We start from the raw sequence: 57,671 nt of genomic DNA, 5'->3' as shown, positions 1-57,671 counted from the left end.
ATCTCCCAGTCGGGGTAGAACTGCGCGGCGGCCGGATCCAGGAACAGGGAGCGGGCCTGATTGCGCTCCGCCTCGGGCAGCGCGGAGAAGCCGGAGATGGTATCCGCCAAGGCATTCCAGGCGAGCACATCCATGCGGCGACCCAGTACGAAGGCCGGCGCCGCGATGGCATCCAGCAGCAGCCGCACGCCCGCGCGCAGCGAATCCCGGTACACGCCCGGCGTACTGGGGAGATGGCCACCGGTGGGCCGGGCCAGCGCGTAGAGGTGCACCCGTTCGGAATCGGTCAGGCGCAGCGCCCGCGCGACGGCATCGAGCACCGCATCCGAGGCATTGCGGCCGCGCCCCTGTTCCAGCCGGATGTAGTAATCCACGCTGACCCCCGCGAGCTGCGCCACCTCCTCGCGCCGCAGACCCGGGACCCGGCGCCGACCGTATTCGCGCAACCCGGCATCGGACGGCTGGATGCGGGCGCGCCGCGATTGCAGGAATTCGCCGAGATCGGTGTGCATACCCCTCAGCCTAAAGTTCGATCCTGGTACTGCCGGACCCAGGAAAACCGGACCCCTCGCTGACCCCTTCGCCGCTGTCCAGGATGAGTACAGACCACAGCGAAGGAGATTCGAAATGAGCTACGAGAACCTGGCCGGCCGCACCGCCGTCATCACCGGAGCTGCCAGCGGTATGGGCGAGGCCACCGCACTGCTGCTGGCCCGCAGCGGCGCCCGGGTCGCCCTGCTGGCCCGCCGCGCGGACCGGCTGCAGACCCTGGCCGCCAAGATCGAGGCGGACGGCGGCGCCGCCTTGGCCGTCGCGGTGGATATCACCGATCCGGCGAGCGTGAGCGCCGCCGCGGCCCGGGTGCACGAGGTGTTCGGCCCGGTCGACCTGGTCGTGAACGCGGCCGGCGTCATGCTGCCCAATCCGATCGCGGCGGGCCGCGAGGACGAGTGGGTCCGGATGATCGACACCAATATCACCGGTGCGCTGCGCATTATTCGCGCCTTCGTACCGGACCTGCTGGCGGCGGCCGATGCCGGGCGCACCGCCGATCTGGTGGATATCTCCTCCATCGGCGCACACGTGACCTTCCCCGATTACGCGGTGTACGGCGCGACCAAGGCGGCGCTCACCCACCTGTCGAGCAGTCTGCGGACCGAGCTCGGGCCGCGGCGGGTGCGCGTCACCAATATCGAGCCGGGCCTGACCGATACCGAATTGGGCACGCACATCGACAATCCGGAGCTGAGCGGACAGCTCGACGGCATGTTCACCGCGCTGGAGGCGTTGAGCGCAGACGATATCGCCGACCTCATCGCGTACACCACCAGCCGGCCCGCACGCGTGAATCTGCGTCAGGTGATCGTGCTGCCGACCCAGCAGGCCTGATTCGACGCGGCGGGCCGAGTCGGACCCAACGCCCTCTTTCTTGCCTACTATCGGATCCATGCGGGTGGGACGAGGGCTTTCCGGGTTTCTGGCATTCGCAGTACTGCTGGCGGTGGTGGTGGCCACCGCCTGGCAGCAGCAGCCGCACGGATATCGGACGGACTCCGCGCCGAACGAGGTGTTCAGCGCCGGGCGCGCCTTCCGGACCGTGCAGGAGATCGCGCATACGACCCATCCGGTCGGCAGCGCCGAACACGACCGCGTCCGTGACTATCTCGCCGGGGAACTCCGAAAGCTCGGTCTGCAGACCGATATTCGGGAGGGTGTCGGGCGCTGGCCGGGAGCATTCCAGCACGGCGAGGCAGGTCTGGGCCGGGTCTCCAATATTGTGGCCCGGCTGCCCGGCACCAATTCGACCGGCACCGTATACCTTGTCGCACATTATGATTCGGTGCCCTCGGGCCCCGGCGCCAATGACGACGGCGTCGCGGTCGCCGCCATTCTCGAAACCGTCCGCGCACTGCGGGACAGCGAGACCGGGCTGCGCAATGATGTGGTCGCGCTGATCACCGATGGCGAGGAACCGGGGCTGCTGGGCGCGGAAGCCTTTGTGGCGGCCGGTGATTACGACAAGCACGGTGTGGTGATCAATCACGATGCGCGCGGTGCGGGCGGGCCGCCGCTGCTGTGGCGGATCACCCGGCCCGACGGCGGGCTCATGGGCGGGGCGCAGGCCGCGCCGCATCCGAATACCGATTCCCTGACCACCACCCTGGCCGGGGCGGGCGTGTCGAGCACCACCGATTTCGTCTCGTTCAAGCCGGGCGGCCTGCGGGTGCTGGACTGGGCCTATGCCGGGCGTAATGCGTACTACCACAACCCCAAGGACGATCCGGAGCACGTGAATCTGGCGACCGTGCAGCAGGTGGGCGACAATGCGCTCGCGCTGGCACGGGATTTCGGTGCGCGAGATCTCGCCGACACCTCCAACCAGTCGAATCCGGCATATTTCACACTGCCTTTCGGCGTGCTGATCGTGTCGCCGCCGTGGCTGATCATCGCGTTCGCGGTGCTGGCACTGCTGGCGGTGGGCTGGGTGATCCGGCAGGTGCGGCACAGCGGAGAGGCCTCGATCAAGGGCGTGATCGGCGCCACCGCACTGGCATTGGCCACCGTTCCGCTCGCGGTGGGCGTGACGTACGGGCTGTGGTGGGTGGTGCAGGCCGTCCGGCCCGCCTATCGGGGATTTCCGGTCGATCCCTATCGGCCGGAGTTCTTCCAGGGCTCGATGATCGTGCTGTGCGTGTGCGCACTGGCCGCCTCCTATACCGTGGCGCACCGCCTGTTCGGGGCCACGGCCCCGCCGATCGGACTGCTGACCGCCACGGTCGTGGTCGGCGCGGCGACCACCGTCTACTCTCCGGCGGCCGCCGAGATGTTCGTACTGCCCGGTTGCGCGGCGGCATTCGGGGTGGCTGTCACCTTCCTGCTGCCCGACCGCTGGCGGCTGCTGGCGCTCACCGTATTTCTGCTGCCCGCGGCGGTATTCCTCGGCGGCACCGCCTGGTCCGGGATGCAGGCCGGGCTGCTCACCGCACCGTTCCTGGCCACACCGCTCATCATGCTGCTCGGCGGGCTGCTGACGCTGACGCTCAGCCGGTCCTGGCCGACCCGGCGCGGCTGGACGATTCCGGCCACCGCGCTGGCGGTCACCGTCGCGCTGGCCGGCGCCGGGCTGGCGGTGGATCACTATGACGATCAGCATCCGCGCATTACCGAGCTGGGGTACGCACTCGATGCCGATCGGCACGAGGCGCGCTGGCTGTCGAGCCTGGCGCCCGACGACTGGACGCGAAACTTCGTGGGCGACAGCGCACCTGACGCGCCCTTCTCCAGTCTGTGGTCGAGTGCCACATCCAGCGGACCCGCACCGGCACAGGCTCTGTCGCCACCGGTGGCCGAGATTGTCTCCGACACCACCGATTCCGGGCAGCGCACCCTTCGCCTGCGACTGCGGTCCACGCGCGGGGCCACCCGGATCGAGCTGCGCTGGGAAACCGCCGTGACGTCGCTGCGCGTCGCCGGGCGCGAGGTGACGCCGGTGCCGGACAAGGGTTTTCGCTTCGAGGCCCCTACCGCCGACGGCATCGAGGTGGAGCTGACCGCACCGGCCGGACCACTCCCCCTGCGGCTGGTCGATTACACCTGGTTGCCCGACTCGCACGTGGATTCGTACCGGCCCCCGCCGGGCGACGTCTTCTTCCGGCAGGACAGCGCCTGCGCCGTTTTCGTCACCGTCCCGGTGAGGTAGTCCTCCCGGCTCCGGGCTCGTCCAGCGAGGCGAACGGCGGGACTCCCCCGGCCACACCGGGATCCCGGATGCCGTAGCGCGAGATCTCCGGGTCCAGGTGTGCGAGCAGACCTGCGAAGGACCAGGCCGAGCCGGTACCGGGGTGAATGCAGAACGGTGTCGCGGTGCCCGTGCGGCGCGGCCGCTCGGCGGCGCACACGGTGCAGCCGGAGGCGGCGAGCTCGGCACGCGGTGCCGGATCGTCCAGCAGCAGCCAACCGGGGCGTGTAGCGATCTCCCCGGTGGTAATACCCAGCGCCGCACCGGAATCGGTCAGCCTGCGCACGATCCGGGCGGGATCGGCGGCCACCCGGGCGAGCAGCAGATCGAAGCGATGCAGCATGGCTTCGGCGGTGTCACGATCGAAAAGCGCGGTGTCGTAGCGCAGTTCGAGGGCGAGGTGGGAATCGACCTCGGCAATGCCGAATTCCAGATCGAAGCGCACGGTGCGCGGCGGCGGCGCTATCGGCTCGACACGGACGCCGGGCAGGCGCAGCTGCGCCGCGCCTAAGTCCCGGAAGGCCAGCACCACCTGGAACAGCGGATGCCGTGCGGCCGAACGGGTCAGGCCGAGCGCTTCCACAATGCATTCGAAGGGTGTGCCGGCGTGTGCGAAGGCCTCCACATCGGTATCGCGCACCCGGTCGAGCAACTGGGCGAACGATTCGTCGGCATCGATGGCAGTGCGCAGGGCAACGGGATTGACGAACAGGCCCACGAGTTCGTCCAGACCGGAGGCGTCACGACCGGCCGTCGGCGTGCCGATGACAATGTCGCCGGACCCGGAGAGTTTCGCCAGCAGTACCGCCAGGGCGGCATGGACGACCATGAACAGGGAGGCCCGGTGCTCTCGCGCGATATCCCGCAGAGCGGAGGTAATCTCCTGCGGCACCGCCCATTCGATGCAATCACCGCGGTATCCGGCGGACTCGGGGCGTGGGCGATCGAGGGGCAGCGGGATTTCGACGGGGGCGTCGGCGAGCACCCGAACCCAATGCGCCAGCTGCCGATTCAGCTCCGAATCGGGATCAGCGGTGGTACCCAGTGCGGCATTCCGGCGCAGCGAGTAGTCCGCGTACTGCATGGGGAGGGCGCGCCATCGGGGCTCCCCGCCGGTGGCCCTGGCGAGATAGGCCGCCGCGAGATCGCGCGTGAACGGGCCCAGTGAGTAACCATCCGCATTGACATGATGGACGGCTACGGCCAGGACCCACTCGGACTGCCCGCGGGTACCGGCGAACGCCGCGGGCTGGATGGAGGAATCGACCGCGTACAGCCGCACCCGGATCGGCGGCGCCACCGCGAGATCGAAAGGTGCGGCTTCGAACTGGGCCAGCGCGCGCTGCAACCTGATCGGGGGCATCCGGCGCATTTCCAGTGCGCCGACGTCCTCATGCGACACCACCTGATGTGGCACCCCGTCATGCTCGGGGTAGTAGGTGCGCAGCGCCTCGTGCCGCTGCACCACATCGGAGACGGCGGCGGCCAGGGCCACCACATCGAGCGCACCGGTCAGGCGTACGGCCAGCAGCATGTGACAGGCCGCGCCCGCGCCACGGCCGTCGAGCAGCCAAATGCCCTGCTGCGCATACGACAGCGGGACGTGTTCGGATCGCTCCTGCGGGCCGGTGAGCAGCGGGCCCGTCGACGCGGTGTGCCCGCGTGTGCGCAGCAGCGCGGTCAGGCCCGCCACGGTGGGCTCGTCGAACAGGCCGCGCAGATCGAGCGACCACCCCGCCGCACGCAGCAGCGCGACAGCACGGGCGGCGCTGAGCGAATTGCCGCCGAGCGCGAAGAAGTCGTCGAGTATGCCCACCCGGTCGAGTCCGAGTACCTGCGTGAACACCTGCGCCACCGACTCTTCGAGCGCCGAACGCGGTGCCCGGATATCCCCATCTGATCGGGTCGCCTCGACCTGGAAGTCATTGCGGCCGTGGTAATCCAGCTCGCCATCGGTGCGCCAGGAACCGAGATCACCGGTGCGGTACATGCGTTCGCCCGGTGCGCCGAAGCCGTTCGCCACGAATCGGCCGCCGGTCGGTCCCGGCCGGCGGTGGTAGCCGCGCGCCAGACCTGTTCCGGCTACGTACACTTCGCCGATCACGCCCGGCGGAACCGGCCGCAGGCGGTTGTCCAGCACGTAGCAGCGGGCGCCGACGACGGGACCGCCGACGGATACGGCGGGTTCGGCGCGCAGCGGGCGGCTGACGGTGGCCCAGATGGTGGCCTCGGCCGGCCCGTAGGCACTGATGAAACAGCGCCCGGCAGACCAGATTCCGGTCAGCTCCGGTGGGCAGGCCGCACCGGCGGTGGCCAGCAGGCGCAGGTGCGGCAATCGCTCCGGTGCATCGAGGGTGGCCAGCACGTGCGGGGTGAGCATGGCGTGCGTGATGCGCTCGCGGTCCATGAGGTCGAGCAGGCCGTCACTGGCGTAGGCCCACGGCGGTGCGACCACCAGGGTGGAGCCGGAACCCAAGGCCAGCAGCAGTTCCCACACCGAGGCGTCGAAGCTCGGGGACGCGACGGCGAGCACCCGGGTGCCGGGATCGGAGTCGCAGCGCTGCGCCTGGGTCACCACCACATTCGCCAGTCCGGCGTGGGTGAGGATGGCGGCCTTCGGAATTCCGGTCGAGTCCGAGGTGTAGACGACATACGCCGGATGCTGCAGGTGCAGCGGACGCACCCGGTCGGCATCGGTGATCGGCTGCGCCGACGGTTCTACCGGCTCCGCCCGGTCGATGATCAGCCACTCGCCGCGCGGGAGGGCGGGCAGGTCCGCCAGCCTGCGGGCCGCGGTAATACCCACGGCCGCAGTGGAATCGGAAAGCATGAGTGCTGTGCGCTCGGCGGGTGCATTCGGATCGACGGGAAGATACGCCGCACCCGCGTGCGCCACCGCACAGACCGCCACCACCCATTCGAGCGATCGGGGCAGCGCCACCGCGACCATGTCCTCGGGGCCGATGCCCAGGCCGATCAGCCTGCGGGCCAGGTGATTCGAGCGGTCGCCGAGCTCGCGATAGGTCAGCGCGCCGTCCTCGCACGTCACCGCCGTGGCGTCCGGATCGTAAGCCGCCGCGCGGATGAGCAGCTGCGGCCAGGTGACCGCGATGGCCTCACTGGTGTCGTTCCAGTCCCGCAGGGCACGCCGTTCGTCCGGCGCCAGCAGGTCTATGTCACCGATGGTCACGGCCGAATCTCGGGCGATCTGGTCGAGGACCCGGACCAGTCGCTGGGTCAGCGCCGCCACTGCGGGCCGATCGAAAAGATCCGTGGCGTACTGCGCGGTCACCGACAGCCCGGCCGGGGATTCCACCACCGTGAACTCGAGGTCGAATTTGGCCAGGGGCAAAGGCATTTCGATGGATTCCACCCGCAGGCCGGGCAGTTCGAATTCGGTGCGGCCACCGGCGCGGAACGACAGCATGACCTGGAAAAGCGGATGCCGGAACCGGGAACGCGGCAGCTGCACGGCTTCCACCAGGCGTTCGAACGGGACCTCGTCGTGCGCGAAAGCGCTCAGATCGATATCCCGGACCCGGGACAGCAGCGCGTCGAACGACTCCGCCGCATCGACGGGCACCCGCAGTACCAGCGTATTGACGAACATGCCGATCAGGTCGTCCAGGCGGGCATCACCCCGTCCGGCCACCGGCGTGCCGACCGCGATATCGCTTCCGCCCGATATCGCGGCCAGCACGGCCGACAGCCCGGCATGGACCACCATGAACAAGGTCGCGCCATGCCGTTGCGCTACCTCTTGCAACCCCCGGACAGTATCGCCCGGAAGATCTGTGCACACCCGCTCGGCACGCCCCGACGGGTGCGCCGGACGCGGATGATGCGGCGGCAGGGCCGATTCCACCGGCAGCCCCGACAACACCTCCGACCAGTAGCCGAGCTGTCGGGACAACTCCGACTCCGGATCGGAATCGGAACCCAGCACGGCATGTTGCCACAGGGTGTAGTCCGCGTACTGCAGCGGCAGGGGTGACCACTCCGGTGAAGTGCTGCGCACCCGCGCCGTGTACGCGGTTGCCAGATCACGCGCGAACGGGCCGAGCGAGAGTCCGTCGGCGATCACATGATGCACCAGCACCGCGAGCACGTGATGATCGGGGCGGTCACCGTCCTCCTGGACCCGCAGCAGGCGCACCCGAATCGGCGGTGCGGCAGCGAGATCGAAGCCGGTGCCGCCGAACTCGGCCATGGTGCGCTCGAAGTCCGTCGCCTCGACCGGTTCCGGCGCCAGTCCGGCGATCACGGCGTCCACCGGCGAGATCTGCTGGCACACCTGGCCATCGAGCTCGAGGAAGGATGTGCGCAGTGCCTCGTGGCGTCCGACCACATCGGTCAGTGCGGCCGTCAGCGCGCTGACATCGACAGCGCCGGTCAGCCGCAGGCCCAGCAGCATGTTGTACGCCGCCGAATCCGGATCCTGCCGGTTGAGCAGCCAAAGCCGTTGCTGCGCATACGAGATCGGCACCCGGTCCGGCCGCATCCGAGGCGCGGGGCGCATCCGATCGACCAGCAGATCCCGCGCTCCCACCCGCTCCGCGAAACTCGCGACCGTGCTCGCCTCGAACAGCTCCCGTACTTCGGCCGCCACCCCGAGCGCGGCGCCGACCCGAGCCGCCACCAGCGTCGCGGTCAGCGAATCACCGCCCAGCACAAAGAAATCGTCCTCGAGGCCCGGGCTGTCCACTCCCAGCACCTGCGCAAATGCTTCGGCCACCACCTTTTCCGCGCGCGTGACAGGCGACCGATACCGAGTCGCCACCGACATCGGCGCAGGCAACGCCTGCCGATCCACCTTCCCGTTCGCCGTAATCGGCAACCGATCCAGCAGCACGATCGTCGGGACCATATAGCTCGGCAACCGATGCGCCGCACTGACTTCCAGCTCACGATTGGTCAGCAGGACGCCCGGGTGCGGCACGGCATATGCCACGATTCGGGGCGCAATCGGCCGGCCGCCGGGCACGGACGGAACACCGCCGGCCGATATCTCCCGACCTGTCAGGAAGGCGGCCGCCGCGAGATATTCGACGCCGGCACCCGCTGTGCTTTCGGGTTCGGAATCGCGAGTGTCGGCGTGCACGACGACAACAGCCTGCGCGACGCCGGGACAGTCGGCGAGGACCGCTTCGATCTCGCCGAGTTCGATGCGGAGTCCGCGCAGCTTGACCTGAGAATCGACGCGGCCGCGGAATTCGAGTTCGCCGCGTTCGTCCCAGGTGACGAGATCGCCGGTGCGATAGAGCCTTTCGCCGGGTGCACCGAAGGGATCGGCGATGAAGCTGGTGCCGGTGGCAGCGGGGCGGGCGAGGTAGCCGCGCGCCAGGCCAGGGCCGCCCAGATAGAGTTCGCCGACGACGCCGGGAGGCACGGGGCGCAGCCAGGCGTCGAGAACGTAGCAGCGCATACCGGAGACGGGGGTGCCCAGCGTGATCGGGCGATCGGGCTCGAGGCCGCCGAGCGTGGTGACAATGCTGGTCTCGGTGGGACCGTACACATTCACGAGCTTCCGGCCCGGAGCCCAGGACGCGACCACCGTCTGCGGGCAGGCTTCACCTCCGGTCGAAAGATATTGCAGGCGTTCCAGTCCCGACGGATCGGTGTTCGCCAGCACCGCAGGCGTCACGAACGCATGGGTTACCCGTTCCCGGCGCATGAGGTCCGCCAGCCGCGGTCCCGCATAAGCGTCGCCCGCGGCCACCACCAGCGTCGCCCCGGTGGTGGCGGCAAGCAGTAACTCCCAGAGCGAGGCATCGAACGTCGGAGCGGTCACGCACAGCACACGATCTCCGACCTTCGCCGGCAACTGCTCCGCCTGCGCCGCAACAAGACCGGCCCACCCACCATGGGTGACAACCACGCCTTTGGACCCGCCGGTCGATCCCGACGTATAGATCACATAGGCCGGATGCCCGGCATGCAGCGGCCGAGTCCGATCGGAGTCGGTGAAAGCATCGGCCTCATCGGCCGGGTAATCGAGGACCTGCACGAGGTCGGCTTGGGTCAGCCAGTCTCGGTCGGCGCTGATGGCATCGGGCAATACTGTTGTGGTGGTGTCGATTCCGAGGCACACCTCGGCTTCATCGAGGATCACGGTGGTGCGGTGAGCGGGGTGATGCGGGTCGATAGGGAGGTAGGCGGCGCCGGACTTCATGACGCCCCAGATGGCCGCCACCCATTCGAGGGAGCGCTGGGCGCGAATGGCGACGACGTCCCCGGGACCGATGCCGCGGCGACTCAGATTGTGCGCCAGGCGATTCGAGGCGGCATCGAGCTGGGCGTAGGTGAGGACCGCCGGTTCACCGGCCACTGCCCGCTCGGCTGGAGCACCGGCTACGGCCGACTCCGCTGGGTCACCGGCCACGGCCTGCTCCGCCGACGCACCGGCCAGCGCTTGCGCGGCCGCGTCGCAGACGACTGCCTGCGCCGTCGGGTTTCGGCGGGCGGTGGCGGTCAGGAGATCCGGGAGGAGCAGGGCGTCGGGTTCGTCTATGCGGTTCGGGGCGTGCAGGATTCGGTCGCGCTCGGGGTCGGTGAGGAGACAGATGCGGCCGACTGGTTGGTCCGGGTCGGCGGCAATGAAATTGCCGAGGAATAGCAGGAAGCGGTTGAGATGGTCGTCGAGCTGCCGCTGGTCGTACTTTTCCGGGTTGGCGAGAATATCGACCGACAGGCCCTCCTCGGACCCGGCGCGGTACAGATTGAAATGCAGATCCGTCACGGCACCCGAGGAGAGAATGCTGTATTCGCCTACCGCACGGCCGAATCGGCTGGCGCGATCGAAGAACATGATATTCACGCTGGGGCCCAGCGCCTGATCCGCGCCGACGCCGAGTTCGCGGCGCAGTTCCTCGAAACGGTAGCGCTGATGTCGCAGCCCGCCGATGGTCTCCCGCGCGGCGGCCTCGATGAGCTCACGCAGCGTGACCGCACCCGCGCAGTGCAATCGAATCGGCAGCACATTGGCGAGCAGGCCGCCGGACCGCTTGAGCGCGGCAGTGGTCCGCGCCGAGGCCGCCAGCTGCACCAGGGGTTCCGTGGTTCCCGCCGTTCCCGCCTGGAATGCGCAGATTGCCGCAACCAGCACCTGCGCCGGACTGACCGCGCAATCGGCGGCCAACTGGTCCAGCGCCACCCATTCGAATGCCGACAGCGCACCCGCGGCGCGCAGCGCGACAGGCGCGGCGGTACGGCGACGCGGCCGGATCGCCGCGGTCGCCGGCGGCGGAGCTGTCCAGTCCGAGAAGCGTTCTCGCCAATAGTCCCGGTCCGCGGCATAGCGCGACGAGGCCCGATAGTCGGTATCGCAGGCGTGGATCTCCGCTGGTGAAAGACCTTTGAAGGGTTCCGGTTCGGCATTGCGCAGCAGCGCCGTGTACCACTGCCCGATGCGTGCGATCAGGCTCAGTCCGCCGTAGCCGTCGATGGCGACGTGATGCATCTGCGCGTACCAGATGTGCCGCTCGGGTCCGAGCGTCAGCAGCGCCGCCGCCCACAGCGGAGCGTCGAGCAGTTCGATCGGAATCCGGTGCCGCCGGTTCATCCATTCCAGTGCGGCCCGATGCGGTTCGGGCTCGGCTGTGAAATCGACATGTTCCAGTGCGCCACCGATATCCGGGGCGATCCACTGGTACGGCCGCCCGCCGGTCCGGCCGATGCGCAGTCGTCCCACGCCGAACTCCCCGAAGGCGCGACGCGACGCGGCATCGAAGAGTTCCGCATCGAGTTCCCCGTGCAATTCCAGGTAATGCGCCTGGCCGGGGAGCGCGCGCGGATCGGCGCCGTTCCCGGCCTCGATATCATCGGCGAGCCACAATTCCATTTGGGCGCGGGACAATTCGAACGGTACGGCGTCGCAAACATCCGGAGACTGGGCTGGCACTGTCCCTCCCGAAGTCGAGAGCGGCGGAATGAGCCGGGGCGCAAATGGATACCGATTCGCGCGCCCCGACTGCGGACAGTACCGCACAGTTGCTGGAAGTCTGCTGCCATTTTCGTCGTGCCGTAAGTGGACGAACGATCAGGCCGCAACCGCCGCTGCGCTACTGGTCGAGCGATTGCTTGTTCCGGCATGGCGCACCGGGATGAACGCGGCGATCGCCGCGGCCGCCAGCGCCACGCCGCAGCCGATGAAAAGACCTACGCGGAAACCGTTTTCGGTCGGAATCGGATGCCCGCCCAGACTGGTGCTCAGCTGTGCCAGCACCACACCGATGACCGCCGCCGAGAACGACGCGCCGATGGAGCGCATCAGCGTATTGAAGCTGTTCGCCGCGGCAGTCTCCGAGAGCGGCACCGCACTCATGATGAGCGCGGGCATGGCGCCGTACGCCAGCGCCACACCGGAGTTGCAGATGCAGACCGCCACCAGCAGCCCCCATGTGGAACTCATGAGCACGGTCGAGGTCGCGTATCCCGCGGCCAGCACCAATGCGCCGGCGACAAGGGTTACCTTCGGCCCGCGCGCGGCGGAGAGCTTGGCGCCCAGCGGCGACACCGCCATCATGATGATTCCGCCCGGCGCCATCCACAGACCCATGGCCAGCATCGACTGTCCCAGGCCATATCCGGTGATCTTCGGCAGCACCAGCAGCTGCGGCACGATCAGCGAGGCCGAGTACATGCCGAAGCCGAGCACGGCGGAGGAGGCATTGGTCAGCAGCACCCGCGGCCGCCGGGCCACCCGCAGATCGACCATCGGGTCGTCGGTCCGCAGCTCCCACCACGCCCACAGCACCAGCACCGCGACCGCCGCGACGAGCAGGCCCACAATGCTGCCGCTGTCCCAGCCCCAGGTCGCGCCCTTCGAAATCCCGAGCAGCAGGCAGACCAGTCCGACGCCGAGTCCGATCGCGCCGACGCCATCGAATCGGCCCGTGGCGACCACCGGTACGTCCGGCACCACCACATAGATGAGAATCGCGATGAGCAGGCTCAGGGCGCCGGCTCCCCAGAACAGGATGTGCCAATTCGCGTGCTGCGCAACAACGGCCGCGACGGGCAGCCCCAGCGCGCTGCCGATCCCCAGCGAGGCGCTCACCATGGCGATGGACGGGCCCAGCCGCTCGGCGGGCAGGAGATCGCGCAGCGCCGAAATGCCCAGCGGCAGAATGCCCATGCCCATGCCCTGCAGCCCGCGCCCGATGATCATGGGCACCACCGAATCCGCCACCGCGCACAGCACCGAGCCCGCGATCAGCGGCACGGTCGAGATGAGCAGCATGCGGCGCTTGCCGTAGAGATCGCCGAGCCGCCCGGCGACCGGCGTGGCGACGGCGCCGGCCAGCAGGGTCGCGGTCACCACCCAGGAGGCATTGGAGGCGCTGGTGTGCAACAGCACCGGCAGCTGGCCGAGCAGCGGCACCACCAGTGTCTGCATGATGGCGGCGATAATTCCGGCCAGGGCCAGCACGCCCACGATGCCCTTGGAACCGGCGCCCGGCAGCTCGCCGGTACCCGGCGGCGCCTTGATCACTGACTCGCCCACGCGCTTCTCCTCATCGATCGAGTTCAACGCATGTGTACGATACACATTGCATGCATGATGCACAGACTGATTGTGACGTGGGTCACCTGTGGTAGACAGACTGCAGCGAGGTCGTGACGGAAGGACTGCATGGAAAAGCCCACGGACCGGGTCGAATTCGAAATCATGCTGCTCAGCCGCTACACCGTGAACGCGCGCTATCGCCGCGACGGCACCCGGCTCGACCGCAGCGCCTACGTCCTCCTGAACCGGCTCAGCGCGGAGGGCCCGATGTCCATCGGCCAGCTCACCGAAGCCTTCGGCCTGGACGCCTCCACCCTCAACCGCCAAACCGCGGCCCTCCTGCGCACCGGGTTGGTCGACCGCATCCCCGACCCCGCCGGCGGCATAGCCCGCAAATTCCGCATCACCGCCGACGGCGAACACAATCTCGAAACCGAGCGAACCGCCAATACCCAAGGCCTGGAACAGGTCATGGCCAACTGGTCCCCCACCGACGTAGCAGCCTTCGCCGGCTACCTCGCACGACTCAATACCGATATAGAACACGTCGACGGCCGCCCCTGGCCCCGCCCCTCCCGAAGTACCGAAGCGGAATAGCCCCAACCCTTTTCCGCAGCACCAAGCCGATGCCGCGAACGCACCGCGCCGCCCGCGGATTCTCGGCGCCCAATTGTTCGGGTCAGATGTCGCCGGCGATGAGTTTCCCGAGAACTGCGGGAAGTCTCTCGAGTGCCGCCCGGGCCCTCGTCATACTCCGAGGTCACCCGCCGCCCGGCGCCGGTACCCATCGCCTATTCGTCTGCGCGACAGCCCTTTCGGTGGATCATTTGGAAATACCGAACCCCGCCAGCCTCGCGATGCTCCACACCGCGATGATTCCCCACACGATCGGGCGGGCGGTGATCATCGGAACAAGCGACGCTCCCGCCTGGCCACCCCGGCGGTTCGAGATTCGGAGCTCAGGTGGTTTGGACTATAACTCGGCCCAGGTTGCGGCGGGATTCTATGAGGTCGACGGCCTCGCTGATGTTTTCCAGGGGCAGGACGGTGTGATGGGGGCGTAAAAGGCCTGATGCCAACAACTTCCAGAGGTCGGCGCGGTAGGAATCGATCAGATCCTGTCGGGTGCGGCTCAGTAGGCCTACCGAGAAGCCGGTGACGGTTTTGAGGTCGGCCAGCAGGGTGTTCGCGTCGACCGATCCGCCGCCTGCGCTGTAGGCCACCAGGCGGCCTTGGGGTACAAGGGTTTCCACGCTGCGCTGGAGTAGGTCTCCGCCTACGCCGTCCAGGACGATGTTCACGGATTCGGTCCAGGGCTCGGAGTAAGTGAGCACGGCGTCGGCTCCGCAGTCGTGCAGGAACTGTGCCTTGTCTGCGGAGCCGACTGCTGCGACCACTCTGGACGCGCCCAGCGCCTTTGCCAATTGCACTGCGAGATGGCCGCTTCCGCTGGCGGCGGCGGTGATCAGGACCGACTCGCCCGCTGTGAATCGGCTGGCGCGTAGGGCGCCCAGGGCGACCAGGCCGCCGCGCACTATTGCGAGAGCGTCGGCGGACGGTACTCCGGCTGGGATTTCGGTCATCAATGCCGGTGCGGCCAGGACGTATTCGGCATAGGCGCCGGCGAACACCACGCCTCCGACCCGCTTGCCGATCCAGTCTGCGGAGACCTCGGGACCTACTGCGACGACGGTGCCGAGTACCTCCGCGCCCGGGTCGGAGCCGGTGTCCGCCTTGATCATTCGGAGCATGCCGAGGTGGACACCGGCCAGTTCGGTCCGGATCAGCAGCTGACCCGGACCGGCCACCGGCTCCGGCACGGTGAGCTGTGCCGGTCGGCCGGTGAAATGAATCTTGTGCACTTCGGCATCCCTTCGCCCTTAACTTGTAACGGACACAAGATTAGGACGAGGGTAATTCGTATGTCAAACCTAAATATTTGTCAGCTGGAGATCTTCGCTTCCTCGGCCACATTGTGGGACCTGGAACCCCAGCCGACATGGGCCTCGGCGCGCATGCGCTCGACCATGTGCGGGTAGTGCAGCTCGAATGCCGGACGCTCGGAGCGGATACGCGGCAGCTCGTAGAAGTTGTGCCGCGGCGGCGGGCAGGAGGTCGCCCACTCCAGGGAGTTGCCGTAGCCCCACGGATCGTCGACCGTGACCACTTCGCCGTAGCGGTAGCTCTTGAAGACGTTCCACACGAACGGCAGCATCGACGCGCCCAGGATGAACGAGCCGATGGTGGAAATGGTGTTCAGCGTGGTGAATCCGTCGCTCGGCAGGTAATCCGCATAGCGGCGCGGCATGCCCTCGTTGCCCAGCCAGTGCTGCACCAGGAAGGTGGTGTGGAAGCCGACGAAGGTCGCCCAGAAGTGCCACTTGCCCAGGCGCTCGTCCAACAGGCGGCCAGACATCTTCGGGAACCAGAAGTAGATGCCCGCGAAGGTGGCGAACACGATGGTGCCGAAGAGCACGTAGTGGAAGTGCGCCACGACGAAATAGCTGTCGGAGACATGGAAGTCGAGCGGCGGGCTGGCCAGGATGACGCCCGACAGGCCACCGAACAGGAAGGTGACGAGGAAGCCGAGCGACCACAGCATCGGTGTTTCGAAGGTCAGCTGCCCGCGCCACATGGTGCCGATCCAGTTGAAGAACTTCACACCGGTCGGCACAGCGATCAGGAACGTCATGAACGAGAAGTACGGCAGCAGAACCGATCCCGTCGCATACATGTGGTGCGCCCACACGGCGATGGACAGCGCCGCGATACCCAGCGTCGCGTACACCAGCGTGGTGTAACCGAAGATCGGCTTACGCGAGAACACCGGATAGATCTCCGAGACGATGCCGAAGAACGGCAGCGCGATGATGTACACCTCGGGATGCCCGAAGTACCAGAACAAATGCTGGTACAGGATGGCCCCGCCATTGGCCGGATCGTAGATGTGCCCGCCCAGGTGCCGGTCGTAGGCGAGCCCGAACAGCGCCGCGGTCAGCAGCGGGAAGGCCAGCAGGATAAGCACACTGGTGACGGCGATATTCCAGGTGAAGATGGGCATGCGGAACATGGTCATACCGGGGCAGCGCAGGCAGACCACCGTGGTCAGCATGTTCACGCCACCCAGGATGGTGCCCAGACCGGACACCGCCAGACCCAGAATCCACAGATCGCCACCTACACCCGGCGAGTGCACGATGTCCGAGAGCGGCGTGTACGCGGTCCAGCCGAAGTCGGCCGCGCCGCCGGGAGTCACGAATCCGGCGGTGGCCATCGACGCACCGAACAGGTACAGCCAGTAGCTGAAGGCGTTCAGTCGCGGGAAGGCCACATCGGGCGCGCCGATCTGCAGCGGCAGGATCAGGTTCGCGAAGCCGAAGACGATGGCCGTCGCATAGAACAGCAGCATGATCGTGCCGTGCATGGTGAACAGCTGATTGAACTGCTCCGTCGACAGGAACTGCATGCCCGGCCGGGCCAGCTCCGCGCGCATGAGCAGCGCCAATAGACCGCCGATGAGGAAGAACGAAATCGCGGTGGTGATGTACATGACGCCCAGTACCTTGGGGTCGGTCGTCGTCACCGCCTTGTAGATGAACGAACCCTTGGGGCCCAGCCGTGCCGGGTAAGGCCGAGCGGCCTCCAGTCCCGGGTCCGGCTTGGGAGCTACGGCAGTCACCACATCCTCCTCGAGGTCGGTCCGCAGCTGGGTCTTCTCGGCTCCGGAACCCACGATGAACGGGGTCAGCGTACTCACAGCTATTCGATTCTGGCAGAGAACACTCCGACCGGGCGGTCACTCCGCCGGATTCGGCTCCGGCGGATTTGGAATCATCTCGAGCCGGTGCCGATGGCAAGCGGATCGATGTTCGATAATGTCGGCGTGGTGGAAGTCCCGCAGACAGCCCGGTCACTGCTTCGCCTGAACAGGTCTTGGCGCGAAGTTCATCGCCAATTCACCCCCCGACCTCACGAGAATCTCATATGAAGCGCTTCACTATCGGAACCATGAGTCGATCGCTCCGCACCCGCATCACCACCGCCGTCGTGATCGGGACACTCGGCACCCTGCTCGCCGCCGGCGCGGCCACCGCCAACAGTGAGCCCAAGGCCGTCATCCAGGGCCGCAGCACCGTCACCGCACACGTCACCGGCGAGAAGGCCGGCGCCCGCTGTCAGATCGCGGGCAAGGACATCGCCGGACCCTGGGGATCTGTAGACACCGCGGGCGCGGTGGACCTGACGCTCGGCTCGATTCGTACCGATACCAAGCGGATTCGCGTCATCTGCGAGGACCCGCTGCGCGGCGACAGCTCGCTGCACACCGTGCGTTCCGATCGGGTCAGCTACGACGGTGCGCTGTCACCGCTGCGGCAGATCATCAACAGCACGTTCTTCGAACTGCGCTGACGGGCGGAACGCTGCTCAGGCGACACGCGCCGCGGCCACCGCGGCACGGACCGCCGGGGCCGTTTCGACAGCGAACTGCATTGTCGCCCTTTCGCCGTCCGGGTCGACCGGCAGCAGGAATTCGCTGATGCCGTGCACCAGCGCCACCTCCGTGAGCTGTGCGACCGGCATGGAAGCGTCGATGATGTAGGCGCGGCGGATGAGCGCGGGCACGCGGCCCGCCTCCCGGGCGCCGGTATCGATGGCGGACATCAGCCCGGCGAGCAGATCCGGTGGGGCATAAGAGAATCCGCCCAGCCAGCCGTCGGCCAGTTCGCCGGTCATGCGCAGCGCGCGGGGACCGTAGACGCCCAGCCAGATGCCTATCCGATGCGCGGGGGCCGGTCCGGCCTTGGCGCCGCGCAGTGCGTAGTACTCGCCTTCGAGGTTCGGGCGTCCCTCACCCCACAGCGCACGCATGACGCCCATCGCCTCACGCAGTGCCGCCAGCGCCTGCCCCGGTGTGCGCCGCTGCCCGCCCATGGCTTCGATGGCGTCCCAGAACGCGCCCGCGCCCACTCCCAGCTCAACCCGGCCGCCGCTGAGCAGATCCAGGCTGGCCGCGCTGCGCGCCAGCACCGCGGGCGGGCGCAGCGGCAGATTGGCCACCGCGGGCATGAGGGTGAGGGTGCGGGTCATGGCGGCGACGTAGGACAGCAGCGTCCAGGTGTCCAGGAAGGCGGGCTGATACGGATGATCTTGAACCGCCAGCACTTCCAGCCCGGCCGTGGCATCGGCGCGCTGAATGAGCCGCAGCAGCGACCGCCCCCGCGCCGCCTCGGGCGGAACGAAGATCCCGAACCTCAGCTCATGCCCGTAGTCAGCCATAGCAAATTCCAAGCTACGCCGAACCGGCCTGCGGCTCCGGCACACCCCCGTCCTTCGGGCGAGTCGGTGCCCGCCGCCCGAGGCGCGCTCGCCACCCGATCGTGATCAATCGGGAACCTGATTCCATATTCGTTGGCAGGCAACGGATTACAATCGACCAGGTGCAGCCCCACAGTTCCGTGGACGCCGCCCGCAAACATCTGACGGCGGTGGATCCCGCAGCCCTGCGTCATGCGCGAGACCGATTGGCCGAGACCGGAATCGCGCGCCTGGGTTTCCTGCTGCCCTACCGGGTCAAGCGGGCGCTGGCTGCCGAGGCGCTGACCATGCTCGATCACCATCAGTCCTGGATCGCGCCCGGCGCCGAGGCGCCCGAGCGGCATGCGATCGACCTCGGCACGCGGGAGGTCGACGCACGCGGCCAATGCATTCCGCAGCTGTACGACTGTGAACTGTTGCGGCACAGTCTGACTACCGTGGCGACGGAGCCGGTGCTGCGCCGCCCAGGCCCGGAGCGGTATGCGGTGCGGCGACGGCAGCACGATGATGCGGACAGCCAATGGCATTGGGATGAGCATGCTTTCGCACTGATCCTGGTGGTGGAGTGCCCGCCGCTGGAGGAGGGCGGTTTCGTGCAGACGGTGGCGCACACCCGGCGGGACTGGGACCACTCCGACGTGTACCGGACGCTCACCCGCAATCCCATTCAGTCCTGGGAACTGCAGCCCCTCGACCTCTATCTGATGCGGTCCGACACGACGCTGCACAGGGTCCATCCGTTCGCGCACGGCCGTCGTACCATTGTCGGCATGTCCTTCGCGTCGATCGACGATCTGGGTCGCGAGCAAACTCATGGCACCGTCGCCGGAGGTTTGCATTCCGAAGTTCCGGTTATAACGAAACAAGCACAGTGATAATCTGATTCACCGTCAACGCAGCGGGGGGCAGCGTCGCTCGACCGTATCTCCCTGGGCAGTTGTGCGTGCCGAATGTCGAACAGCGCTGCCCCACCGGTTAGGCGAACCGATGGACCTTCTGAACCCTCTCGACGCTATTTTCCTCGCGATCGAATCCCGCGAACATCCGATGCACGTGGGTGGTCTGCAACTGTTCGAACCGCCCGCCGACGCGGGACCCGAGTTCGTGCACGACCTCTACGCGGCCATGTCCGCCTCCACCGAGGTGCGCACCCGCTTCCGCAGACATCCCAGCCGCACCTTCGGCGGCTTCTCCAGCGTGTCCTGGTCCCATGCCGAACATGTCGATCTGGGCTACCACCTGCGGCGCAGTGCGCTGCCGGGGCCCGGCGGCATGGAGGATCTGCTGGATCTCACCGAACGACTACACGGCATCCTGCTCGACCGGCACCGGCCGCTGTGGGAGGCCCGGCTCATCGAGGGCCTCGACGACGGGCGCTTCGCGCTCTATATGAAAATGCATCACGCGCTCATCGACGGCGTCTCCGCCATGCGATTGCTGCAGCGCACGCTCACCGACGATCCGCTGGATTCGCAGGTGCGGGTGCCGTGGGGCACCGCGCCGATTCGCGAAAGCGTCGAGCTCGCGGCTGTCGAACCCACCAGCTCATGGCAGCAGTTGCGAAAAGCCTTGCCGCGCATGGTCCGTAGCACCGCATCGATTGCCGCGCCGTTGCGCGGGGCCATCGACGGCCGGCTCACCATGCCGATGACCGCACCGCGCACCATGTTCAATGTGTCGATCGGCGGGGCGCGGCGCATTGCCGTGCGCTCCTGGCCGCTCGAGCGCATCAACCGGGTCCGCCAGGCCACCGGCGCGACCGTCAACGATGTGGTGCTGGCCATGAGCGCCGCCGGGCTGCGCTCCTACCTCATCGAGCACGACGGACTGCCGGCCGAGCCGCTCATCGCCATGGTGCCGGTGAATATTCGCACCGCCGCCGAGGCCGATGCCTCCGAGGGCAATATGGTCGCGGCCTGCCTGGCGAATCTGGCCACCCATCTGGATGATCCGATGGCGCGGCTGACGGCGATCAGCACCTCCATGCGCGAGGCCAAGCAGGTCTTCACCCAGCTGCCGAAGCTGGAGGCCATGGCGCTCTCGGCGCTGCTCATGTCGCCGCTGGGCGTTTCGCTGCTGCCGGGGTTCGAGGCGCTGCCGCGCATGCCGTTCAATCTCGTCATCTCGAATGTGCCGGGGCCGCGTAAACCGGTCTACATGCAGGGCGCGCGACTGGACAGCAACTATCCGCTGTCGATTCCGTTCGAATCGCAGGCCATGAACATCACGCTCACCACCAATGGCGAGAACCTCGATTTCGGGTTTGTCGGCTGCCGCCGCACCGTGCCGGATCTGGATCGGCTGCCCGGGCATATGGAGGACGGGCTGGCCGAACTGGAGCGGGCCATCGCCTGATCGCGGGCCCTCTCTAGGGTGTGCACTGTGGATACGCGTTGGCCCGAACTGCGGAAACAGTGCCTGATCAGTGAGGACGACAATGTCCTCGCGCTCAATAAACCGGCCGGGATCTCGGTCACCGGCGAGCGCCACGACACCGACATCGTGGAGCTCGCCGCCGCGCACGGGGAAACGCTGTACCCGGTGCATCGCATCGACAAGGTGACCTCCGGACTGGTGCTGCTCGCCAAAGAACTGCCGGCACACGGGCAATTGACCCGGCAGTTCAACAAGCGCACGGCGCAGAAGGCGTATCTGGCGGTCACCACCGGTCCGGCGGATCTGCCGGACCGCGGGGTCATCGACCTGCCGCTGAGTGTCGGGCGCAAGAACCGGGTGCGCATTGCCGCGCCGCGCGAGAGCATTCAGCGCGAGGGCGATCGCTGGCAGGTGGATGAGCGGGATGTGCTGGCGGGCAAGAACTATCCGTCGGTCACCGAATTCGCGACCGTCGCCCGCACCGAGACGCAGACCGTGCTGGCGCTGCGGCCGATCACGGGGCGTCGGCATCAGATTCGGGTGCACCTGGCCTGGATCGGGCATCCCATCGTCGGCGATCCGCTCTTCGACAGATCCGGTGCGCACGCCCGCACGTATCTGCATTCGTGGCGCCTGCTGCTGGACGCGGATTGGCGCACTCCCCCGGTACTGGACCTGGAAGCCGAGCCGGGCCCGGAATTCTGGGCTGCCGGTGCGGAATCCGCGGATCCCGTGCAACTGTTGAGTATCGCGCGCGAGCTGATGACCCCGGTCACTCCGGGCGACCGTTAATGTGGCATCGCTATATTCGGTGGCGAGTCTCACTGAGATCCATACCGGCAGGGCATCTAGCCTGGTGACGTGACGCGCTGGCGCGGCACGATCGGGCGCAATGATGCGGCCCTTCACAGAAAGCGAATGCCGATGGTTCTGCTGGCACAGCTCAGTGACACCCACTTCAATATGGGCGCCAGGAACAATGAACGCGCCGAGCGGGTGATGGCCTATCTGGCCGAGCTGCCGCAGCGCCCCGACGTCATCATCGTGACCGGGGATATCGCCGATGAGGGCGATATCGAGGAGTACCAGCAGGCCCGCAATGCCCTGGTCGCCGATGTGCCGGTGGTGATCATGCCCGGCAATCACGATGATCGCGGCAATATGCGCAAGGTGCTGCTGGACGGCACCGCGGGTTACGCGCCGATCAATCAGGCGCACAGCGTCGACGGTGTCACGCTGGCACTGCTCGACTCCAGCATTCCGGGCAAGCCCGAGGGGCTGCTCGAGGACGAGACCTATTCCTGGCTCATCGATCTGCTGTCCGCCGCGCCGCCGGACGAGCTGGTGCTGATCGCCATGCACCATCCGCCGGTTCCGGTGCTCAGCACGGTGGTCGACCCCATTCGGCTGACGAATCCGGAGCGGCTGGAGAACATCGTGTCCGGCGACGATCGCATTCTCGGCGTGCTCACCGGGCATGTGCATTCGGGCCTGGTCACGTCGTTCGCGGGTAAGCCGCTCATCGTCGCGCCGAGCGTCTCCTCCACCATCGGCGGCGAATGGGAGACGGCTCGATCGGGACATGTGCCGATCGATTTCGCACCGGATCCCGCGCTGGTCATGCACTCCATTCAGGACGGCCGGCTGCTGTCCATGTTCCGGCCGGTCGCCATGGGCGGCTGGCTCAGCGAACCACAGGACTGACGGCGCCGCGCCGATAGGCCGAAGGCGTTGTCCCCGTCCATCTTTTGAAGGCGTGGATGAAGGTCGAGGCCTCCGCATAACCGAGCCGGATCGCCACATCACTCACCGAAAGCGGAGTGGCGGTGAGCATTTCCTCCGCCAGCGCCCGGCGCACCTCGTCCAGTAGCTGCCGATAGCTGGTGCCCGCGGTATCCAGATGGCGGCGCAGGGTGCGGGTGCTCATATTGAGATCCCTTGCCACCGCGTCGATTCCGGGCGGTGCGGCGAAACCGTCGGCGCCGCCGCGCGGGACCAGCAGCTCGCGCACATCCGCCGCGATGCCGGTGCGCGCCCGGCGGCGCGAGACCAGCTCCCGGCACTGCGCCAGGCACATGGCGAGGGTGTGCTCATTGGCCTGCGGCAGCGGCTGCTCCAGGATCGCCGGATCCAGCGAGAAGAGATTGTGCGGCTGCTCGAACCGCGGTAGCACTCCGAAGATCTCGTGGTACAGGTCGATATTCGCCGGTGTCGGGAAATCGAATTCGGCCCGCAGCAGATCCACCCGATCGCCCAGCAGATCGCAGAGCATCTGGAACATGGCGGTCACGTCCCGCTCCACCAGGAACCGCCGGACATCGGCGGGGATGCGCTCATCATGGATCCGGGCCACGAACTCCCCCGGCTGCCACCGCGCGACCGGAATGCAGAACGTGAAGCTCAACTCCAGATACCGCAGCGCGAAGGCGATCGCCTCCCCCAGCGTCGGACTGCTCACACACGCGAATCCGAAGATCCCGAACGTGGTGATCCGATACCGCCGCCCCACCTCCAGCCCGAGGTTCGGCCGCGCCCCCAGCTCGCGCACCAGATTCCGGATCACCGCGAGCTCGGTATGCGCATCGATCTGCGCATCCGGATCCCCCAGCGCCTTCTCCCCGAGCCCACTCCCCTGCAATATCCGCCCCGCCGCCACCCCCTGCTCCCGCGCGAACCCCACCATCAGGGCAACACTCGCCACCCCGCGCGGAAAGTCCCAATCCCGAATCCCCGCCTCCTGCACCTGACTCATAGCCAGATTATGGCCGAAATTCTCGATTAGGCGGAAAGGCGGATGACCCGCCCGATCATGGGGCACGACCGCCGAGCAGCGGTAGGCTCGAACCCGCTGGTGACACCTCCAGGAGGAGCTCTGCGATGACTGCGACGCATACCGGAGGCGAGGGGCGGTTGACTGCCGAGGAGTTTCTCGGTGCCGAACCTGATGCGTTCGGGGATATCGAGGTTGAGAACGGCCTCGTGGTTCGGATGATGGCGCAGAGTGCGGCGCACAGCAGGGTGCTTCGACGGTTGGCGGCGGCGATGGAAAGTGCCCGGGATCCTGCTGGGCCGTGTCTGCGGGTGGACTCGGATGTAGCCGTGCGGTTTCCGGACGCCGAGGACAGAACTGCGGATCGGCGGCTCAATGTTCGGTACCCCGATGTCTTCGTGCGCGACTGCGAGCCGTACGACGTCAACACGGTCCGCGATCACATCTTGCTGGTTGCCGAAGTGGTGTCGGACGCGACCGCAGACGCCGACACCGGGATCAAGCATCGGCTGTACGCGCGGGCCGGCATCCCGGTGTATCTGATCGTGCATTTCGACAAGAGCTGGGAAGCGATCGATCGGATCGAGGAGTACCGGCTCGACTGGTCCGGGGTGCGGTACATGCCGCACAAGGTGCATCGGGTCGGTCTGGTCCTCGACACCCCGGTGACGCTGGCCATCACCTTCGAATCCTTGCACCAGCCCTGAATATTGGCCGAAATCCTCGATTAGGTGCCCACGAAGCACGGACTCCGCTCTTACAGTTGAGGGGTCTTCGATGTGAGGTGGGCCATATGCCTTCGGTCATTGTCATCGGTGCGGGGTTCGGTGGGCTCGGGATGGCTATCGAGCTGCAACGGAATGGGTTTCGGGAGGTGACCATTCTGGAGCGGGCGGCTGATCTGGGCGGGGTGTGGCGGGAGAATACGTATCCGGGGGCGGCGTGTGATGTGCCTTCACCGCTGTACTCGTTCTCGTATGAGCCGAAACCCAAATGGCGGCAGCGGTATTCGGGGCGGGAGGACATTGTCGCGTATATCCGCGGGGTGGCCGGGCGGCACGGGCTGTTCGAACAGATCGTGTTCGGGGCGGAGGTGACCGAGGCGGAATTCGATGAGGTCAGCGGGCAGTGGACGGTGCAGACCGCCGATGGCAATGCGCGGACCGCCGATGTGCTGATCTCGGCGGTCGGGCAATTGTCGCGGCCCGCGCTGCCTGCGATCACCGGGGTCGAGAGCTTCGCCGGGGAGTCGTTTCATTCGGCGCGGTGGGATCACGGTGTGCAACTGACGGGGAAGCGGGTGGCGTGCATCGGGACCGGCGCCAGTGCCATTCAGTTCATTCCCGAGATCCAGCCGCAGGTCGCGCAGCTGACGCTGTTCCAGCGGACGGCGGCCTGGGTGCTGCCCAAGTTCGATACCGATTACCAGCCGATTCATCAGCGGGTGCTGTTGCATGTGCCGGGATTGCCGGCGGCGGAACGCTTCTCGTGGTGGGCGATCGCCGAGTTCGTGGCGTTGGGGCTGGTGGAGTATCCGGGGATCACGCGGGCCGTGGCGCGGATGGCCGGGAAACATCTCGCGGAGCAGGTCACCGATCCGGAACTGCTGGCCAAGTTGACGCCGGACTATCCGATCGGGTGTAAGCGGGCGCTGTTCTCCAATGATTACTACCCGGCCTTGGCGCAGCCGAATGTCACGGTGGAGACGACGGCGATCAGCGAGATCGCGCCGGAGGGGGTGCGGACGGCCGACGGCGTGCTGCACGCGGCCGATGTGATCATCTACGGCACCGGGTTCAAGGGGACGGAGTTCCTGTGGCCCATGAAGATTCGCGGGCGCGGTGGCCGCAATCTGGCGGATGTGTGGGAGGGCGGTGCGCACGCCTATCTCGGCATCACGGTGCCGGACTTCCCGAATATGTTCCTGGTCTACGGCCCGAATACGAATCTCGGTGTGGGATCGATCATTTACATGATCGAGTCGCAGGCTCGATATATCCGGCATGCCGTGCAGTTGCTGGCCGAACAGCCCGGACACTGTCTGGAAGTGCTGCCGGAGACCGAGCGCGAGTACAACACCGCGCTGCAGCAGCGGCTGGCTCGCACTCCGTGGAACTTCTGTACCAGCTGGTATCGCACGAAATCCGGTCGCATCACCAACAATTGGCCTGGGACCACCCGCAGTTACCGCCGCCGCACCCGCAAGGTCCGACGCGCTGACTACCGACTCACCCCGGCATGAGCACGACCCACAGCAAACCTGTGGCATATTCACGCCATGCGCACTCGCCTCCCGCTCTCAGCGCTGCTCGCACTACTGGCAGTCCTACCCCTCACCGCCTGCGGCTCCGATAATCCCGACCGGCCCGCGGCCACCTCCGCCGCGACCACCACGGACCCCGGCACCGAACAATTCGACCTCTACGTCGCCGACCGGCCCGTCCCCTGCAACGGCGTCGCCCCCCAAACCTGCCTCCAGGTCAGCCGCACCGCCAACGGCCCCTGGGAACTGCACTACACCGGCATAGCCGGCTTCGACTACCAGCCCGGCTTCCACTACCAACTGCGCATCGAACAGCGTCCCTGGCACAACCCGCCCGCCGACGCCCCCTCTTTCACCTGGCACCTCGTCAAGGTCATCGCGAAGGATCCGGCGCAGTAGGACCGGCCGCACAGGTTGCGGCACACCGCCGCAATCCAATACATGCATAGTTGCGCATGTATGTAGAAGCTGTCGAACTTGTGTGAATGTAGTGAGGTCTACCTGGGGACACGCTGGGACACGGCAGACTGGTTAGCGTGACCGATTCGTCCCAGACTCGTAATGCCATGCCGGAACGGCGGGGTGGGTCCGTTCTTGCGCACGGGCCGCTTCGGCCGATCGAACTCGCTACCGGGGCGGTGCTCGGCGGGGCGACCGTCGGGCTGGTGACCGTGGGGTCGCTGGTGCCGTTCGCGGCGGCGCTGCAACTGGTGGCGGCGGTGCCCATCGGGCTGCTCGCGCACCGGCATCGGCTGCGGGCGGTGTTCACGGCCACGGTCGCCGGGACGCTGGTGACGTTTGTGGCGGCGGGGCTGGCGCCTGCGATCAATCTGGTCGGGGTGGCGGTGATCGGCGGGATCATCGGGATCGTCAAGCGGCGGCGCGGCGGGCTGCTCGCGGTGCTCGGACTGTCCTCGCTGGCCGGGCTGGTGTTCGCGATGTTCTCGGTCGGAATGCTGCTGGTGCTCTCCGGGACTCGGCATCTGCTGTTCGACAATATCCGCAACAGCGCCAAGGGATTGCAGAATCTCGCGGCGCGGCAGGCCCTGCTCGAACCGCTCGGGCGGCACATCGCCGGGTACACCGAAGCGGTCCTGCACTGGTGGTGGGCGTGGATCGGGGGCGGCATCATCGCGGGCATGCTCGTCAGCGGCATCGTGTCCTGGTTCGTGCTCGGATCGGTGCTCGATCGGCTGGCCTGGCTGCCGGGTCGCGATGATCTGCTCGATGCGCCCGCCGACGATCGGCCCGTCGCGCCATTGCCGATCACCTTGCGGCAGGTCGCTTTTCGCTATCCTGAAGCGCACACCGACGCGCTGTCCGGCATCGACCTGACCGTGCAGGTGGGCGAATTCGTGGCGATCGTCGGGCACAACGGGTCCGGAAAGTCCACGCTCACCAGGATTCTCGCGGGGCGGCCACCGACCGGCGGTACCGTCACCCGGCCCGGATCGGCGGGGCTCGGAGTCACCGGCGGCACCGCAATGGTGTTGCAGCGCCCGGAAAGTCAGACGCTCGGTGTACTCGTCGAGGATGACGTGGTGTGGGGGCTGCCCACCGAACTGGCCGCGCAGGTCGATATCGACGGACTGCTGGGCGAAGTCGGACTGACGGGTATGGGCAGGCGCGAAACCGCCACCCTCTCCGGCGGACAGCAGCAGCGGCTCGCCGTCGCCGCCGCGCTCGCCCGCAAACCCACCCTGCTGCTGGCCGACGAGGCCACCTCCATGATCGATCCGGAGGGACGGCGCGATCTGGTCGCACTGCTCGCCGAACTGCCGCGCCGGCATTCCATGGCGGTCGTGCTGGTCACCCATCACGAGGCCGATGCGGCGGCCGCGGATCGGGTGGTGCATCTGGAACGCGGGCGCTCGGTCGACCATCTGCCCGCGTGGCCCCGGCCGGTGCGGGATCGCCGGCAGCGGCCCATGGGCGATACCGTCCTCGAGCTGCGCGATGTGCGGCACACCTACAACCACGGCACGCCCTGGGAGGCGCCCGCTCTGCACGGCATCGACCTTTCGGTGCGGCGCGGTGAGGCGCTGCTGATCGTGGGCGGCAACGGGTCCGGCAAATCCACGCTCGCGTGGATCATGGCGGGGCTGACCGTCCCCAGCGGCGGCAGTTGCGAGCTGCGCGAATTCACCGGCGCCCGACCCTCGCACAAGCGAATCGGGGCCGTGCAGTTGGCATTTCAGCATTCCCGGCTGCAATTGCAGCGCCAGACCGTCGGCGGCGAAATCGAGGACTGGGGTGGTCGCGGCACGGCCGCCGTGGCCCGCGCCCTCGATGCGGTGGGCCTGGATCGGGCGCTGGCCTCGCGTTCCATCGAATCGCTCAGCGGCGGACAGGCCAAGCGCGTGGTGCTGGCCGCCATTGTCGCGAGCCGCCCGGCGGTGGTGGTGCTCGACGAACCACTGGCCGGACTCGATCCGGAAGGCCGCGCGGGGGTCGTGGAACTGCTTGCGCGACTGCGGGATTCCGGGCTGACGCTGATCGTCATCTCGCACGATGTCGCCGATATGGCGGTCGTCTGCGACCGCATCGTGCACCTGCGCGACGGACATCTGATCGACAACGATGCCGCCGCACCCCATTCCGCCGCCGCCGCGGCGCACGATTTCACCGGAGGCCTCCGATGAGCGTCATTCTCCGCGAGGTTCCCGTCGACAGTCCGGTGCACCGGCTCTGGGCCGGCACCAAGATCGTCGGTGTCTTCGTCTTCAGCGTGCTGCTCATGTTCACGCCGTCCTGGGGGCTGCTGGCGGTCAGCGCGGTCTTTCTGATCGCGGTGTGGTTCCTGGCCCGGTTACCGCTCGGCACACTGCCGCGGTTCCCGTGGTGGATCTGGTTCGGCATTCTGATCGGGGCGGGCATCAACGCACCGGTCGGCCTGGACGCGGTGCTGCGCTACGCACAGATCATTCTCTTCGGATTCCTGCTGCTGGGCGCCTCGTTCCTGGTCGCCTGGACCACGCCCATGGGCGAGATCGCGCCCGCGCTGGCCAAGCTCGGCGCACCGCTGCGCCGGCTCGGCTGGACCCGCCGGGGTGTCACCCACCGCCTGCCCGTGGACGAGTGGGCCGTGGTGGTCGCGCTGACCCTGCGCGGGCTGCCGCTGCTGCTCGAGGAGCTGCGGATTCTGCGCGCGGCGCGCAAGCTGCGGCCCAAGGATTCGCTGGTGCACCGGGCGTCGGAGAACCCGTTCGTGGACATTCTGACCGCGAGCATGGCCGTCTCCAGCCGGCGTGCGGGTGAGCTCGGCGAGGCCATCACCACCCGCGGCGGCACCGGTGAGCTGACCGCCCGGCCCAGCTCGCCGGGTCGATCGGATGCGGTGGCCCTGGTGTTGCTGGTGCTGCTCTGCGCGGCCGGAATTCTGGTCGAAGTACTGCTCTGATCTGACACAGGTGGCAAAAATGGTTCGACCTGTCGGCGGGGCGCGCTAACGTAATCCCTAGCAAAGGGGTAGTTGCAAACGCGTGGGGGCTCAACACATTTCCGGATGGAAGGGAATTGATCGTGTTGAGCACGGGTTTGCCCCGTAGGACCTGATGAAAGTTGGAAAGCCAAATGATGCTGCGCAAGATCACCGCAGTTGCCGCACCTATCGCAGTTGCGGTCGCCATCGCGGGAGCCGGTGTCGCACATGCCGATTCCGCTGTTCCCGATATCGGATACCAGGCGAACCTGGTCGGCAACACCGTGGTGACCACTCTAACGAATGGTCGGTTCGAACTGACCGGCTCCGCGGTGAACATCAAGGACACCGCGGGTAACACTTTGGTGAGCCTGCCGCTGTCCTTCGAGGACAACGGCACCGCGTATCCGCTGACGAGTTCGCTCGCCGACGATTCCCACACGCTGTCGCTGACGGCGGTCAAGAATGTCGCCGCGGCGTACCCGGTGGCGGTCAAGCCGGTGGCGTCTCCTTCCGAAAACCTGCTGGCCATGCAGACTTTCAGTAGCCAGTTCGGCATTGCCACCGCCATCGGCGGCCTCATCGGCACCGCGCTCGGCGCACTGGTCGGCCTGTCCGGAATTGTCGCCGGGCCCACCGTCATCGCCAGCGTTATCGCCGGCGCCGCGGTCGGCGGCATTATCGGCACCCTGGTGGTCGGCGGCCCCGCGCTGCTCATCGCCGGAATCGACCTCGTCAACACGCTCGTGGCAGCTCCCGGCACCACCAAGTACAACGACAGCACCGTCAACTAGTCGTCGGTACCGAATTCTGTTGGGGCGCGCACCTTTCGGTGTGCGCCCCGACCGGTTCAGCGCACCGTGCAGCCCGGGGCCACCGGTTGCCCGGCGAAGCGGTCGGCGAGGAAGTTCATCGCGCCGAGGGACTCCACCGCGGCGGCGGGATTGTGGCCCGGAATGGCGGAGTGCACGGCCGTAATGTCCGCTCCCAGTGCGCAATAGCGATCCACCAGGGCGGAGAAGCCCGCGACGGGAATCACGTCGTCAGCGGTGCTGTGATACATGTACAGCGGGACATCGGGCGCGCTCGCGCCCAGCTCCTGGCGCTGCGTGGCGGCCACGAACTGCGGATGCCACAGCAGATTCGGTGTATCGGAGTATTCATCCAGCTGCTGATTCACGTGCCGCAGCACCAGATCCGCACCACAGGCCGTGGACTCCTGCGCGACGAGATCGCGGCCGCGATCATTCAGATCCGATAGCAATCCCGAGCCGATATCGTTGCGCGCGAACGCAACCAGCATGAGGACCGCCAGACCGGCCTGCGTCTGACCATCGACCCGGCGGGCGATATCCGCGATACCGGCGGGCACACCACCGGAAGCCACGCCCGCGAACGACAGCTCCGGAGCATAGGCCGCCCGCTGCTGCATGGCCCACAGCGTGGCGAAGGCCCCGCCCGAGTATCCCCAGGCGCCGATCGGACTGCTATCGGTAATGCCTGCCGGTGCAAACGATTTGGCGGCGCGCACACCGTCCAGCACCCCTCGGCCCGAATTCACCCCGTCGAAGAACCGCGACTGCGGCCCCTCGTAATCGGTGACCACAACGGCCCAGCCCCGCAGCAGCATCGCGGTGAGGAACGGAATGTCCAGCGCCGTATTGATGATCGACTGATCCCGCCCGCCACCGAGCGCGAACGACGGCGCGCACCGAGTCCCGAGGCTGTCCTCCGCCACCTGATACGACAGCAGCGGCCGCCCACCCGGCCCGAGCCACGGCACCATCGGCGTGAGCACCGTGGCCACGTCCGCAATCGCCGCCCCCGCCGAATCCGTACTCCGGAACTGCAATTGCCACCCCGCAACAGGCAGCGGCAACCCCCACGCCGAGATCGGCCGCGAATTCAGCACCGCCCCATCGGGGAAGGACCCCACCGCCGCCGGCGCCACATAAAACGAATCATCCTCAGGAAACGGCACATCCGCCGAGGCCACCGGCGCGACCACCACCCCCGCCAGAATCACGACAATCCCCACCACGCCAATCCGCCGGCGCACCGCACCCCGCCGCACGAATCGCACGAACCCTGTCACCGCCGACCGGCCCCACCCTGCGCCATCGCTCCCGCACGCGAATAGTCCGAACCCCAACCCATTCCCCCGCATATCGGCCTCCAGCGTCGAATGCCCCGACGCCCCGGTCCCGACGGACTCGCACCCGACCGACGGCTCCAGCGCCTCGGAGAACCACCATTACAGCGACCATACCCCCAGGTCAGCGCCTTCCCGCGCGCCCGAAAGAAGCCACGCCGCAACAACACCCCACCAGCAACATCTGTACCAGCACAACTTCAGCACTGAGCCGACGAATTCGTCGCGGCCTGTGGACCGAGAGGGCGGCACCATCTCCGGCTCGGTCTCGAGCAATCGCTCCACGGCGCGCCGATGAGACGGCAGCCGGGGCAGGCATTCGCTTCGCCTCCTTCCAGGGACTGCAAAGCTGGGCACGTGGAGCCGATTCAGATAGAGGCCAGTAACTTGGAAGTGGATCTGTTTTAGAAGGCCAGCTGTCGGGATGATTGGCGCATGTTGTTGCGTCGGCTGGTTGCCCTCTATGTCGGGTTGTGGTTGTACGGCTTGTCTATGGCGGTCATGCTGCGGGCGGCGCTCGGGCTGGATCCCTGGGATGTTTTTCATCAGGGGGTGGCCGACCATGTGCCACTGAGTTTCGGGACCATCGTTGCCATTACCGGAGCCGCGGTATTGCTGGCCTGGATACCTTTACGGCAGATGCCGGGGTTGGGGACCATCAGCAATGTCGTGGTGATCGGGGTGTCGGTGGATGTCGGGCTGCGGGTGCTGCCGCAGCTGGACGGGCTCTGGTTACGGGGCGGGGCCATGGGTGCGGCGGTGGTGCTCAATGCGATTGCCACCGTGCTCTATATCGGCGCGGGCATGGGTCCAGGTCCGCGTGATGGACTGATGACTGGACTGGTTCGCCGGACCGGGCGGCCGGTCTGGATTGTTCGGACCTCGCTGGAAGTCACCGTGCTGGCGATCGGCTGGATACTCGGCGGCAGCGTCGGCATCGGAACCCTGGTCTACGCCTTCGGGATCGGGCCCCTCATTCACCTGCTCATCCCCTTCGCCGACCGCTTCCTGCCCGGCTTCCGGGAAGTCCCCGCGCAGGCCGCCGACCACGGCCCGGCCGCCGCTCCGCTCCCGGTGACAACTCCCTAGTACTGTGGATTTTCGAAAGCTGTTGTGGGAGCTACCGATTACGGAGAGCGATGCGACACGGTAATGGAGTGCAGATTCCGGAGACGCTCGAGGATCTGTGTGCGCCGGATCGGCTGGCGGTGATCGTCTACGACATGCAGGTCGGGGTGGTCGGGCAGCTGCCGGACGGGCAGCAGGTGGTGGAGCGGGTGGTGCAGGTGGTCGAGGCCGCCCGGCGCGGCGGGTATCCGGTGATCTTCCTGCGGCACATGTTTCTGCCCAAGCGGCTCATGGGAGCGTTTGCGCTGCGCATGGCCATGAACTGGCAGGGCGTGGATTCGGTGGACGAGGTGAATCCGATTCTGCAGCCCGATTCGCCCGGTTTCCAGCTCGTGCCGGAATTGCGGCCGCAGCCGGACGAGGTCGTCTTCGACAAGACCACCATGTCGGCGTTCGAGGGCACGCCGGTGGCCTCGACGCTGCGCGATCTGGGCATCGGCGCGTATGCCATTACCGGCGTGGCGCTGGAGATCGGCATTGCGCCGACCGTCGCGCACTCGACCGATCTCGGATTCGTTCCGGTGGTGGTGCGCGATGCCGTCGGTGGCCGGGACGAGGCCGGATTGGCTCGTGCCTGGGACGAATTCGCCTTCCAGGGCAATGCCCTCGTCACCGATACCGGCACCCTCGCACCGCTGCTGGAGAAGAACTCCTGGCCGCCGGCGCGCTGAAAGCTCAGTCCGAGGCGGGAATCCAGGCCGGATGCCACAGGCGTCCGGCCTCGGTCCAATTCATGAAGCGGACCGTGCCGGTGAGTTTCGGGCTCACCCAGACGGCGTCCTTGCTCTCCTCGGCGGTGAGCTCATTGTCGAACGGGCCGGTCTTGCGCTCCAGGCGGCGGAGCCGGGCAGACAGGTCGGTCAACTCCCGATCGGTGAAGCCGGTGCCGACCCGGCCCAGGTAGTAGAGGCCGCCCGCATGCGGAATGCCCACCAGCAGCGAGGCGAATTGGCGGTTCTCCGAACTGCGATAGCCGCCGATCACCACCGGCAGCGTGCGCCAATTGCGGGTCTTGATCCAGGAACTACCGCGGCGACCGGGCAGATAAACGGAATCGCGGCGTTTGGCCACCACTCCTTCCAGGCCGTTGTCCTGGCTGTATCGGAGGGCGTCCGCCCCCGAACCCGAGAGGCGGGCCGGAACCACCAGGGACGGAGCCTGTTTCGCCAGGGTCTCCAGGACGAGGCGGCGATCCTCGTAGCGCTTGCGCAGCAGTGAGGTGCCGTCGAGGTGCAGGACGTCGAAGGCCGCGAAGACCGCGCGATGCGAATCGGCGCGCAGCAGGCCCTGGTTCGCGACGCCGTGATCGTCGAAGACCACCGCCTCACCGTCCAAAAGCACACGGTGACCGGATAATTCGCTGCCGAGTGCGGCCAGGCCGGGATAGCGGGCGGTGACCACATGCCCGGTCCGACTGCGCAGTGAAACCGTGCCGTCGTCGATTTCGGCGATCAGGCGGAAGCCGTCCCACTTGGTCTCGAACGCCCAGCGCTCGGCGTCGAGCGTGCTGACATCACCCGGCGTGGCGAGCATGGGCGTCAGGCCGTGCGGTAGCGGCACCGGCTCCTTGGGCTTTGAAACCTGTTGAGCACCATTTCCTTTCGTGGCGTCCCGCGCGGCCTGATCCTTCATGAGATGCATGAGCCACTGATTGCCGTTGGTCTGGATGAGCGCGTATCGGCCGTCCAGGCGCTGCCCGCGCAGCCGGACGATGACCTCGTCCGGGCGCCACTTCTCCGTCTCGTAGACGCCGGAATCCCAGATCTCCATTTCCCCGGCCCCGTACTGCCCCTGGGGAATAGCGCCGTGGAAGTCCAGATACTCGAGCGGATGATCCTCGGTGTGCACGGCGAGCCGGTTCTCGTGGGTGTCGATCGGCGGACCCTTGGGCACGGCCCAGGACACCAGCACGCCGTCGCGCTCGAGGCGCAGATCCCAGTGCAGCCGCCGCGCTCGATGCTGTTGGATCACATAGCGATTCCCGGCACTCGGCACCGGGGCGGTGGCAGGCACCGGCTCCGGCGTCTGCTGCGCATCGCGCATGGAGCGGTAGGTGTCGAGGCGATCGCCGGTGCGCTCGGGCAGCGGCTCGTCCAATCCCGCCAGCAGATCACCGTTCTCCTGCCATCGTCGCAGCACCTCATCGAAGTGCAAGTGCCGCAACCGTTTCGGCTTCTCGATCTCCTCCCAGGCGCGCGGTGCGGCCACCCAAGGCTCGGTGCGGCCGCGCAGTGAATACGGGGCGATGGTGGTCTTGGCCGTATTGTTCTGGCTCCAATCGAGCAGCACTTTGCCCTCGCGTGCCGATTTGGCCATATTCGCCGTCACCAATTGCGGGCGCAGCTGCTGCAGATTGGTGGCCACCTGCTTGGCGACGGTGGATGCGCCGTTCGGGCCCAGCTGCCGATCCAGCGGCACGTAGATATGAATTCCCTTGGAGCCGCTGGTCACCGGATAGGCGTCCAGGCCCACCTCACGCACCACATCCCGCAGAATGAGCGCGACCTCCGCGCACTGCGCCAGTCCGGCGCCCGGCCCGGGGTCCAGATCGAAGACCAGCCGGGTGATCGGACCACGCTCGGTGCCGTCGAAGATCCATTGCGGCACATGTAATTCCAGCGCCGCCTGCTGGCCCAGCCAGGCCATGGCGGCCACCGATTCGATGAGCGGATAGACCACCGGCCGGTCGGAATGCTCTACGGTGCGGCGCGGCAACCATTTCGGCGCATGCTCGGGCAGATTCTTCTCGAAGAAGGACGACTCGTCGACCCCGTTCGGCCAGCGTTTGCGGGTCACCGGCCGGCCCGCGATATGCGGCAGCAGGGCCGGGGCAATAGCGGCGAAATAGTCGATGACCTCACCCTTGGTGGTGCCGGTGGCCGGGTACAGCACCTTGTCGAGGTTGGTCAGACCAACCTCGATGCCCCCGAAATCCCGCCGGGACCCCATCCCTGCAGTCTAGAGCGCATGAAAAGCCAACGGGCCGTTCAGGACACCGGCGCGTTCTCAGCCGGAACCGAACGGCCCGCAACGACCTGGCTGGAACTACGCCGGAGGCTGCTCCCCCGGAGCGGGTTCCGGAGCCGGCTCGGCCACCGGCTCCGGGGCGGGCGCGGCCGCCGCCTCGGCCGGTGCGGGCTCGGCGGGAGCGGCCGGAGCCGCCTCTGCCGCGGCATCGGCCGGGATGGCGTTCTTGACCGCGTCGGCACCCTTGTCGATCTGCGACGAGTACTTCCCGCCGGTCTTCTCGTTGAGGACATCCTTGCCCTTGTCGACCGCTTGCTCGATCTTGTCGGCGTTCTGGGCCGCCACTTCCTTGCCCTTACCGACCAATCCCTTGAGCGTGTCTATCAGACTCACAGCCCCTGCTCCTTCACTCTCGGTCCTAGGTCATTCGCGGACATCCTCCCACCAGGTATCCCGTGGTGGGAGGCCAATCGGGTCGATCCGCTGTCCCGGCTTCGGCACGGCGACCGCGGTGCCCGCCTCCCGCGCCGCCGCGACCAACCGGCGTACCGGCTCCGACCAGCCGTGAAAGGCCAGATTGAAGGTTGCCCAGTGGATCGGCACCAGCAGGCCGTAGCCCGGGTCTCCGACACACAGATCGGCGTGTGCGCGCACCGCCTCTTCCGGATTCATGTGCACATCCGGCCAGTGCCGGTCGTACGCGCCGATGGGCAGCAGGGTCAGATCGAACGGGCCCAGCCGCGCACCCGCCTCGGCGAACGCCTTGGTGTAACCGGTATCGCCGCCGAAATACACCCGGCGGGTCGGACCGGCGATGGACCAGGACGCCCACAGCGTGGTGTTGCGCACCAGCCCGCGCCCGGAGAAATGCCTGGCCTCGGAGCAGGTGATGACCAGATCGGTGCCGTCATCGTGCTCGCGCTCCAGTTCGGAGAGGGAAACCGAAGAGCCCCAATCCAATTCGACAATGCGCTGCGGCGGCACCGACCACTGCCGCAGATGCGCGCCGATGCCGATCGGGACGATGAACACCGCCCGCTGGGTGCGCACCAGCGTATCGATGGTGTCGCGGTCCAGATGGTCGTAGTGATCGTGCGAGATGAGCACCGCGTCCAGCGGCGGCAGCGCCTCCAGCGGCGTCGGCACCGGATGCAGGCGGGCCGGGCCGACCAGCGGCGAGGGCGAGACGCGCTCACTCCACACCGGATCGGCCAGTACGCGATAGCCGTCGACCTCGACCAGGCAGGAGGCGTGGCCATACCAGGTGACCGCCAGATCAGCGGCCTGGTCGGGAACAACCGGGGTCTCCACCGGGATCTGCCCCGGCGGGCGGCCCGTATCCCGCTGTGTCACAAGCTGATACAGCAGATCCAATCCGGAGCCGGTGAGCTGTGAACTCGGCTCGGTGTTGTGGAACTGCCCCTTGCGATAGGTGGTGGCGCCGGTCGCCGTCGGCGCGATGGCCGACGTCGAGGCGCCGATGGCGGACGGGATGCCCCAGGCCGCCCGCACCAACCAGGAGATTCCGAACGCACCCGCAGCCATACCCACCAGTCTGCGCGCGTTTGCGGCCATGCGCTCTCCGTTCATCGGCCGGTGAACTTCGCCGGGCGCTTCTCCAGCCGGGCCGCGCGCGCCTCCTTGGCATCGTCGCTGGCCCAGGCTGCCGCCAGGGCCGCGCTCTGCTCGGCGGTGTCCGTGGTCCGGCTGCCGTCATCATTGAAAACCAGCTTCATATGCCGCAGCGACAGCGGCGCGAGCTCGGCGATCTGCTTGGCCCACTGCTGTGCGTCGGCCAGCGTGCCGAGCTTGTTGGCGAAGCCGAAGTTGTAGGCGTCCTGCGCCGTGATCCGATCCGCGCCCAGCAGAATGGTGCGCGCCGGGCCCGGGCCGATCAGCGCCGAGAGGCGCCGCACGGTCCAACGGTCCACGGAGATACCGAGTTTCGCCGCCGGCACGGCAATGAACGAATCCGGGCTCATCACTCGCAGGTCCGAGGCGATGGCCAGCTGTACCCCGGCGCCGAGCGCCCCGCCGTTGATGGCGGAGATCACCGGAACCGGCACCGTCTGGATGGTGGCCAACATACCTAGTAGGCCCTCCAGGAAGGTGTCGGAGTAGACCCCGTCCAGATCAGCGCCGGCGCTGAAGATCGGTCCCTGGCCGGTGAGCACGATGACGCGCGCCGATTCGGCGGCCTGCTCGATCGCGTCGCGCAACAGCCCGACCAGCTCTTCGTTGAGTGCGTTCCGTCGTTGCGGACGCTGCAGTTCGATGGTGACAACTTCGCCATCGCGGCTGACTCCGAGCATTTGTCCTTCCCCACTGTGCTGCGTACCCATGGTCATCTCAACTGTAAGCGGGCGTACCGTCTGGTTCGTGACCGCAACACCCGATGTCGAGATCCTGGTGATCGGTGCGGGCCAGGCCGGTCTGTCGGTGGGCTACCACCTGCGGCGACTCGGGCTGCGGCCCGAGGAGGATTTCCTGATTGTGGACCACTCCCCCGCGGCGGGCGGGGCGTGGCAGTTCCGGTGGCCGTCACTGACTTTGAGCACGGTGAATCGGGTGCACGATCTGCCCGGTATGTCGTTCGAGGAGACGCTGCCGGACGGCTCGGAGCATGCGCAGGCAGCCACGGCGGTGCCGCAGTACTTCGAGTTGTACGAGAAGCGCTTCGATCTGCGGGTGCACAGGCCGGTGTCGGTGCGGGTGGTGTGCGATCGGGCCAGTGCTGTGACCTGCCCGAATGAACAGGTCGACGGTCTGCTGCATGCGGAGACCCGGCCGGGCGGCAGCGGCGATGAAAACCGAACGGTCTCTACTCCTGTGGTGGACAGCAGCATTCGCACGCGCGGACTCATCAATGCCACGGGCACCTGGGACAAGCCGTTCATCCCCTACTACCGCGGCGCCGACCGCTTCCGGGGCAGGCAACTGCACGCCCACGACTACCGCACCGCGGCGGAATTCGCCGGCAAGCACGTACTCGTGGTCGGCGGCGGGATCACCGCCATCCAGCTGCTCGACGAAATCTCACAGGTGACGAAGACCACGTGGGTCACCCGGCGCGAACCGGTGTTCCGCGACAAGAGCTTCGGGCCCGAGGACGGTCGTGCGGCGGTCGCCATGGTCGAGGACCGGGTGCGGCGCGGACTGCCGCCCGGCTCGGTGGTATCGGTGACCGGACTACCCGAGGACGACCGCGTCCGCGCCGCCCGGGCGCGCGGCGTGCTCGACCGAAAACCCATGTTCGACCACCTCGAAACCGACGGAATCCGTTGGGCCGACGGAACTTTCCAGCATATCGACGTCATCCTCTGGGCCACCGGATTCCGCAGCTCACTCGATCACCTGGCCCCGCTGCGCCTGCGCGGGCCCGGCGGTGGCATCACCATGACCGGGCAGCTGGCCACCCAGGTGGCAGCAGACCCGCGCATCCATCTGATCGGATACGGACCGTCCGCCAGCACCATCGGCGCCAATCGAGCGGGGCGCGCGGCCGCGGTAGAACTCACCACTTATCTGGGCCTGCCGCACCGATGAACAAGGCCGGGCGAATAGCGGGATTCGCGGCCCGGCAGCCGATTCCGAAATTCCGGATCGTGCCGGGGCTCACGCCACGACAGCCCGGGATGCGGTGGACGCCTTCTTCCCGCCGGGTGCGCCCGGGTCGGCGACCAGGCCGAAGCGAATGAGGCCGGCGGCGGTGTCGAGGAGGGTTTGTTCGACCGGGCGCATCGTCCAGCCGAGTTCGGCGCGCGCCTTGGCCGCGCTGACTCGCTCCGTCTGACCGAGGTAGCGGGCGGCGGTGCGAGCTGCCGGATTGAAACGGGCGGTGAGACGGATCAGCCAATCGGGCAGGACACGGGTGGGGACGCGGTAGGTAGTCGCCAGGGTGCGAGCCATGGTGGGGAGTGAGACCTGTTCTCCTGCACAGATATAGCGGCTACCCGCCGCTCGAGGTGCGGTCATGGCGAGGCGGTGGGCGATGGCCAGATCGCGGACGTCCACGGTGGCGAAGCCGAAATTCGGGACGCCGGGCATTTCGCGGGACAGCAGCAGTCGGACCGCGTCGACGGAGGTGCCGGCTACCGCGCGCTGCACCGGGCCGAGAATCATGCCCGGATTGATCACGGACAGTTCAAGTTTCGGGTTTCCGGCAACAAAATCCCAGGCGGCGCGCTCGGCGAGGGTTTTGCTCTTCTCATAGGCGTTGCAGGCGGCGGGATCCGACCAATCGGCTTCGGTGAGGTCGCGGCCGGGGTTGCCGCAGCGGACGGCGGCCACCGACGAGGTGAGCACCACGCGCTCGACACCGCTCGCCGCGGCGGCGCGCAGCACACGCAGGGTGCCGTCCACCGCGGGGCGGATCAGGTCGTCTTCGTGTTCCGGCTCGGCGGACGGGAAGGGTGAGGCGGTGTGCACGACGTAGCGGCAGCCCTCGACCGCATCGGCCCAGCCGGCATCCGAGCCGAGGTCGGCCGCGACCAGCTCCACGCCGTCGAGATGGGACAGGTCCGCGCGGCCCGGCGAGCGGACGGTTCCGCGCACCCGGTAGCCATTGCTGAGCAGTTCACTGATGACATGCCCGGCGACATAGCCGGAGGCGCCGGTGACAAGAACGAGATCGGACATGAGCGGGTTCCAATCTAAGCAGTGTTCAGAATCTAAACACTGTATAGATGCCGGGGCGCGGTGAAGTCAACCCCTTACGCTCATTCCATGTCGCCGACCAAGGACCGCTATCACCACGGAGACCTCCGCGAAGAACTCCTGCGCGCCTCGCTGCGGCTGATCGACACCGAGGGACTGGCGGCGGTGAGCCTGCGGCGGGTCGCGCGCGAGGCCGGGGTGAGTCCGGGCGCGCCCTACCACCACTTCACCGACCGGGCGGCGCTGCTGGCCGCGCTCTCCACCCGCGGCTTCGAATTACTCGGCGCGGCACTGCTTTCCATCCGCGACAACACCACCTCGGCCCGCGAGGCGCTGATCGAGATGGCCGAGGGGTACGTCGGATTCGCGCGCGAGCACCCGACCTATTTCCGGCTGATGTTCCGCCCGGAACTCTCCCAGCCGCACAACCATCCGGACACCGAGGATGCGGGCGACGCCGCCTTCGCGATCCTCGAGGACACGCTCGCCGACGCCACCCGGGCGGGCGAGCTACCGGCCGAGGACGCCGAAACCCTGGCCCTGGCCTGGTGGAGCCTCGCGCACGGACTGGCCTCGCTCACCCTCGACGGCAAACTCGAGGCGCGCGCCGCGCATATGGGCACCACCGCGGCCGCGCTCGCCGACCGCGTCACCCGGATGTTCACCGACCTCATCGACAGCAGGTGGCCACAGCGGTGAGGCGAGCGCGGGCGGGATCAGGCGGGCGCGTCGATCTGGAAGGTGTCCGGGTCGGGTCCGATGCGAGTGCCGTTGTCCAGGCTGTTGATTCGCGACAGCTGCTCGTCGGTCAGTTCGAAATCGAAGACCTCGAAGTTCTCGGCGATCCGGGACGGGGTGACCGACTTGGGGATGGCCACATTGCCGAGCTGCATATGCCAGCGCAGGATCACCTGGGCGGCAGTGCGGCCGGTCTCGCCCGCAATGGCGGCGATGACCGGATCCTCCAGCTCCGCGCCACGGCCCAGGGGGCTCCAGGCTTCGGTGATGATGCCGTGCTCGGAATGGAAGGCGCGCAGCTCGGTCTGGGGCAGGTAGGGGTGTAGCTCGATCTGATTCACCGTCGGGGCCTCACCCGTCTCGGCGATCACCCGCTCCAGATTGGCCCGGGTGAAGTTGGAGACGCCGATGGAGGTGACCCGGCCCTGCGCCTTGAGTGCCTGCAGCGCGCGGAACGAATCGACGTACAGTCCGGCCTCAGCAATCGGCCAGTGAATCAGGTAGAGATCCAATCGGTCCAGCTCGAGACGCTTCATGCTCTCGTCGAACGCGCGCAACGTGGAGTCGTAGCCCTGATTGCTGTTCCACAGCTTGGTCGTGACGAAGAGCTCGTCACGCGGCAGGCCCGATTCCCGCAGTGCGCTGCCCACTTCGGACTCATTGCCGTAGATGGCCGCGGTATCGATACTCCGATAGCCGACCTGCAGTGCGGCCGCCACCGCGTCGACGGCCTCCTCGGCGGCGACCTTGAACACGCCGTAGCCGAGCTTCGGCATGACCTGCCCGTCGTTCAGGACGATGGAAGGAACTGCGCTGGTCTCGCTCCGGTAAGTCACCATTCCGACCGTAGAAGCGGTTTACCTGGGCGTCAACCACGCGCCCGCGCGTGTCAGCCCCGGATATCCATATGTGAACGAGCTAACTTTCAGCAGCTACCGGCCCGCGCCCCACGTGCAGGCGGGATCAAGGCTGACAGTGAGATCGCAGGGACTGAAAGAGCCGGTACCGGCGAGGAGCTTCTGCATCGCATCCGAGCTGCCGGACGACGCTCCCAGGCTGTACTCGAGCGCCCGCACGATCGAGGCGACCATGCTCGACGAACCCGAACCGGCCGAACCCGAGGCGGCGGAGCCCGTATCCGCGGAAGCGGTGGTGACGCCGGTGGTCAGCGCCGCGGCCGCGACCGCGCCGATCGTGATGAGACGAGCAGTTCGGTACATCAGAAGCCTCCGCGATTCGGACTCGCGAAGCAATTACCTTACGCCGCAAGCAATTCCGTCTGTGTCGCTTCGTCACGGTAGTGAAATGTGCGCGCTTCTGTGAGCCCCCAAAAACGGTGCCACCAAATTCGGTCGCAGCATTCAGCCGGGCAGGCCCAAGCGGCGATAGCGGCGATGCCGGACGGCCCGGAGCTCTGCTACCGGCTTCGAGGTCAGTTCGGCGAGTTCGACGGCGATCGCCGAGACCATGCGGAGGGCGAAATCCACGGGCTCATCGGCGGCATCGGGATATTCGGGGACGATGGTGTCGACTATGCCGTCCGCGCGCAGTTCCGTCGCGCGAATGCCCTGCGTCGCAGCCATTATCGGGGCGTGCAGGGTATCGCGGTAGACGATGGCGCTGGCGCCCTCGGGCGGGAGGGGGGCGAGCCAGCCATTGGCGGCGGCCAGTACTCGGTCGGCGGGAAGCAGGGCGAGCGCGCCGCCGCCGCTGCCCTGGCCCAGCAGGACCGAGACCGTCGGGGTATCGAGGGTCACCAGATCGGCTATGCAGCGGGCGATTTCGGGAGCCAGGCCGCGCTCCTCCGCCTCACGGGAGAGTGAGGCGCCGATGGTGTCGATGACCAGTACCAGCGGTACCTGCAGTTCGGCGGCCAGGTGCATGGCGCGGCGGGCTTCCCGCAGCGCTGCGGGACCCATTGTCTGGTCGGGCGATTGACCGGCGCGATCGTGGCCGAAGAGGACGCACGGCTGGCCCCGCAATCGAGCGAGGGCGTGCACCACCGTGCGGTCGGATTCGCCTTGGCCGGTGCCGGACAGGGGAACTCGATCGGTCGCGTGGCGGAGCAGGTCCCGAATTCCCGGGCGGTCGCCGCGGCGGGAGATGAGCACCGACTGCCAGGCCGGCACATTGTCACCGACCTGCAGTGCCGGACCGCGCAGCTCGTGCCCGGCCTGCAAAATCCCCACGCCATTGTCGAATTCGCGGGTGTTGCTTTCCATTTCGGTGAGCGGCTGCGGTCCGTCGCAGAGCACGTTCAGGGTGCGGTGCGCGATGCGGCGAAACACCGAGACCGGCACCACGCCGTCGATGACGCCGCTGTGGTAGAGATTTTCTGCGGTCTGCACACCCTCAGGGAAGTTGCGGCCGTACAGTGCCTTGTACACGCGCGGACCCAGGAAGCCGATCAATGCCCCGGGTTCGGCAAAAGTCATGTGCCCCAACGATCCCCACGAGGCGAATACGCCACCCATGGTCGGATTCCGGAGATACACCAGATACGGATGCCCAGCGGATCGGTGCGTCGCGATGGCGCCGGCGATCTTCACCATCTGCACGAAAGCGACTGTGCCCTCTTGCATTCGAGTGCCACCGGAGGTCGGCGACGCCAGCAGCGGCAGGCCGAGCTCGGTCGCGCGCTCCACCGCAGACACAATGCGTTCGGCCGCTGCCACACCGACAGATCCGGCGAGAAAACTGAATTCACAAGCGATTACGGCAATACGCCGCCCACGCAGCAACCCGGCACCGGTGAGCACCGACTCGTCGGTGCCCGCCGACAACGCGGCCGCCTCCAACTCCGCCCGGTACGCCAGGGAAGCGGAGACTTCGATCGGCGGTCGATCCCAGCTCTCGAAGGAACCGGGATCGAGCAATTCGCCGAGCAATTCGCGCGCCGAAATCTTCACGGGCGCGAGCATAGTTGTGCACCACGTGCGTTGCCCGCGGCAACGCTGGTTCGCGGCCCTCGAAGCTCGAATCTTTTCCTACCGGCAGTCCTTCGCCGCGCCCGACTGGCGCGTGCGGGTATCGCCGCAGTCCGGATTCGAGCCGCGAACTAGTAGCCCTGCACTACCTTGCGCAGTGCGTACTCGGTGACGGCGACGAGCGCCTGCTTCACCGGTTCCCGTCGACGGGCATCCATCGACAGGATCGGCACATCCGCGGGCACAGCGAGTGCCTGACGGATGTCCTCCACCGGATACCTTGGCGCATCATCGAATTCATTGATCGCCACCAGGAAGGGTAGGTTCCGCGCCTCGAAATAATCGACGGCGGCGAAACTGTCTTCCAGGCGGCGAGTATCGACCAGCACCACCGCGCCGATGGCGCCGCGGATCAGGTCGTCCCACATGAACCAGAAGCGGTACTGGCCGGGCGTGCCGAACAGATACAGCACCAGGTCGTCGGCAAGACTGATCCTGCCGAAGTCCATGGCCACCGTGGTGGTGGCCTTCGACGGGACACCCGTGAGGCTGTCCACGCCGACACTGGCATTGGTCACCAAAGCCTCGGTGCGCAGCGGAACAATCTCCGAGACGGCACCTACCAGGGTCGTCTTACCCACACCGAAACCACCGGCGACCACGATCTTGGCCGACGTGGGCTTGCTTGTGCGCGTATCGACCTGTGTCGTCGAATCAAATACGCCGGAGTCCACTGAGAACCCTTTCGATCAGCTCGCGACGTTCATCGTCGCTGGAATCGTCTTTCAATGTCGCCGAAACCCGCACATGGCCGGCATCGATGAGGTCGGCGACCAGCACCCGGGCCACCCCTATCGGGATACCCAGGCGCGCGGCGACCTCGGCGACAGACGGCGATTCTCTACACAACTCCACGATTGACGTCTCGATGTTGGTGAGTTCGAACTGCCGCTCGAGGGCGACCGGATGCGATGCGACGAGCGCCTCCAACGCCAATTCCACCTTCGGCCGCGTACGGCCGGCGGTCAGGGAATACGGGCGGACGAGGCTCGGCTCGGCGCTACCGACGCGTTCGTTGTCTATGTCCATCCCGCCATCAGGAACCCATCGTGACGCGAGGTGTGGCCTGGACTGTCTGGCCCACTCGCTCGACCAACAACGCCATTTCGTATCCCACCTGTCCGATGTCGCACGAGGTATTCGTGAGCACCGCGAGGTAGGAGCCATCGCCGACGGCCATCAGGAGCAGGTATCCGTGCTCCATCTCGACGACCGACTGCAGCACGGTGCCGCCCTCGAACAGATTGGACACACCCACCGACAGGCTCGCGAGGCCCGCGGTCACGGCGGACAGCTGCTCGGCGCGATCCACGGGCAGCTGCGCGCTCGCGGCCATCAGCAGGCCGTCCGCCGAAACTAGAACCGCATGCGCAACGCCGGGAACCTCATTGGCGAAATTCGAAACCAGCCAATCCAGCTGACGCTTCGTACCACCTAGATCGGGGTTCATCGGTCTCCTTTATCTCCGGTTAGGTTCATTTCTTTCATTGCGCGGCCATCCCGGACACCCTGCTGATGCCGACTCAGACTCGACCTGATGGATTCTGGGTCGCGATGGGCCTGCTTGTCAGCGTTTCCGTTCACACCGCCCGGCACGAGACGATTACCCGGGTCACGTTGCGGCAGACCCGAAGGGGTACGCCGCTGCGGCTCGGCTTCGATGGCGCGCTGCGCGGCCTGCCAACCCTCATCACCCGGTGATTCGAAGGAGTTTGCCACCTGGGAGCGGTCCGCACTGGGATCCGTCAACCACGCCGACATCATTTCGGCGAAAATCGGCGTACCCATGGACGCTTCGGCCTCACCCGCAGGCTGCAAACGGGTCTGGAAGAACGAGGCCGCCTTCTGCGGATTCGAGCGGAAGCTGTGCCGCCCGCGATCCTTCGGGTCGAGGGAATCGTTCTGCGGGAGACCGATTCCGGGCAGCGGGGCCGGGCGCTGCGGGAGGCCCGCACCCGGATCACGCTGCGGCAGACCGGTCGCACCACGCTGCGGTAGGCCGCTGTCGCGCTGCGGCAGACCACCACTCGCCGGATCACGCTGCGGCAGACCACCGGTCGGGGCGCGCTGCGGCAGACCACCGAACGGGGCGTCCTGCTGCGGCGCGCCATTGCCGCCCGGCGCACGGCGCGGCAGGCCGCCACCGGCGGCCGGATCACGCTGCGGAAGACCACCGGACGCATCCCCACGCTGCGGAAGACCGGTCGAGGCATCCCCACGCTGGGGCAGACCACCGGAGGCATCGCCGCGCTGCGGGAGACCGGTCGATCCGGAGTCACGCTGCGGCAAGCCATTGGCGGCAGAATCGCGCGGCGACAAGCGATTACCACCGGCGTCGCGGCCCGGCAGGTTCGTCTGGCCCACATCACGCTGCGGCAGACCGGCATCGCGCGGCGGCAGGCCGTGGCGGCCCGTATCCCGCTGCGGCAGACCGGTCGCACCCGTGGCATCACGCTGGGGCAGACCACCCGTGGCATCACGCTGCGGGAGACCACCGGACGCATCACGCTGCGGGAGTCCACCGGACGCATCACGCTGCGGCAGACCACCCGAAGCGTCGCCGCGCTGCGGCAAGCCGCCGGACGCATCACCACGCTGCGGCAAGCCGCCCGAGGCATCACGCTGCGGCAGACCACCGGACGCCGGATCACGCTGCGGCAGACCGTTGGACGGATCACGCTGCGGCAGACCACCGGGAGCATCACCACGCTGCGGGAGACCACCGAGACCGTCGCCACGCTGCGGGAGACCACCCAGTGCGTCGCGCTGCGGTAGACCACCCGCGGCCGGATCACGCTGCGGCAGACCGCCGGACGGATCACGCTGCGGCAGACCACCCGAGGCATCACGCTGCGGGAGACCGCCGGAGGCATCGCCACGCTGCGGCAGACCGTTGGACGGATCACGCTGCGGTAGACCACCCGACGCGTCGCCGCGCTGCGGTAGACCGCCTGCGGCCGGATCACGCGGCGGGAGGCCGCCGGCTGCCGGATCACGCGGCGGGCGATTGATCGGGGCGGAATCACGCTGGGGCAGACCGGTTTCCCGCTGCGGTGCGGCACCACCCAGTGGCTGACCGTTCTGCGGGGCGCCGTTCTTGCCCGGATCACGAGTCGGCAAGCCACCCGGCGTGGAACGCTGCGGCGGCAGGCCGACGCTCGGCTCCCGGCCGGGTGCCCCGTTCACGCCCGGCTGACGCTGCGGAAGACCACCGGAGGCATCGCCACGCTGCGGCAGACCATTGGACGGATCACGCGGCGGCAGACCACCCGGGGCATCCCGCTGCGGGAGACCGCCGGACGCATCACGCTGGGGCAGACCGCCCGAAGCATCACGCTGCGGCAGGCCACCGGACGGATCGCGGGGGGCCAGGCCACCATCACGCTGCGGCGGCACGGGGCCGCGCTGCTGGAGGCCGGACTCGCCCGGACCACCCAGGCCACCCGGACGCGGCGGCTGACCCGGAGCACCTGGGGCACCCGGTCCGCCGGGAGCACCCGGACCACCTTGGCGGCGAAGCATATTGGCGGCGAGACCGCCGCCCGGGCGGGCCGGGCCATCGCCCGGCTGGCGCTGCGGGAGGTTGGCGCCCGGCTGTGCGGCCGGCGCGGCCGGACCATTGGCGCCGGGAGCACGCTGGGGTAGGCCACCCGGTCTATCCACCGCCGGGGCGGCCACGGTGTGCTTGACGGTCGGGCCGTTGACGCCCGGCTGCCGCTGCGGCAGACCGCCGCCACTACCGGGCAGACCGCCCGGAATGGCGACACCGGGCTGCCGGGTCGGTAGACCGGTGGAGGCACTGGCCGCCGCCGGAGCCGGCGCACCGGCTGGAATCGGCCCGCTCACACCGGGATCCACCGTGACCATGACATTGCCGGTGGCGGTGCGGGTGACCGCACGCATCTGCATGGAGGACGGCGCACCGGCCTGATTGCCCGCGCCCTGCGGCGCGGCCGGAGCCGGCTGCTGCTGATTGGACTGCGGCGGAACCGCAATCGGCCCGCTGGTGCCGACGATCAGCGGCTTGGGTACGTGCACGGTGACGGTCACGCCGGGATCGCGAGCGGTATCGAAGGTCGGGCGCAGTCGCACGACCAGGCCGTGGCGCTCGGCCAAACGGCCGACCACGAACAGGCCCATGTGACGCGCGGTGTCCGGGCCGACCTCGGCGGTGGTTTCCAGACGACGGTTGATCTCGGCCATTTCGGCCGGTGGCATACCGATGCCGCGGTCCGCGACCTCGATGAGCAGACCCTGATCGTGTGCCTGCGCGAAGGTGAACTTCACGTCCGTTTCCGGCGGCGAGGCACGCAGTGCGTTGTCCAGCAGCTCGGCGAACAGGTGCGCCATATCGGAGGCGGCCGGTTCGGTCAGGGCGCCGCGCGGGGTGGCGCCCAGCTTCACGCGTTCGTAGTCCTCGACCTCGGAGATGGCGGCGCGCAGCACGTCCGCGATCTCGACCGGGGCCGACTTGCCGCGGCGCTGCTTGGTGGTACCGGCCAGAATCAGCAGGTTGTCACCGTTGCGGCGCATACGCGCGGCGAGATGGTCCAGGCGGAAGAGGTTTTCGAGCAGGCGCGGGTCCTTCTCGTCGTACTCCATCGCCTCGATGAGCGAGAGCTGGTGATCGACAAGCGACTTGGAGCGCCGCGCCAGGGTCTCGAACATGTCGTTGACCTGGGTACGCATGGTGGCCTGGTCGGCGGCCAGGCGCAGCGCCTGCCCGTGGATATCGTCGATGGCGCGGGCCAGCTGGCCGATTTCCTCATCGGTGTGCACCGGCATCGGTTCCAGCGGCACATCTTCCGGATCGGCGCCGTCACGCAGCTGCGTGGCCTCCTGGCCGAGGTCGTATTCGGCGACACGGAGCGCGGCCAGGCGCAGACGGCGCAGCGGCACGATCATCGCGCGCGCAATCAATACGGCCAGCGCGAGCGCGCCGAGGATGGTGGCGATGACGATCACCGAGTAGCGGATGGCATCGGTGCGCGCGGTGCTCGCCAGCGAATCCACCCGGGACACAATGTCCTTGGTGGAGTTGTTCACGATCGTTTGATAGATGTTCAGGCTCTGCTCGAGCGAGTCCTTGATATCGGCGACCGGCAGCTGACCCGAAGTGGCCTGCGCACCGGTGGTGAGCTGCAGGCGGGTATCCACGAGCCGGTTCAGATCCGAGATGGAGGCGTCACCGTCGGCGAAGCGGTGCCCGAGCACGCCGAGCATCTGGCGTTCGGTGTTCGCGCTGATGGTGAAGTCGCGCAGGCCGTCCTTGGAATTACCGCGTAGCGCCTCGGCGATGCCCGCGATCTCCCCGACCATGATGGCGCGGGTGTTCAGCGAATCGACCAGGCGCAGCTTGGATTGATCGACATTCTTATCGGCGACGGAGGCGACAATCGTCTCGACCGTCTTGACGCTGTCGCCGCGGATCTTCTCGGTCGCGGCGGTGGCGTCGGCGACCGTCTTGGTCGGAACCAGGCCCTCGGCCCGGACGGCCTTGGCGCTCACGATCATCTCGTCGAGTGCGGAGCGCGCGCTGGGGATATCGCTCACCCGCGGCGCCGCCTTCTCGGCGAATTGGATCGCGGTGTCCAAGGCGGCCAGCTCAGGGTCCGAAGTCATGGATTGAGTCGGCGAAATCATGATGGCCTGGCCCGAGGAGACCTGGCCGGCGGCAGCACTGAGACCGGTGATCGCCGGGATGACCCCGACATGATCGACAGCCGTGGCAAGACGGCTCGAGTCGGCGAATTCGGCCGAGATCCTGGACGCACCCAGCACGACGGCGACCAAAAGCGGGACGGCGAGAACCGCCGTCACCTTCCATCGCAGGTCCCAGTTGCTCAGCGCCCAGCGCTTATTGCTGCCGGACCTAGCGGCGTCACGCATCTCCCACTCACTTTCCAAACTGGCCCCTGCCACGCGCTATCAGCGAGCCTCCGCGATCGCACGCTGGGCTCGACAAGCAGAGCTGACCGAGAACTGCGGCTGGCCGAGAAATTGCGTCCATGACGGCCGAAATATGTGACATGCGATTCTAACGGATCAATAACTTCTTGTGTGACCTTCTGGCAACCACCGGCCGCTGACCTGCCGTTTGCAGGCAAAATCAAAGGTCGCGGCGTCCGCCCGGACGTCGCGTGAAGTCTGCCACAATCAGGCTGATCTATCGAGGCGGGCATCCATGCCCTTCACATGCGTGCTGCGGAGCTAGGGAGTCACGGGGTTGAACGTGAAGCAGGAGTACCGACCGGCGTATCAATTGAGCCTGGTCGATCCCTCGGAGTTCTGGCGCACCGCGGCCGAGTCCATCAGCTGGGATGTGCCGCCCACCCAAATTGTCGACTCGGCTGCGCGCCCGACGGCCCGCTGGTTTCCGGACGCTCGCCTCAACACCTCCTACAATGCGCTCGATCGACATGTGCGCGAGATCACACCATCCGAGGAGGGTTCCCCGGGTCAGGAGGGGGGTCGCGCCGATCAGCCCGCCCTAATATACGACTCCGCTATGACCGGCGCCAGGCTGGTTTACACATATAGGGAGCTACTGGACGAAGTCGCCCGATTTGCCGGATCCATGCTGCGGCTCGGCGTCAAAACCGGCGATCGAGTCGTCATATATATGCCGATGATTCCGGAATCGGTCATCGCCATGCTCGCCTGCGCCCGGATCGGCGCGGTGCACTCGGTGGTTTTCGGCGGTTTCGCGGCCCACGAATTGGCCGCCCGCATCGATGATGCCGAGCCTGTGCTCATCATCACAGCCTCCGGCGGCCTCGAACCGGGGCGGCGCATCGAATACCCGCCGATCGTGCTGCAGGCCCTCGACCTCGCCCAGACCACCGCGGCCCGCAATGTCATCGTCAAGCACCGCGACGGCTTCGACACCATGCGGTTTCCGGCCGATCAGGCCGCCACCGAGAGCCTGCCCGCCTCCTCCGAGACCGTGGCCGCCCGCTGGCTGGACTGGGACGACGCCACCCGCGACGCCGAACCCGCCGACCCGGTCTCGCTGGCCGCGACCGATCCGCTGTACATCCTCTACACCTCCGGGACCACCGGGAAGCCGAAGGGCGTGGTGCGCGACAACGGCGGGCACGCGGTCGCGCTGGCCTGGTCCATGCGCAATATCTATGACGTCGACGGCGGGCAGGTCATGCTGACGACCTCCGATATCGGCTGGGTCGTCGGGCACTCCTACATCGTCTACGCGCCGCTGCTCGTCGGCGCGACCACGGTCCTGTACGAGGGCAAGCCGATCGGCACGCCCGACGCGGGCGCCTTCTGGCGCATGGTCGACGAATACAAGGTCGATGTGATGTTCACCGCGCCGACCGCACTGCGCGCCATCCGCCGCGCCGATCCGGAGGCCGCGACCGCCCGCCGCCACGACCTGTCCTCGCTGCGCGCCCTGTTCTGCGCGGGCGAGCGCCTGGACCCGACCACCTACGAGTGGTCCGTCGAGACCCTGCTCGCGGACCGGCCCGACTGCCCGGTCGTGGATCACTGGTGGCAGACCGAGACCGGCTGGCCTATTTGCGCCAATCCGCTCGGGCTGCAACAACTTCCGATCAAGGCCGGTTCCGCCTCGGTGCCGGTGCCCGGATACCGGCTGCGCGTGCTGGACTCCGACGGCAATGCGGTGCCGCCCAATACAGAGGGCAATATCGTCATCGGGCTGCCGCTGCCGCCCGGCACCCTGACCACACTGTGGCGGGACGACGCGCGCTTCGAACGCTCCTATCTCTCCGCCTATCCCGGCCACTATCTGAGCGGCGACTCCGGCTACTTCGACGAGGACGGGTACCTGTTCGTCCTCGGGCGCAGCGATGACGTGATCAATATGGCCGGGCACCGGCTCTCGGCCGGTGGCATCGAGGCCGCCATCGCCGGGCACCCGCTGGTCGCCGAGACCGCGGTGGTCGGGGTGCCGGACGAACTGAAGGGGCAGCGGCCCATCGGATACGTGGTGCTCAAGGCCGGTGTCGATATCGAGCCCGAACGCCTGCGCGCGGAGATCATCGACCGGGTCCGCCGGCGGGTGGGCGCGATCGCCACCCTCTACGACGTGGTCGCGGTGACCGCACTGCCCAAGACCCGCTCCGGAAAGATCTTGCGCCGCACCATGCGTCAGATCGCGGCGGGTGATGCGTACGAGGTGCCGCCGACCATCGAGGACGCCGGCATGCTGACCACCCTGGAGAAGCAGATCCGGGATGCGGTGACGCTCATGGAGGATAAGGAGCGCATTGCGGCGGCCGATGCCGCGACCGCCGCCACCATGCCGTTCCGTCGCATCGATCCGAATGCCACCGAGGGCCCCGCCGCCGCGCCCACCGGAGATCCCGCGCCGACCGCCTGACATGTGTCGGGCGCCACACACCCTCACGGTTTTCTCAGACTGAGCTCAAGCGCCCCCCATGCCGATGGCCTAGCGTCGGGCGGGCACGGATCGAGGGATCCGCGCACATTCCTGGCGCGGATCACCGTGGTTCCGCGTGCTAGCCGAGAAAGGTCGATGCATGAGTTTCGTCCGTAATCGCCGGATCGCCGCAGTCTTCGGAGCCGGTGCGCTCGCTACCCTCGCCATCTCGCTCGTCCCGGCCACCGCCTCCGCCAGCCCGGCGGATCTGGCCGGGCCGCTGCTGAATTCGACCTGCACCTTCACGCAGGTGGATGCCGCGCTGCACGACAAGGCCCCGTCGCTGGCCACCTACCTCGATCAGAACCCCTCGGCCAAGGCCGAACTGCAGGCCAAGTTCGATCAGCCGGTCGCCCAGCGTCAGGCCGAATTCGACGCCTATATGAGCGAGCACCCGGAGGCCGCCAACACCGACGACCCGCGCGCCTCCGGCATCGGCGCCTCGATCCAGCAGGTCGCCGACTCCTGCCACAACTACTGACGTAGAGCCTGACAGTATGGAGCCCGTGGGCGAACGCGGCGAGGTACCGACTGTCCTGGTCGTCGACGACGACGAGGACGTGCTCGTCTCGGTCGAACGCGGGCTCCGGCTCTCGGGGTTCCGGGTGGTCATCGCCCGGGACGGTGCGGCCGCGCTGCGCGCCGTGACCGAGGCCGCCCCCGATGCGATTGTGCTCGATATGAATATGCCCATCCTCGACGGTGCGGGCGTGGTCACCGCGCTGCGCGCCATGGGCAATGAGGTGCCGATCTGCGTACTGTCCGCGCGCAGTTCGGTCGACGATCGCATTTCCGGTCTCGAATCCGGGGCCGACGACTATCTCGTGAAGCCGTTCGTACTCGCCGAACTGGTGGCGCGGATCAAGGCGCTGCTGCGCCGCCGCAGTGATGTGCCCGCCTCCACCATTCCCGGCGCGATCACCGTGGGCCCGCTCGAAGTGGATGTCGCGGGTTACCGCGCCCTGCTGCACGGCGACGAAATCGAGCTCACCAAAAGGGAATTCGAACTGCTGTCCACACTGGCCCGTAGTGCCGGCGTGGTGCTCAGCCGGGAACGGCTGCTGGAATTGGTGTGGGGCTACGACTTCGCGGCCGACACCAATGTGGTGGACGTTTTTGTCGGCTATCTGCGGCGCAAGCTGGAGATCGACGGCACGCCGCGCCTGCTGCACACCATTCGCGGCGTCGGATTCGTGCTGCGCGCACCGAAATGAGCGCCCTTCGCCTGCCCCGCTTCCGCCGCCGCACTCGCCGCCGCTCGTATTCGCTGCGGGCCCGCGTCGCCGCGGCGGCCGCGCTCGGCGCGACAATCATTGTGGCAGTGCTGAGTTGGTTCACCATGTACGCCATCGAGCGTAATAATCTGGCGCAGGCCGATCAGCAGCTGGCCGTCACCTCGCGGGTGGTATTGATCGAACCGGTGCTCGCGGTGACCGTACTCGGGGTGCTCGGGCCCACCAATGATCTGGCGCTGACCGTGCGCAATGCCGATGGATCCCTGGCCAGCACCGGAGTTCAGCTGCCCCCGCTGCCGGTGGGCAATCAGACCGTCACGGTGGACGGCAATACCTACCGCGTGATGACCACGACCCAGAATCAGCCTGCGGGTCGCATTGTCTCCCTTGGTCTTCCGACCACCGAGAACGAACGCGCCACCGCCTCGCAGCGCCGCTGGGTGCTGTGGGCCGCACTGCTGGCGGTCGCCGCGGCGGCCGGACTCGGCTGGCTGTTCGGCGGGCGTGCGGTGCGGCCCATCGAGAATCTGACACAGCGGCTGGACGGGCACGGCAAACCCGGTGTGCCGCAACCGGTCGACGGCTCCGGCGTGCGGGAGGCCGAGCAGCTCGCCGATGCGGTCAACACCATGCTGCTGCGCATCGACCGGGCGCAGGCCGAGACCGCGGCGGCGCTGGAGACCGCGCGTGATTTCGCCGCCGTGTCCGCGCACGAACTGCGCACGCCGCTGACCGCCATGCGCACCGACCTCGAGGTGCTGCGCACACTCGATCTGGACGAGACGCAGCGCGCGGAAATCCTGGCCGATCTGCATCGCGGGCAGAATCGGGTGGAGTCCACCCTGGCCGCGCTGGAACGGCTCGCGGCCGGTGATCTCACCAATGTGCGCGACCATGTGGCCACCGATGTGGCCGAACTCATCGATGCCGCCGTGCACGATGCGAGCCGGCACTTCCCGACGCTGAAGGTGCGCGTCGATACCGATGCCGAGCTGGTCACGCGCGGCCTGCCGACCGGTATGCGATTGGCGATCGACAATGCGCTCACCAATTCCGCGCGGCACGGCGGGGCGACCGAGGCGCTGGTGTCCGCGCATCGAGATGCCCACGGGCACATAGTCATATCGGTCGACGACAATGGTCACGGTATTCCGGTGGAGGAGCGGACCGCGGTCTTCGAGCGGTTCTTCCGGGGCAGCCGGGCCATCAAGGGCGGGTCCGGGCTCGGGCTGGCGCTGGTGGCGCAGCAGGCGCAATTGCACGGTGGCCGGGCGTATTTCGACGACGGGCTGCTCGGCGGTGTGCGACTGGTCCTGGAGATACCAGACAATCCAGTCTTTACCGAACTCTCAGACAAACGTCAGAGCTAGCGCCATTTCGGACCTCTACGGTTCTAATAGTGTTCGCTAAACGCAGTCGCTGGGCCCTGCTCGTTCTGATTCTCGCTGCCGCGGTCACGGCGGGTGTGATCGGCTATCTCCGGGTGTCGCCGGCGCCGACGGGGGTGGCACTGATCAATAAGGACACCGGACCGATGGGCGCGAAGATCGCGCGGGCGCTGCAGGACAGCGGGACCGGCCACTGGGATGTGGTGGATTCCGCCTCCACCAAGGATTACGCGGCCGTGATCACGCTGCCCGCGAACCTGTCCACCTCGGTCGCCACGCTGGCCACCGATAAACCACAGCGCACCCAGGTTTCCGTGGACACCGCCGAACATGCCGACGCGAATACCGTGAACGACGCGGTGACCGAGGTGACCCGCAAGATCAGCGCATCGGGACTGGACACCGTCTTCGCGTCCATGAACTCCGCACGCGGGCAGGTATCGCAGATGCAGTTCACCACCATGCTGCTCAATGCCGGTGTGAAAGCTGCCGCCGACGGGGCGCAGCAGTTCGGGTCCGGGGCGGATCAGATGCTCGCTTTCCTGGATCAGGCGAAGGTCGGGGCCGGGCAGATCACCTCGGCCATCAACAGCCTGAACACCACGGTCGCGGCGGCCACCACGCAGGCGAATCAGTTTGCCACCGCACTGGATTCGACCGGGGTGACGGTGGGGCAGGTCTCGCAGGCCGCGAGTCAGCTCAGCGGGGGCATCAATTCCATCGTCCCGCTGTTGCAGGCACTGCCGTTCGCGAACGATCCGCAGCTGGCGAGCATCATCACGCAGTTGCAGGGGCTGCAAACCGTCGCGAACCAGGCGGGGACACAGCTCGAAGGGGTGGGCACGCTGGTCGGAACCGCGGTCACGCCGAATACCCAGATCGGGCAGCTGCTGCGGGATGGCGCGACGCGCCTGGGTGAGGCGAGTGCGCAATTGAATCAGGGCGGACAGCTGGCCGCGAGCATTCCGCAGCTGGCCGATGAGGGTAAGACACAGCTGCTCGCCGCGCTGTCGGCGCTCACCTCCGGGGTGGGCCAATTGCAGGCTGTGACGACCACTTTGGGCTCGCAGGCCGATAAGGCGCTGACCGCATTGCCGCAGCGTGGGGTGCCGCAGCAGTCGGTGATCGCGACCGCGCTGGCGGACCCGGTGGATATCGTTCGCAAATAAACGTTCGCAAACAATCAGCAACAATCAGCGGTTCTTCCAGATAGAATCATGCCCGAATTGCTCTAATCGACCCGTTTGCACTACCGCTCTACCCGCGCCAAGGCTCGAACCCCCGCGCACCAGGTACCGGAGAGGAAACGATCTTGAGCATGCTGTTGTCCGCGCACGACATGTACGGCACAGTCCTCGCCCAGATGGGCAATCCCACATCCGAGACGCCACCCATGGCCGACAAGATGATGAAGATGTTCCGCTACTTCACCTGGTTCACCCAGATGTCCGGAATCGCGGCCATCACCTACGGTGGCGGCAAATTCGCCTGGGAGAAGTGGGGCGGCGGATCCGGATCCCCGAAGATGGTCGCCAACGCCATGATCGGCGGAGCCACCGCCACCAGCGCGGGAACCATCATGAATACGGTCGTCGGCTCCTAGAGCCGACCGGGGTAGCTCGGCAGCGCCCCGAACGCCATACAGCTGCGCCCGCCTCGCATTGCGAGGCGGGCGCGGGCGGTTTCAGGGCCGCTGGTGCTTAGTTCAGCACGTCCTGCAGGTCGATGACGAAGACCAGGGTCTTGCCCGACAGGTGGTGACCGGCGCCGGCGGGGCCGTAGGCCAGCTCCGGCGGGATGGTGAGCTGACGGCGGCCGCCGACCTTCATGCCCGGAATGCCTTCCTGCCAGCCCTGGATCAGGCCGCGCAGCGGGAAGGTGATGGATTCGCCGCGGTTCCAGGAGGAATCGAACTCTTCGCCGCTGTCGAACTCGACGCCCACGTAGTGCACATCGACGGTGTCGCCGGGCTTGGCTTCCGTGCCCTCGCCCACGACGAGGTCCTTGATCACCAGCGTGGCGGGCGCGGGCCCGTCCTGGAATTCGATTTCGGGCTTGCTCATGGGTGGTCCTCTTCGATAGGGGATCGGGATCGTGATCACTCTAGGCCGTGCCGGGAACGGACCCCGAACGACGTCACGCGAGAATGTCTCGGTGGCCGAAGTGATCGATATCGACGACCCTGCCGATCCGCGGGTGGCCGATTTCCGCGACCTCAGCAATGCGGACCGGCGACCGGACCTGCCCGGTGGCAAAGGGCTGGTGATCGCCGAGGGCACCGTGGTGGTGGAACGCATGCTGGCCTCGCGTTTCGCACCCTTCGCGGTGCTCGGGGTGGCGCGCCGGTACGAACTGCTGGCCGAGCAGCTTGCGGGGGTGGATGTGCCCTACTACCGCGCGACCGCCGAGGTGATGGCGGAGATCGTCGGCTTCCATCTCAATCGCGGGGTGCTGGCGGCGGCGCGGCGGCCGCCCGAACTCACCGCCGAGCAGGTGCTGGCCGGGGCGCGCACGGTGGCCGTGCTGGAGGGCGTGAACGATCACGAGAACATCGGGTCGATCTTCCGCAATGCGGCCGGGCTGGGCGCGGATGCGGTGCTCTTCG

Annotated in this window: 45 protein-coding genes and 1 pseudogene (2 of these 46 only partly in view); 25 read left to right on the top strand and 21 right to left on the bottom strand. The window is 67.4% G+C overall.

All coding sequences use genetic code 11. From position 1 onward, the window contains the following. On the bottom strand, positions 1-512 hold the 5' portion of the coding sequence (locus tag ABZX86_RS16540; RefSeq protein WP_355124256.1) for a helix-turn-helix transcriptional regulator. The gene continues 373 nt to the left of window position 1, outside the view; 512 of the gene's 885 nt are visible here — the first part of the coding sequence; the start codon lies at positions 510-512; its stop codon lies off the left edge, out of view. Positions 513-627: 115 nt separating this feature from the next. Here ABZX86_RS16540 and ABZX86_RS16535 point away from each other — a divergent pair, with 115 nt between their 5' ends. Beyond that, on the top strand, positions 628-1,389 hold the full coding sequence (locus tag ABZX86_RS16535) for an SDR family oxidoreductase (protein WP_355124255.1): 762 nt from the start codon (positions 628-630) through the stop codon (positions 1,387-1,389). 58 nt (positions 1,390-1,447) lie between these two features. Beyond that, positions 1,448-3,700 carry a M28 family peptidase gene (locus ABZX86_RS16530; RefSeq protein WP_355124253.1) on the top strand — a complete coding sequence of 751 codons (2,253 nt, stop codon included), beginning with the start codon at positions 1,448-1,450 and terminating at the stop codon, positions 3,698-3,700. Here ABZX86_RS16530 and ABZX86_RS16525 read toward each other — a convergent pair. Next, the gene (locus ABZX86_RS16525; RefSeq protein ID WP_355124251.1) at positions 3,681-11,579 is read right to left on the bottom strand and encodes an amino acid adenylation domain-containing protein; all 7,899 of its coding nucleotides are present in this window, start codon (positions 11,577-11,579) and stop codon (positions 3,681-3,683) included. The two genes, ABZX86_RS16530 and ABZX86_RS16525, sit on opposite strands and share 20 nt — an antisense overlap. A gap of 198 nt (positions 11,580-11,777) precedes the next feature. Next, entirely contained in the window at positions 11,778-13,202 is a 1,425-nt protein-coding gene (locus tag ABZX86_RS16520) for an MFS transporter (RefSeq protein WP_355124865.1), read from the bottom strand. A 171-nt stretch (positions 13,203-13,373) separates the two neighbouring features. Between ABZX86_RS16520 and ABZX86_RS16515 the strand changes: the two genes are divergently transcribed. Then, the gene (locus ABZX86_RS16515; RefSeq protein ID WP_355124249.1) at positions 13,374-13,844 is read left to right on the top strand and encodes a MarR family transcriptional regulator; all 471 of its coding nucleotides are present in this window, start codon (positions 13,374-13,376) and stop codon (positions 13,842-13,844) included. Positions 13,845-14,206: 362 nt separating this feature from the next. Here the strand turns inward: ABZX86_RS16515 and ABZX86_RS16510 are convergent, their stop codons facing one another. Both ABZX86_RS16510 and ctaD read right to left on the bottom strand, forming a co-directional pair. After that, positions 14,207-15,109 carry a zinc-binding dehydrogenase gene (locus ABZX86_RS16510; protein WP_355124247.1) on the bottom strand — a complete coding sequence of 301 codons (903 nt, stop codon included), beginning with the start codon at positions 15,107-15,109 and terminating at the stop codon, positions 14,207-14,209. Positions 15,110-15,189: 80 nt separating this feature from the next. Beyond that, entirely contained in the window at positions 15,190-16,926 is a 1,737-nt protein-coding gene (gene ctaD, locus ABZX86_RS16505) for a cytochrome c oxidase subunit I (protein WP_355124863.1), read from the bottom strand. Between the two features lie 329 nt (positions 16,927-17,255). On the opposite strand from ctaD, the gene ABZX86_RS16500 reads away from it, so the two are divergent. Then, complete coding sequence (locus tag ABZX86_RS16500) at positions 17,256-17,657, top strand: hypothetical protein (protein ID WP_355124245.1); 402 nt, start codon at positions 17,256-17,258, stop codon at positions 17,655-17,657. Positions 17,658-17,672: 15 nt separating this feature from the next. Here ABZX86_RS16500 and ABZX86_RS16495 read toward each other — a convergent pair whose 3' ends face one another. After that, a complete protein-coding gene (locus ABZX86_RS16495) occupies positions 17,673-18,524 on the bottom strand; it encodes an LLM class flavin-dependent oxidoreductase (protein ID WP_355124243.1) in 852 nt (283 codons plus the stop codon). 161 nt (positions 18,525-18,685) lie between these two features. On the opposite strand from ABZX86_RS16495, the gene ABZX86_RS16490 reads away from it, so the two are divergent. The 4 genes from ABZX86_RS16490 (at position 18,686) to ABZX86_RS16475 (ending at position 22,643) form a co-directional block, all read left to right on the top strand. Next, a complete protein-coding gene (locus ABZX86_RS16490) occupies positions 18,686-19,438 on the top strand; it encodes a hypothetical protein (protein WP_355124242.1) in 753 nt (250 codons plus the stop codon). 112 nt (positions 19,439-19,550) lie between these two features. Next, a complete protein-coding gene (locus ABZX86_RS16485) occupies positions 19,551-20,918 on the top strand; it encodes a wax ester/triacylglycerol synthase family O-acyltransferase (RefSeq protein ID WP_355124240.1) in 1,368 nt (455 codons plus the stop codon). A gap of 27 nt (positions 20,919-20,945) precedes the next feature. Continuing rightward, positions 20,946-21,731 carry an RNA pseudouridine synthase gene (locus ABZX86_RS16480; RefSeq protein WP_355124238.1) on the top strand — a complete coding sequence of 262 codons (786 nt, stop codon included), beginning with the start codon at positions 20,946-20,948 and terminating at the stop codon, positions 21,729-21,731. Between the two features lie 126 nt (positions 21,732-21,857). Continuing rightward, positions 21,858-22,643: a metallophosphoesterase gene (locus tag ABZX86_RS16475; RefSeq protein WP_355124236.1), complete on the top strand. Its 786-nt coding sequence runs from the start codon at positions 21,858-21,860 to the stop codon at positions 22,641-22,643. Here the strand turns inward: ABZX86_RS16475 and ABZX86_RS16470 are convergent. Next, on the bottom strand, positions 22,624-23,691 hold the full coding sequence (locus ABZX86_RS16470) for an AraC family transcriptional regulator (RefSeq protein ID WP_355124234.1): 1,068 nt from the start codon (positions 23,689-23,691) through the stop codon (positions 22,624-22,626). The genes ABZX86_RS16475 and ABZX86_RS16470 overlap by 20 nt on opposite strands. Positions 23,692-23,816: 125 nt before the next feature. Between ABZX86_RS16470 and ABZX86_RS16465 the strand changes: the two genes are divergently transcribed. From ABZX86_RS16465 to ABZX86_RS16440, 6 genes are all read left to right on the top strand, one after another. Beyond that, complete coding sequence (locus ABZX86_RS16465) at positions 23,817-24,416, top strand: Uma2 family endonuclease (protein WP_355124232.1); 600 nt, start codon at positions 23,817-23,819, stop codon at positions 24,414-24,416. 86 nt (positions 24,417-24,502) lie between these two features. After that, positions 24,503-25,951 (top strand): NAD(P)/FAD-dependent oxidoreductase, encoded by a 1,449-nt coding sequence (locus ABZX86_RS16460; protein WP_355124230.1) that lies wholly within the window; start codon positions 24,503-24,505, stop codon positions 25,949-25,951. Positions 25,952-25,987: 36 nt separating this feature from the next. Continuing rightward, positions 25,988-26,371 (top strand): DUF4377 domain-containing protein, encoded by a 384-nt coding sequence (locus ABZX86_RS16455; RefSeq protein WP_355124228.1) that lies wholly within the window; start codon positions 25,988-25,990, stop codon positions 26,369-26,371. A gap of 137 nt (positions 26,372-26,508) precedes the next feature. Further along, complete coding sequence (locus ABZX86_RS16450; RefSeq protein WP_355124226.1) at positions 26,509-28,614, top strand: ATP-binding cassette domain-containing protein; 2,106 nt, start codon at positions 26,509-26,511, stop codon at positions 28,612-28,614. Continuing rightward, a complete protein-coding gene (locus ABZX86_RS16445) occupies positions 28,611-29,372 on the top strand; it encodes an energy-coupling factor transporter transmembrane protein EcfT (RefSeq protein ID WP_355124224.1) in 762 nt (253 codons plus the stop codon). Before ABZX86_RS16450 ends, ABZX86_RS16445 begins: the two co-directional genes overlap by 4 nt. Positions 29,373-29,545: 173 nt before the next feature. Further along, positions 29,546-30,187 carry an ammonium transporter gene (locus ABZX86_RS16440; RefSeq protein ID WP_355124222.1) on the top strand — a complete coding sequence of 214 codons (642 nt, stop codon included), beginning with the start codon at positions 29,546-29,548 and terminating at the stop codon, positions 30,185-30,187. Positions 30,188-30,243: 56 nt separating this feature from the next. Here the strand turns inward: ABZX86_RS16440 and ABZX86_RS16435 are convergent, their stop codons facing one another. Further along, a complete protein-coding gene (locus ABZX86_RS16435) occupies positions 30,244-31,431 on the bottom strand; it encodes a lipase family protein (protein ID WP_355124220.1) in 1,188 nt (395 codons plus the stop codon). Between the two features lie 549 nt (positions 31,432-31,980). Between ABZX86_RS16435 and ABZX86_RS16430 the strand changes: the two genes are divergently transcribed. After that, a complete protein-coding gene (locus ABZX86_RS16430) occupies positions 31,981-32,634 on the top strand; it encodes a hypothetical protein (RefSeq protein WP_355124218.1) in 654 nt (217 codons plus the stop codon). A 50-nt stretch (positions 32,635-32,684) separates the two neighbouring features. Further along, positions 32,685-33,344, top strand: coding sequence for an isochorismatase family cysteine hydrolase (locus ABZX86_RS16425; RefSeq protein WP_355124216.1), 660 nt, complete (start codon positions 32,685-32,687; stop codon positions 33,342-33,344). Between the two features lie 4 nt (positions 33,345-33,348). On the opposite strand, the gene ABZX86_RS16420 is transcribed toward ABZX86_RS16425, so the two are convergent. The 4 genes and pseudogenes from ABZX86_RS16420 to ABZX86_RS16405 all read right to left on the bottom strand — a co-directional run bounded on the left by ABZX86_RS16420 (position 33,349) and on the right by ABZX86_RS16405 (position 37,952). After that, complete coding sequence (locus tag ABZX86_RS16420) at positions 33,349-35,622, bottom strand: ATP-dependent DNA ligase (protein WP_355124214.1); 2,274 nt, start codon at positions 35,620-35,622, stop codon at positions 33,349-33,351. A 231-nt stretch (positions 35,623-35,853) separates the two neighbouring features. Next, positions 35,854-36,033 (bottom strand): annotated as a pseudogene (locus ABZX86_RS16415) (antitoxin); the annotation flags it as partial. Positions 36,034-36,063: 30 nt separating this feature from the next. Then, on the bottom strand, positions 36,064-37,215 hold the full coding sequence (locus ABZX86_RS16410) for an MBL fold metallo-hydrolase (RefSeq protein ID WP_355124212.1): 1,152 nt from the start codon (positions 37,213-37,215) through the stop codon (positions 36,064-36,066). Between the two features lie 11 nt (positions 37,216-37,226). Next, the gene (locus ABZX86_RS16405) at positions 37,227-37,952 is read right to left on the bottom strand and encodes an enoyl-CoA hydratase (protein WP_327143576.1); all 726 of its coding nucleotides are present in this window, start codon (positions 37,950-37,952) and stop codon (positions 37,227-37,229) included. A gap of 67 nt (positions 37,953-38,019) precedes the next feature. Here ABZX86_RS16405 and ABZX86_RS16400 point away from each other — a divergent pair, with 67 nt between their 5' ends. After that, a complete protein-coding gene (locus ABZX86_RS16400; RefSeq protein ID WP_355124210.1) occupies positions 38,020-39,186 on the top strand; it encodes an FAD-dependent oxidoreductase in 1,167 nt (388 codons plus the stop codon). Between the two features lie 69 nt (positions 39,187-39,255). Here the strand turns inward: ABZX86_RS16400 and ABZX86_RS16395 are convergent, their stop codons facing one another. Then, on the bottom strand, positions 39,256-40,278 hold the full coding sequence (locus tag ABZX86_RS16395) for an aldehyde reductase (protein WP_355124208.1): 1,023 nt from the start codon (positions 40,276-40,278) through the stop codon (positions 39,256-39,258). 87 nt (positions 40,279-40,365) lie between these two features. On the opposite strand from ABZX86_RS16395, the gene ABZX86_RS16390 reads away from it, so the two are divergent. After that, complete coding sequence (locus ABZX86_RS16390; RefSeq protein ID WP_355124206.1) at positions 40,366-40,995, top strand: TetR/AcrR family transcriptional regulator; 630 nt, start codon at positions 40,366-40,368, stop codon at positions 40,993-40,995. 17 nt (positions 40,996-41,012) lie between these two features. Here ABZX86_RS16390 and ABZX86_RS16385 read toward each other — a convergent pair whose 3' ends face one another. The 7 genes from ABZX86_RS16385 to ABZX86_RS16355 all read right to left on the bottom strand — a co-directional run bounded on the left by ABZX86_RS16385 (position 41,013) and on the right by ABZX86_RS16355 (position 49,910). Next, a complete protein-coding gene (locus ABZX86_RS16385) occupies positions 41,013-41,870 on the bottom strand; it encodes an aldo/keto reductase (protein WP_355124204.1) in 858 nt (285 codons plus the stop codon). A 96-nt stretch (positions 41,871-41,966) separates the two neighbouring features. Next, positions 41,967-42,254 carry a hypothetical protein gene (locus tag ABZX86_RS16380; protein WP_355124202.1) on the bottom strand — a complete coding sequence of 96 codons (288 nt, stop codon included), beginning with the start codon at positions 42,252-42,254 and terminating at the stop codon, positions 41,967-41,969. 141 nt (positions 42,255-42,395) lie between these two features. After that, positions 42,396-43,955, bottom strand: coding sequence for a carboxyl transferase domain-containing protein (locus ABZX86_RS16375; protein WP_355124200.1), 1,560 nt, complete (start codon positions 43,953-43,955; stop codon positions 42,396-42,398). Positions 43,956-44,092: 137 nt separating this feature from the next. Further along, complete coding sequence (locus ABZX86_RS16370) at positions 44,093-44,695, bottom strand: ATP/GTP-binding protein (RefSeq protein ID WP_174562575.1); 603 nt, start codon at positions 44,693-44,695, stop codon at positions 44,093-44,095. After that, a complete protein-coding gene (locus ABZX86_RS16365) occupies positions 44,676-45,050 on the bottom strand; it encodes a DUF742 domain-containing protein (RefSeq protein ID WP_297623103.1) in 375 nt (124 codons plus the stop codon). The genes ABZX86_RS16370 and ABZX86_RS16365 overlap by 20 nt, the downstream gene beginning before the upstream one ends. Before the next feature lie 7 nt (positions 45,051-45,057). Continuing rightward, on the bottom strand, positions 45,058-45,471 hold the full coding sequence (locus tag ABZX86_RS16360; protein ID WP_029930951.1) for a roadblock/LC7 domain-containing protein: 414 nt from the start codon (positions 45,469-45,471) through the stop codon (positions 45,058-45,060). Next, the gene (locus ABZX86_RS16355) at positions 45,468-49,910 is read right to left on the bottom strand and encodes an ATP-binding protein (protein ID WP_355124197.1); all 4,443 of its coding nucleotides are present in this window, start codon (positions 49,908-49,910) and stop codon (positions 45,468-45,470) included. Before ABZX86_RS16355 ends, ABZX86_RS16360 begins: the two co-directional genes overlap by 4 nt. A 337-nt stretch (positions 49,911-50,247) precedes the next feature. Here ABZX86_RS16355 and ABZX86_RS16350 point away from each other — a divergent pair, with 337 nt between their 5' ends. The 6 genes from ABZX86_RS16350 to ABZX86_RS16325 all read left to right on the top strand — a co-directional run bounded on the left by ABZX86_RS16350 (position 50,248) and on the right by ABZX86_RS16325 (position 56,669). After that, positions 50,248-52,383: an AMP-binding protein gene (locus ABZX86_RS16350; protein WP_355124195.1), complete on the top strand. Its 2,136-nt coding sequence runs from the start codon at positions 50,248-50,250 to the stop codon at positions 52,381-52,383. A gap of 160 nt (positions 52,384-52,543) precedes the next feature. Next, positions 52,544-52,924, top strand: coding sequence for a hemophore-related protein (locus ABZX86_RS16345; protein WP_355124193.1), 381 nt, complete (start codon positions 52,544-52,546; stop codon positions 52,922-52,924). A 16-nt stretch (positions 52,925-52,940) separates the two neighbouring features. Beyond that, positions 52,941-53,657, top strand: a complete 717-nt coding sequence (locus ABZX86_RS16340; protein WP_297623122.1) for a response regulator transcription factor — start codon at positions 52,941-52,943, stop codon at positions 53,655-53,657. After that, entirely contained in the window at positions 53,654-55,048 is a 1,395-nt protein-coding gene (locus ABZX86_RS16335) for a HAMP domain-containing sensor histidine kinase (protein WP_355124191.1), read from the top strand. Before ABZX86_RS16340 ends, ABZX86_RS16335 begins: the two co-directional genes overlap by 4 nt. Positions 55,049-55,077: 29 nt before the next feature. Further along, positions 55,078-56,235, top strand: coding sequence for a hypothetical protein (locus tag ABZX86_RS16330; protein ID WP_355124189.1), 1,158 nt, complete (start codon positions 55,078-55,080; stop codon positions 56,233-56,235). Between the two features lie 149 nt (positions 56,236-56,384). Beyond that, entirely contained in the window at positions 56,385-56,669 is a 285-nt protein-coding gene (locus ABZX86_RS16325) for a hypothetical protein (protein ID WP_297623395.1), read from the top strand. A 97-nt stretch (positions 56,670-56,766) separates the two neighbouring features. Here the strand turns inward: ABZX86_RS16325 and ABZX86_RS16320 are convergent, their stop codons facing one another. After that, positions 56,767-57,129, bottom strand: a complete 363-nt coding sequence (locus tag ABZX86_RS16320) for an FKBP-type peptidyl-prolyl cis-trans isomerase (RefSeq protein ID WP_297623128.1) — start codon at positions 57,127-57,129, stop codon at positions 56,767-56,769. A gap of 91 nt (positions 57,130-57,220) precedes the next feature. Between ABZX86_RS16320 and ABZX86_RS16315 the strand changes: the two genes are divergently transcribed. Continuing rightward, on the top strand, positions 57,221-57,671 hold the 5' portion of the coding sequence (locus tag ABZX86_RS16315; RefSeq protein WP_355124187.1) for an RNA methyltransferase. It continues 353 nt past the right edge of the window; the window shows 451 of its 804 coding nt (coding positions 1-451); the start codon lies at positions 57,221-57,223; its stop codon lies off the right edge, out of view.

The sequence above is a fragment of the Nocardia sp. NPDC006630 genome, assembly GCF_040611495.1.
Classification (GTDB): Bacteria; Actinomycetota; Actinomycetes; order Mycobacteriales; family Mycobacteriaceae; genus Nocardia.
Note: the sequence above shows the minus strand (reverse complement) of the source record. Positions and strands in the feature narration are given on the sequence as shown.

Bases quoted from the DNA above. Each gene is read 5' to 3' on its own strand.
- ABZX86_RS16460 (WP_355124230.1), top strand. From the start codon at position 24,503: ATGCCTTCGGTCATTGTCATCGGTGCGGGGTTCGGTGGGCTCGGGATG.
- ABZX86_RS16500 (WP_355124245.1), top strand. From the start codon at position 17,256: ATGAGTCGATCGCTCCGCACCCGCATCACCACCGCCGTCGTGATCGGG.
- ABZX86_RS16365 (WP_297623103.1), bottom strand. From the start codon at position 45,050: ATGGACATAGACAACGAACGCGTCGGTAGCGCCGAGCCGAGCCTCGTC.
- ABZX86_RS16495 (WP_355124243.1), bottom strand. From the start codon at position 18,524: ATGGCTGACTACGGGCATGAGCTGAGGTTCGGGATCTTCGTTCCGCCC.
- ABZX86_RS16395 (WP_355124208.1), bottom strand. From the start codon at position 40,278: ATGTCCGATCTCGTTCTTGTCACCGGCGCCTCCGGCTATGTCGCCGGG.
- ABZX86_RS16390 (WP_355124206.1), top strand. From the start codon at position 40,366: ATGTCGCCGACCAAGGACCGCTATCACCACGGAGACCTCCGCGAAGAA.
- ABZX86_RS16430 (WP_355124218.1), top strand. From the start codon at position 31,981: ATGTTGTTGCGTCGGCTGGTTGCCCTCTATGTCGGGTTGTGGTTGTAC.
- ABZX86_RS16470 (WP_355124234.1), bottom strand. From the start codon at position 23,691: ATGAGTCAGGTGCAGGAGGCGGGGATTCGGGATTGGGACTTTCCGCGC.
- ABZX86_RS16360 (WP_029930951.1), bottom strand. From the start codon at position 45,471: ATGAACCCCGATCTAGGTGGTACGAAGCGTCAGCTGGATTGGCTGGTT.
- ABZX86_RS16335 (WP_355124191.1), top strand. From the start codon at position 53,654: ATGAGCGCCCTTCGCCTGCCCCGCTTCCGCCGCCGCACTCGCCGCCGC.
- ABZX86_RS16345 (WP_355124193.1), top strand. From the start codon at position 52,544: ATGAGTTTCGTCCGTAATCGCCGGATCGCCGCAGTCTTCGGAGCCGGT.
- ABZX86_RS16465 (WP_355124232.1), top strand. From the start codon at position 23,817: ATGACTGCGACGCATACCGGAGGCGAGGGGCGGTTGACTGCCGAGGAG.
- ABZX86_RS16475 (WP_355124236.1), top strand. From the start codon at position 21,858: ATGCCGATGGTTCTGCTGGCACAGCTCAGTGACACCCACTTCAATATG.
- ABZX86_RS16455 (WP_355124228.1), top strand. From the start codon at position 25,988: ATGCGCACTCGCCTCCCGCTCTCAGCGCTGCTCGCACTACTGGCAGTC.
- ABZX86_RS16440 (WP_355124222.1), top strand. From the start codon at position 29,546: ATGATGCTGCGCAAGATCACCGCAGTTGCCGCACCTATCGCAGTTGCG.
- ABZX86_RS16515 (WP_355124249.1), top strand. From the start codon at position 13,374: ATGGAAAAGCCCACGGACCGGGTCGAATTCGAAATCATGCTGCTCAGC.
- ABZX86_RS16530 (WP_355124253.1), top strand. From the start codon at position 1,448: ATGCGGGTGGGACGAGGGCTTTCCGGGTTTCTGGCATTCGCAGTACTG.
- ABZX86_RS16375 (WP_355124200.1), bottom strand. From the start codon at position 43,955: ATGCTCGCGCCCGTGAAGATTTCGGCGCGCGAATTGCTCGGCGAATTG.
- ABZX86_RS16405 (WP_327143576.1), bottom strand. From the start codon at position 37,952: ATGCTCGGAGTCAGCCGCGATGGCGAAGTTGTCACCATCGAACTGCAG.
- ABZX86_RS16485 (WP_355124240.1), top strand. From the start codon at position 19,551: ATGGACCTTCTGAACCCTCTCGACGCTATTTTCCTCGCGATCGAATCC.
- ABZX86_RS16355 (WP_355124197.1), bottom strand. From the start codon at position 49,910: ATGCGTGACGCCGCTAGGTCCGGCAGCAATAAGCGCTGGGCGCTGAGC.
- ABZX86_RS16525 (WP_355124251.1), bottom strand. From the start codon at position 11,579: ATGGAATTGTGGCTCGCCGATGATATCGAGGCCGGGAACGGCGCCGAT.
- ABZX86_RS16420 (WP_355124214.1), bottom strand. From the start codon at position 35,622: ATGGGGTCCCGGCGGGATTTCGGGGGCATCGAGGTTGGTCTGACCAAC.
- ABZX86_RS16445 (WP_355124224.1), top strand. From the start codon at position 28,611: ATGAGCGTCATTCTCCGCGAGGTTCCCGTCGACAGTCCGGTGCACCGG.
- ABZX86_RS16340 (WP_297623122.1), top strand. From the start codon at position 52,941: ATGGAGCCCGTGGGCGAACGCGGCGAGGTACCGACTGTCCTGGTCGTC.
- ABZX86_RS16320 (WP_297623128.1), bottom strand. From the start codon at position 57,129: ATGAGCAAGCCCGAAATCGAATTCCAGGACGGGCCCGCGCCCGCCACG.
- ABZX86_RS16325 (WP_297623395.1), top strand. From the start codon at position 56,385: ATGCTGTTGTCCGCGCACGACATGTACGGCACAGTCCTCGCCCAGATG.
- ABZX86_RS16410 (WP_355124212.1), bottom strand. From the start codon at position 37,215: ATGGCCGCAAACGCGCGCAGACTGGTGGGTATGGCTGCGGGTGCGTTC.
- ABZX86_RS16425 (WP_355124216.1), top strand. From the start codon at position 32,685: ATGCGACACGGTAATGGAGTGCAGATTCCGGAGACGCTCGAGGATCTG.
- ABZX86_RS16535 (WP_355124255.1), top strand. From the start codon at position 628: ATGAGCTACGAGAACCTGGCCGGCCGCACCGCCGTCATCACCGGAGCT.
- ABZX86_RS16380 (WP_355124202.1), bottom strand. From the start codon at position 42,254: ATGTACCGAACTGCTCGTCTCATCACGATCGGCGCGGTCGCGGCCGCG.